Annotated in this window: 42 protein-coding genes and 1 other RNA gene (2 of these 43 running past the window's edge); 4 read left to right on the plus strand and 39 right to left on the minus strand. The window is 46.6% G+C overall.

The genetic code is table 11. From position 1 onward, the window contains the following. The 13 genes from DXC57_RS02065 to thrS all read right to left on the minus strand — a co-directional run. Positions 1-125, minus strand: partial view of a hypothetical protein gene (locus DXC57_RS02065; protein ID WP_022359635.1) — the 5' portion only. It extends 289 nt beyond the left edge of the window; the window shows 125 of its 414 coding nt (coding positions 1-125); the start codon lies at positions 123-125; its stop codon lies off the left edge, out of view. A 124-nt stretch (positions 126-249) separates the two neighbouring features. Then, on the minus strand, positions 250-2,697 hold the full coding sequence (locus DXC57_RS02070; RefSeq protein ID WP_118472749.1) for an ATP-dependent Clp protease ATP-binding subunit: 2,448 nt from the start codon (positions 2,695-2,697) through the stop codon (positions 250-252). Between the two features lie 28 nt (positions 2,698-2,725). Beyond that, positions 2,726-3,760 (minus strand): ATP--guanido phosphotransferase, encoded by a 1,035-nt coding sequence (locus tag DXC57_RS02075; RefSeq protein ID WP_118650960.1) that lies wholly within the window; start codon positions 3,758-3,760, stop codon positions 2,726-2,728. Then, positions 3,744-4,310, minus strand: coding sequence for a UvrB/UvrC motif-containing protein (locus DXC57_RS02080; RefSeq protein WP_107000012.1), 567 nt, complete (start codon positions 4,308-4,310; stop codon positions 3,744-3,746). Before DXC57_RS02080 ends, DXC57_RS02075 begins: the two co-directional genes overlap by 17 nt. Before the next feature lie 73 nt (positions 4,311-4,383). Then, positions 4,384-4,758, minus strand: coding sequence for a GntR family transcriptional regulator (locus DXC57_RS02085; RefSeq protein WP_022359631.1), 375 nt, complete (start codon positions 4,756-4,758; stop codon positions 4,384-4,386). Positions 4,759-5,117: 359 nt separating this feature from the next. Beyond that, entirely contained in the window at positions 5,118-7,502 is a 2,385-nt protein-coding gene (locus DXC57_RS02090) for a cadherin-like beta sandwich domain-containing protein (protein WP_118650962.1), read from the minus strand. 124 nt (positions 7,503-7,626) lie between these two features. After that, the gene (locus DXC57_RS02095; RefSeq protein WP_118650964.1) at positions 7,627-10,149 is read right to left on the minus strand and encodes an SH3 domain-containing protein; all 2,523 of its coding nucleotides are present in this window, start codon (positions 10,147-10,149) and stop codon (positions 7,627-7,629) included. Positions 10,150-10,650: 501 nt separating this feature from the next. Next, entirely contained in the window at positions 10,651-12,144 is a 1,494-nt protein-coding gene (locus DXC57_RS02105; protein WP_022358437.1) for an oxaloacetate decarboxylase subunit alpha, read from the minus strand. 527 nt (positions 12,145-12,671) lie between these two features. Next, the gene (gene rplT, locus DXC57_RS02110; protein ID WP_022358436.1) at positions 12,672-13,028 is read right to left on the minus strand and encodes a 50S ribosomal protein L20; all 357 of its coding nucleotides are present in this window, start codon (positions 13,026-13,028) and stop codon (positions 12,672-12,674) included. 31 nt (positions 13,029-13,059) lie between these two features. Further along, positions 13,060-13,257: a 50S ribosomal protein L35 gene (rpmI, locus tag DXC57_RS02115; protein WP_022358435.1), complete on the minus strand. Its 198-nt coding sequence runs from the start codon at positions 13,255-13,257 to the stop codon at positions 13,060-13,062. Between the two features lie 37 nt (positions 13,258-13,294). Continuing rightward, on the minus strand, positions 13,295-13,789 hold the full coding sequence (gene infC / locus DXC57_RS02120) for a translation initiation factor IF-3 (protein WP_107000016.1): 495 nt from the start codon (positions 13,787-13,789) through the stop codon (positions 13,295-13,297). A gap of 505 nt (positions 13,790-14,294) precedes the next feature. After that, positions 14,295-14,609, minus strand: coding sequence for a DUF1540 domain-containing protein (locus tag DXC57_RS02125; RefSeq protein WP_107000017.1), 315 nt, complete (start codon positions 14,607-14,609; stop codon positions 14,295-14,297). Positions 14,610-14,964: 355 nt separating this feature from the next. Then, positions 14,965-16,902 carry a threonine--tRNA ligase gene (gene thrS, locus DXC57_RS02130; protein ID WP_118468734.1) on the minus strand — a complete coding sequence of 646 codons (1,938 nt, stop codon included), beginning with the start codon at positions 16,900-16,902 and terminating at the stop codon, positions 14,965-14,967. 469 nt (positions 16,903-17,371) lie between these two features. Between thrS and ssrA the strand changes: the two genes are divergently transcribed. Then, positions 17,372-17,712: a transfer-messenger RNA gene (gene ssrA, locus DXC57_RS02135) on the plus strand. Positions 17,713-17,786: 74 nt separating this feature from the next. On the opposite strand, the gene DXC57_RS02140 is transcribed toward ssrA, so the two are convergent. The 4 genes from DXC57_RS02140 to DXC57_RS02155 are packed head-to-tail and all read right to left on the minus strand — an operon-like array spanning position 17,787 to position 24,504. Next, complete coding sequence (locus DXC57_RS02140; RefSeq protein WP_118472821.1) at positions 17,787-20,417, minus strand: hypothetical protein; 2,631 nt, start codon at positions 20,415-20,417, stop codon at positions 17,787-17,789. Continuing rightward, positions 20,401-22,842 carry an MMPL family transporter gene (locus DXC57_RS02145; protein ID WP_118650966.1) on the minus strand — a complete coding sequence of 814 codons (2,442 nt, stop codon included), beginning with the start codon at positions 22,840-22,842 and terminating at the stop codon, positions 20,401-20,403. The genes DXC57_RS02140 and DXC57_RS02145 overlap by 17 nt, the downstream gene beginning before the upstream one ends. A 35-nt stretch (positions 22,843-22,877) precedes the next feature. Continuing rightward, entirely contained in the window at positions 22,878-23,846 is a 969-nt protein-coding gene (locus DXC57_RS02150; protein ID WP_243017831.1) for a cell surface protein, read from the minus strand. 25 nt (positions 23,847-23,871) lie between these two features. Then, on the minus strand, positions 23,872-24,504 hold the full coding sequence (locus DXC57_RS02155; RefSeq protein ID WP_117795649.1) for a cytidylate kinase-like family protein: 633 nt from the start codon (positions 24,502-24,504) through the stop codon (positions 23,872-23,874). A 410-nt stretch (positions 24,505-24,914) separates the two neighbouring features. Between DXC57_RS02155 and DXC57_RS02160 the strand changes: the two genes are divergently transcribed. Next, entirely contained in the window at positions 24,915-25,499 is a 585-nt protein-coding gene (locus DXC57_RS02160) for a TetR/AcrR family transcriptional regulator (protein ID WP_107000022.1), read from the plus strand. A gap of 115 nt (positions 25,500-25,614) precedes the next feature. Here DXC57_RS02160 and DXC57_RS15400 read toward each other — a convergent pair whose 3' ends face one another. Next, on the minus strand, positions 25,615-25,803 hold the full coding sequence (locus DXC57_RS15400) for a hypothetical protein (protein WP_182434349.1): 189 nt from the start codon (positions 25,801-25,803) through the stop codon (positions 25,615-25,617). A 114-nt stretch (positions 25,804-25,917) separates the two neighbouring features. On the opposite strand from DXC57_RS15400, the gene mgtE reads away from it, so the two are divergent. Continuing rightward, positions 25,918-27,369 carry a magnesium transporter gene (gene mgtE, locus DXC57_RS02165; RefSeq protein WP_243017832.1) on the plus strand — a complete coding sequence of 484 codons (1,452 nt, stop codon included), beginning with the start codon at positions 25,918-25,920 and terminating at the stop codon, positions 27,367-27,369. On the opposite strand, the gene DXC57_RS02170 is transcribed toward mgtE, so the two are convergent. From DXC57_RS02170 to DXC57_RS02220, 11 genes are all read right to left on the minus strand, one after another. Further along, a complete protein-coding gene (locus tag DXC57_RS02170) occupies positions 27,361-28,086 on the minus strand; it encodes a hypothetical protein (RefSeq protein WP_022358424.1) in 726 nt (241 codons plus the stop codon). The two genes, mgtE and DXC57_RS02170, sit on opposite strands and share 9 nt — an antisense overlap. Beyond that, a complete protein-coding gene (locus DXC57_RS02175) occupies positions 28,049-30,301 on the minus strand; it encodes a DNA topoisomerase (protein WP_118650968.1) in 2,253 nt (750 codons plus the stop codon). The genes DXC57_RS02170 and DXC57_RS02175 overlap by 38 nt, the downstream gene beginning before the upstream one ends. 68 nt (positions 30,302-30,369) lie before the next feature. Then, positions 30,370-31,260, minus strand: a complete 891-nt coding sequence (locus DXC57_RS02180) for a DMT family transporter (RefSeq protein WP_118650970.1) — start codon at positions 31,258-31,260, stop codon at positions 30,370-30,372. Positions 31,261-31,306: 46 nt separating this feature from the next. Next, the gene (locus tag DXC57_RS02185; protein ID WP_118650972.1) at positions 31,307-32,356 is read right to left on the minus strand and encodes an aldose epimerase family protein; all 1,050 of its coding nucleotides are present in this window, start codon (positions 32,354-32,356) and stop codon (positions 31,307-31,309) included. Positions 32,357-33,055: 699 nt separating this feature from the next. Beyond that, positions 33,056-34,141 (minus strand): aspartate-semialdehyde dehydrogenase, encoded by a 1,086-nt coding sequence (asd, locus tag DXC57_RS02190; protein WP_118468829.1) that lies wholly within the window; start codon positions 34,139-34,141, stop codon positions 33,056-33,058. A gap of 254 nt (positions 34,142-34,395) precedes the next feature. Further along, a complete protein-coding gene (locus DXC57_RS02195; protein ID WP_118472826.1) occupies positions 34,396-35,967 on the minus strand; it encodes a nitrite/sulfite reductase in 1,572 nt (523 codons plus the stop codon). Positions 35,968-36,088: 121 nt separating this feature from the next. Next, positions 36,089-36,811 carry a purine-nucleoside phosphorylase gene (deoD, locus tag DXC57_RS02200; protein WP_118472827.1) on the minus strand — a complete coding sequence of 241 codons (723 nt, stop codon included), beginning with the start codon at positions 36,809-36,811 and terminating at the stop codon, positions 36,089-36,091. A 34-nt stretch (positions 36,812-36,845) separates the two neighbouring features. After that, entirely contained in the window at positions 36,846-39,089 is a 2,244-nt protein-coding gene (locus DXC57_RS02205; protein WP_118472828.1) for a DNA topoisomerase (ATP-hydrolyzing), read from the minus strand. 85 nt (positions 39,090-39,174) lie between these two features. After that, positions 39,175-41,094: a DNA gyrase subunit B gene (locus tag DXC57_RS02210; protein ID WP_118468750.1), complete on the minus strand. Its 1,920-nt coding sequence runs from the start codon at positions 41,092-41,094 to the stop codon at positions 39,175-39,177. Positions 41,095-41,577: 483 nt separating this feature from the next. Continuing rightward, a complete protein-coding gene (locus tag DXC57_RS02215) occupies positions 41,578-42,363 on the minus strand; it encodes a ZIP family metal transporter (protein WP_118472880.1) in 786 nt (261 codons plus the stop codon). A 372-nt stretch (positions 42,364-42,735) separates the two neighbouring features. Next, a complete protein-coding gene (locus DXC57_RS02220; protein ID WP_022360338.1) occupies positions 42,736-42,972 on the minus strand; it encodes a hypothetical protein in 237 nt (78 codons plus the stop codon). Positions 42,973-43,127: 155 nt separating this feature from the next. Between DXC57_RS02220 and DXC57_RS02225 the strand changes: the two genes are divergently transcribed. Beyond that, positions 43,128-44,507 (plus strand): MATE family efflux transporter, encoded by a 1,380-nt coding sequence (locus DXC57_RS02225; RefSeq protein WP_118472829.1) that lies wholly within the window; start codon positions 43,128-43,130, stop codon positions 44,505-44,507. A gap of 106 nt (positions 44,508-44,613) precedes the next feature. On the opposite strand, the gene DXC57_RS02230 is transcribed toward DXC57_RS02225, so the two are convergent. From DXC57_RS02230 to DXC57_RS02275, 10 genes are all read right to left on the minus strand, one after another. After that, on the minus strand, positions 44,614-46,203 hold the full coding sequence (locus DXC57_RS02230; protein ID WP_118472830.1) for an AAA family ATPase: 1,590 nt from the start codon (positions 46,201-46,203) through the stop codon (positions 44,614-44,616). 117 nt (positions 46,204-46,320) lie between these two features. Then, complete coding sequence (locus tag DXC57_RS02235; protein ID WP_118472831.1) at positions 46,321-47,145, minus strand: hypothetical protein; 825 nt, start codon at positions 47,143-47,145, stop codon at positions 46,321-46,323. 185 nt (positions 47,146-47,330) lie between these two features. Next, positions 47,331-48,560, minus strand: a complete 1,230-nt coding sequence (locus DXC57_RS02240) for a hypothetical protein (protein ID WP_243017833.1) — start codon at positions 48,558-48,560, stop codon at positions 47,331-47,333. A gap of 40 nt (positions 48,561-48,600) precedes the next feature. Beyond that, positions 48,601-49,515 (minus strand): sugar phosphate nucleotidyltransferase, encoded by a 915-nt coding sequence (locus tag DXC57_RS02245; protein WP_118472881.1) that lies wholly within the window; start codon positions 49,513-49,515, stop codon positions 48,601-48,603. Positions 49,516-49,551: 36 nt separating this feature from the next. Beyond that, entirely contained in the window at positions 49,552-50,535 is a 984-nt protein-coding gene (locus tag DXC57_RS02250; RefSeq protein WP_118472833.1) for a glycosyltransferase family 2 protein, read from the minus strand. Then, positions 50,525-52,885: a YfhO family protein gene (locus DXC57_RS02255; RefSeq protein ID WP_118472834.1), complete on the minus strand. Its 2,361-nt coding sequence runs from the start codon at positions 52,883-52,885 to the stop codon at positions 50,525-50,527. Before DXC57_RS02255 ends, DXC57_RS02250 begins: the two co-directional genes overlap by 11 nt. A 30-nt stretch (positions 52,886-52,915) precedes the next feature. Then, on the minus strand, positions 52,916-54,172 hold the full coding sequence (locus DXC57_RS02260; RefSeq protein ID WP_118472835.1) for a nucleotide sugar dehydrogenase: 1,257 nt from the start codon (positions 54,170-54,172) through the stop codon (positions 52,916-52,918). 32 nt (positions 54,173-54,204) lie between these two features. Beyond that, positions 54,205-55,155 (minus strand): glycosyltransferase family 2 protein, encoded by a 951-nt coding sequence (locus DXC57_RS02265; protein ID WP_118472836.1) that lies wholly within the window; start codon positions 55,153-55,155, stop codon positions 54,205-54,207. A gap of 16 nt (positions 55,156-55,171) precedes the next feature. Further along, entirely contained in the window at positions 55,172-56,356 is a 1,185-nt protein-coding gene (locus DXC57_RS02270) for a hypothetical protein (RefSeq protein WP_147354068.1), read from the minus strand. A 139-nt stretch (positions 56,357-56,495) separates the two neighbouring features. Beyond that, a protein-coding gene (locus DXC57_RS02275; RefSeq protein WP_118472838.1) for a glycosyltransferase crosses the window boundary here: on the minus strand, positions 56,496-57,671 show its 3' portion. 921 nt of this gene lie beyond the right edge of the window; 1,176 of the gene's 2,097 nt are visible here — the last part of the coding sequence; the start codon falls outside the window, past its right edge; its stop codon occupies positions 56,496-56,498.

The raw sequence follows: 57,671 nt of genomic DNA on the forward strand, positions 1-57,671 counted from the left end.
TTTACCTTATAAAGATCGCCCTGAAATTCAAAATCCTGCAGCTTGGACTTTGCTGCTAACATATAATTGCCAAAACTGATGGTTCCGTCATCCTCGATGCGGATTAACTCGCTAACTACTGGCATAATGCTTTATCCTCCTAGTATCCTTTTAATCAATATCGCAACTGCTCCGCACTTACACAGTTACTCAGTAGTATCATTTTAACACACTTCGACCGGGTTTACCAGTCTTTTCGCTTCCAGCCCTTTAGACCGTCTCAAATTTCAGCTGATCGCCATCTTTTTCAATCCGAACCTCTGTTTTTTTCCGGATCGTGCCTTCCAGGATCTTCTCAGAAAGCTGATCCTCGATCTGCGTCTGGATCGTCCGGCGCAACGGTCTTGCACCATATTTGGAATCATATCCCTTGTCTGCTAGGAAATCGATCGCATCATCTGTGATCGTGAGCGTCATTCCAAGCTGATCCTCCGTCCTTTTCTTGATGCCGCGCAGCAGAATGCCCGCGATCGTCTTGATATTCTCCTTCGTCAGAGGATGGAATACTAAAATCTCATCGATTCGGTTTAAAAACTCCGGTTTAAACATCCGGCGCACTTCCTCCATTACGCGCTCTTTCATAAACGCATAATCCGCTTTCTCACCGCTCTCCGACGAGAATCCAAGCCGCTTCGGGGAAATAATATTTTCAGCGCCCGCATTGGAGGTCATAATCAGAATCGTGTTCTTGAAATCCACCTTCCGTCCCTGTGCGTCCGTAATGTGCCCGTCATCGAGGATCTGCAGCAGAATGTTAAATACATCCGGATGCGCTTTTTCAATCTCATCAAAGAGAATAACCGAATATGGATTGCGACGCACCTTCTCACTGAGCTGTCCGCCCTCCTCGTAGCCAACATATCCTGGCGGCGAACCGATCATCTTGGAAACGCTGTGTTTCTCCATGTACTCCGACATATCAACACGGATCATCGCATTTTCCGTGCCAAACATCGCCTCCGAGAGTGCCTTGGAAAGCTCTGTTTTTCCGACACCCGTCGGCCCCAGGAACAGAAACGAACCGATCGGCCGCTTCGGATCCTTGAGTCCCACACGACCACGGCGGATCGCACGCGCCACGGCGGATACAGCTTCCTCCTGTCCGACCACACGCTCATGCAGAATGGACTCCAGTTTCAACAGCCGCTCTGACTCTTCTTCTGCCAGCTTGCGAACCGGGATCTTCGTCCAGTCAGAAACAATGTCCGCAATCTCATTTTCACCGACCACTAACTTGCGTGAATTTTTCTCTTTTTCCCATTTTTCACGAATCTTTTCAATCTTTTCCTGCTTTTTCTGCTGCTTCTTCTTGATCTCACCGGCTTTCTCATAGGCTTCAGCCTTGATCGCCTCTTCCTTCTGACCTTCGAGTTTTTTGATCTCCGCTTCGAGCTTTTTGATCTCCTCCGGCTCCGTATATACAGTCAGACGCAGCTTCGAGGATGCTTCATCGATCAGATCGATCGCCTTGTCCGGCAGGAAACGGTCATTAATATAGCGGGCAGACAGGCGCACCGCTGCCACCAGCGCCTCATCCTGGATCGTTACCTTGTGGTGCTCCTCATAGCGGCTGCGAAGCCCCTTCAAAATCTCGATGGATTCCGCCTCCGTCGGCTCATCTACCATAACCGGCTGAAACCGGCGTTCCAAAGCCGCATCTTTTTCGATGTATTTGCGGTATTCTTCCAGCGTCGTCGCACCAATGAGCTGAATCTCCCCCCTCGCCAGCGACGGTTTCAGGATATTGGAGGCATCGATCGCGCCCTCCGCGCCGCCTGCGCCGATGATCGTGTGAATCTCGTCAATAAACAAGAGCACATTTCCACTCTCCCGCACCTCGGCAAGTACCTTCTTAATCCGCTCTTCGAACTCACCGCGGTACTTGGATCCTGCGACCATGCCGGACAAATCGAGACTGACAACCCGCTTTTTCGCGATCGTCTCCGGTACATTGCCGGAAACAATGAACTGTGCCAGACCTTCCACAACCGCCGTCTTTCCGACGCCTGGTTCCCCGATCAGGCACGGATTATTCTTCGTCCGGCGGCTTAAAATCTGAATAACACGTTTCATTTCCCGTTCCCTGCCGATGACTGGATCGAGCTTTCCGTCCCGCGCCATCTGGGTCAGATCCCGGCTGAAATTGTCCAGATTCGGTGTATTGCCTTTCTCCGGGCGCACCCGTCCTGCTGCCGCATCTTCCGCTGCCTCGGACGGCGCGTCATCGCCCATAGCCCCCATCAGATCCACATATAATTTCTGAATATTAACATTCATTGTATTGAGTAAACGGCACGCAGTTGATTTTCCATCCTTGATGATGGCAATCAGGATGTGCTCCGTTCCAATCAGAGGCGCTTTGAAAAAAACCGCCTCATCATAACTCGCCTGCAGCACGGCGCGCGCCCCCGGCGTATACTCAATCTGTCCCTCTACCTGAGTCGCCACTGCCGGGCTTATCAGACGCTCCATCAGTTCCATGACACGCTCTTCTGTCACATCATGTTCTGCCAGAACCGCTGCCGCCACGCCAGTTTCCTCTTTTATCAGTCCTAAAAGCAGATGCTCCGTCCCCACATAGCCGTGTTCCAGCTCCTGCGCTGTCTCGACTGCCAGACGGATCGCTTCTCTGGCTTTCTGAGTAAAACGATCGATCATTTTACTGTTCCTCCTGTTTCTTTTTACTTTACACCAGCTTCGGCAGTTCCTCCCGCAGATACCGCGCCCGCTCTGCCTCCAATTCCTCACGTCCCAGCGGCTTGCTCGAACGTTTCTGTAAGTTTGCCGGCTGGATGCCGATCATCAGGCGGTAAATGCTCACAAATTCTGCCGGTTTTAACAGCCCGTCCGCGATGCCCGCCCAGACATGAGATAGAAATGTCATCGCTTCCTTGAGCGTCATCCGGCGCGCATATTTCAGAACGCCGTAGGACTTGTACGCCTCGTCCTCCCGCTCCAGGCGGTGTCTCGACAGAGAAACCTCGCGGAACTGATTTTCCTGCGCCGAGAGCTGCCCCGCCACGTTGGCTACCAGCTCCAGAATCTCTTGTTCGGTGATGCCGAGTGTCTTCTGATTGACTACCTCGTACAGATCGCCGTAGTTTTCATTGCCTCTGCCATAAACGCCGCGCACGGTCGTGCCGAAACGCCCCATATCGCCCAGAAGTTCCTGAAATTTCTTATTCATCGTCAGGGACGGCAGATGCACGACCACGGACGCCTTCATTGCTGTTCCGACATTCGTCGGATAGGACGTCAGATATCCATATTTCTCATTAAATGCATACGGAATCCTCTCGTTGATATAATCATCCAGCGCATCCGCTCTTGCATAACATTCTTGCAGATCGAGTCCCGATGCCAGCACCTGTAAACGGATATGATCGTCCGCATTTAATACCATGCTGACCCGCTCATCCTCCGAACAGAGGATCCCGCCCGGCGTCGTCTTCTCCGCCAGCGTGCGGTTTAAAAGCCGCCGTTCCCGCAATGCGGTGCGGTCAAGCTTCTCCATCAATTCCAGATCTTCATATTCATAAAACTGACCGTCCCGGTCACCCAGATCGCGAAAATTCTGTTTTAAACGGGCAATCATCGTTCGCGCCTCATCCGGCTCCAGACGGCTCGGAAATTTATATTCCTCCCAGTTCCGAGACAGACGCACCCGGCTGGAAACGATATTGGACGCATCATTCGCCACTTCCTCAAACCATTTCGTCATGTCTCATCTCTCCTTCCAGACTGTGTATCTTATCCCGGCAGGCAGCAGCCGTCTCATAGTCTTCTTCCTGCAACGCCGCTTCCAGCCTGCGTTTCAGCTGCTTAATCTGCTCTTCCGGGCTGAATTCCAGTTCTCCCTTCTTCGTCACCTCTGCAGCCGCCTGACTGCGCGGCTGGATCTTCGGATGTTTGCCGGTATGGCTCGAATTTTCCTGCAATTTCTTAATTTTCTCTCCAAGCAACGGATCAAACACATGATAACAGTCCGCGCATCCGAAACGGCTGTTCTTGATAAATTCTTCATACGTCGTGCCGCAGGTCGGGCATACCACATCCTCTTTCGGTGCCTGGCTGGCAGACGCATCCGTCAGTCCCAAAAGGCTCGAAAGCAGTTTTCCAAGCGGAAATTCTCCCTCAATCAGTGCCGAGTACGGTCCCAGATCCATCTCTTTCGCGCACTGGGCGCAGAGATTATGCTCTGTCTTGACGCCGTTAAACACTTCTGTATATTTAATATTCGCTTCGCGAATCCCACATTTCTCACACAGCATAATTTATCCTCCCAACATACACATCCCGCAACGGTTCCAATACACAAAAATCTTCGCCCGCAGCCGGAACCTGCTATTCCGCTGTAAATGCGTCATAAATGGAATCCACCAGATTGTGAACCTCCTCGCGGCTCACATTTTTACAGACACCTCTTGCCAGAATCACACTGAGATCCCGGCGCATCTCCGAGATCGTCCGCATCTTATCCGTATCAAGTGCAATCACTGCCCCGCGGCGGCGGTCCACACGCAGAAAACCTTCCTGTTTCAGTACAGAATATGCCTTGTTGACCGTGTGCATGTTAATTCCGATGTTATCCGCTAACTGGCGCACGGATGGCAGTGTATCGCCCTCCCGGATCTGGTCGGTCGCAATCCCGATGATGATCTGGTTTATGAGCTGAATATAAAGCGCTTCCTCACTGTTAAAATCAATCTCTACAATCATACTCCACCATCTTTCATTCTGACGGCAGACCCCGTTTCTAAATACAGTCAGCCGCCTGTTTTATCATTTGTTATATAGATTGTATAACAAACAGATGTTTTCGTCAACTGTAAAACTGTGTTAATTGTGTGAACTTGTTACTGTTCACGGATAGGCACTTTTGGAACTGAAAGTGCCGTAAGAAAACGTGGTGGCAGCAGGAATTTGCCGTATTTAAATGCGAAGCCACGGCAAATTCCGTTACTGGGCACGTATGCGTGAACAGTAACGTGAACTTGTTACAAAAAAATCGATATAAAAGAAAAGACAGATACCCACCAGAAATCTCCTGGACAGCTATCCATCTTTTCCTCTTTTATTTACTGCGGATCGTCGACATACTCAAATCCATCCTCATCACGCCGATCCCGCTCTAACCGGGCTTTTGCCTCGCGGGCGCGTCTGGATCGCTCTGATTCCGACTCATATCTCGTTGGGCGATCACCGTATTCCTCCCGTTCCAGCGTGTAGTAAAGCTCCGAGCGGGATGCCGGGCGCACTTGAATCGCCGGGCGCGCATTCCGGCGTTCTCCCGATACTGCAGACTCTTTCGCCGCACGATGCGCCGATGCCGGCGTGTAATCGCGCTGCAGGCGGCTTTCTTTTGCTGAAACAGCACGTTCCCGTTCTGTGCGTCGGCTTTCTGCCACTGCCTGGCGTTCCCGCTCTGCGCGGCTTCCGTCTGCCGAAGTTCTGCGCGGACGCTCAGAACGGCTTTCCTCTGCCGCATCTCTGCGGGTGCGCTGCAGACGTTCTTCTTCTGATGCTTCTCTGCGGACACAAGCCGGACTGCTTTCTTCTGGCATTTCTCTACGGACGCGTTCGGAACGATTTTCGCTTCCTGCTTCCCGGCGGCGTCTTTCCTCCGGCATCCGTTTTGCGCGGTCTGCCGATGCTGCTGCCTCCATACTCCGCTCCCGGCGAACCGGCTGGGACGCGTGCTCCTCATCCCTTGTCCGGCGGGCCGACGGCGTCTCGCGCTCCTCTTCCCGCTCCCGGCGGACCGGTCTTGTCTCCAGCGTCTCTTGGGTTCGGCGCGCACTCCGACGCCCTTCCTCCATCCGCTCTGCGGACGGGCGGCGTCTGTCATCCGCTGCCATGCGCTCCTTCTCACTCCGCGCTGCCGGTCTTGCCGACGTCATTTCCCCATCTTCTCTCTTGTCGCGCCCAGTGCCTCGTTTCACCCGTGCGTCTGCCGCCGGTCGTGCATTCGGCGATGACGGACGACGCTTGGACCTCTGTCTGCCTCCGGCTGCCTGCGCTTCCTCTCTCCACTCTTTCCGCTTGAGCAGAAGATTGATCACGATAAAGAACAAGATTACACACGCTACGCCCAGAACCGCAAGCATGACAAAGCGAATATTATAATCCCTGCAAAGTGCGTTGTACTTATCTACAATCTCCTCCACTTGTGCATCATCGTATTTAGTTGCCAGAGACGGGTCTTCAAAATACCGTTGGAAGGTCTTTTCTGCAATATCATACCGATACAGCGACTTCTCGCCACTCTCATTCATACCATATACGACACAATACTTCTGCTGTTCATCGCTCTTCCACACCCAGCCCTGCACTTTATACGTGCCGTTTAACTGAATGGTCGTCTCCATAAATCCATCCGGAATCTGAACCGACTCATCCGGTGGAAGCACCAGAATCGACTTTGCTGTCACATCGATCGTCACATACGGCGATAACACACCGGATTCCGGTATATAAATATAAAACGCACCATTTCCATCGGCACCCTGCAAATACAGAAGCGTCAGGTCATTGCCATTTCCACACTGGACCTCTGAACCGCCATAAGTACAGGTAGACTGCGTATATCCTTCCGGAAGCAGGGAGGCATCAAATTCCGTCGCCACCGTATAGGAAACGCCGTCTATTTCCACATCCAGCCCGTTTGTCACAACCGGCGTTGTCCCAACTGCCTCTGTTTCAGCCCCTGTCTCCGCCTCTGACGGCACATCGACCGTATCTAGCTTATTGACTGTGATCGTGTAGCTCTTAGTTGTCTGTCCATCCTCCGCCGTCACCTTGCAGACAACGGTATTAGCACCTACCTTTAAGCCGGAATCACCGCTGACAAGGACTTTCGCCTTGCTGTCCTTCGCACTCGCGCTGACCGCCAGCTTATCGACGCTGGCTCCTACCTGCGCCGTATAGGAAGTCACATTTGGCGAAAATGCAGGGGAAAGTGTTCCTGGAGAAATCTTTAAGGACGAAAGCGCCGCTTCCGCCGAGGAGGTTGCCGGTGCTTTTACTTTGACGCTCGCCGTCCCCGTTTTAGAAACTGTGACTGCCTGTGCATCTGAGTCATAGACTTCATAACTTCCCACAGAGATCGAAGTATTTCCCGCCTGCACTGCCTTGAATTTCAGCGTATAGGAAAATGCCTTCGTCGAATTGGAATCCATCGTTCCAACCAGGCGGACGGAACCTGCACCGCCGCTTGCGTTATTTCCGCTCACAAACTCAATGACCGACGGATCATAGGAAAGTACCACGTCGGATGCCCCTAGATTTCCATCCTGAGAGGAGATCTTCACATTGACGCTGAACTCCTGACCCACCGTCGCACTCGGATCGGAAAATGAAATTTTTGCGCTGGATGCATAGGCGCTGATCCCGCCAACCGGCGCCGCCACCGTCAGCATACCTGCCGCAAGTATACCTAATATGATATTTTTAAACCTTTTCATTCAACTGCCCTGTCCTATATTCTTTATTGGTAACGGTCCCATATCTGCACCGTTCCCTTTCTTTACAAATTTTCACGTACCCGCTGCCATCTCTCAAGACCAGCCGCAGGTACGTGAAATATCCCTACAGTCCCAGAATCTTCTTCTGCATCAGAAGAACATCCAAAATATCTACTTTTCCATTTCCATTTAGGTCGGCGCGCGCGATTTCTTCCGCTCTTAACTTTCCAAGTCCCAGTATCGACCGCTGTGCCAGCAGGATATCCATGATGTTCAGCTTACCGTCGCCGTTGACATCCCCGCGCACCGACGATGCCGCATGCGTTCCCGATGTGGACTGGGATGGTGCCGCCGCGCTGGTCGGCGACTGGCTCCCCTGCGGACTGCCGGCGCTCCCGACAGACTCCCCATTTGGCGCAATCAGGGTTCCGGAACTGCCGCTCCCAAATCCATTCACATTCGATCCCGGTGCGGACTGCCCGGAAGGAGAGCTTCCCGAAGAGGTCGGACCGACAATCTGCACATCCGAACCGCCGGAGGAAGAATTTCCTGAACTGCTTCCTGAAGACATACCCGGTCCCGTCGCCGGACCGCTAGAGCTGCTTCCAGAGGAAACGCCGCTTCCAATCGAGCTTGAGTAGGTCGGACCGCCCGACTGGCGCACTACGTGAAGGACATAATTTCGCAGATTTCCATTTGCCGCTTTGACCGTCACGGTGATCTCATTGACACCGCTCTGCAGATCGACCGTTCCCGTTCCGGCAATCGTTGCCTTGGAATCAATCGCGCTCGCTGCTACCGTCACGCTTGCCACCGATGGATCCACGATCAGATCGTAGGACTCTGTATCTCGGTTAAAGGTCGGTGTCAGTGCAAATCCATCGACCCCCAGCGCCGACAGCTTGTTGTTCGGGCTGCCGTCCAGCGTCGGTTTGACGCAGGCGCCCGCCGGCATGTTTTTATACACCGGAATCGAGAACTCAAGTGTTGTATTTGCCAATGCCGTGATCTTCGAAAGCGTCAGTCCTTCGGCAGCTGCCGCCTGCACGTTCGTCATGTACTGGTGTTTATAAAGGTTGCTGCCCTGCACATTAAATTTCTTTAAGTACAGCGTATCCTGCCCTTTTTTTACATAATTCTCACCATAATAAACCGAACCGCCGCGGATCGATTTCTCGATGCTGTTCCACGGGCGCAGATAGCTTCCCGACTGGGATGCCCACCAGAGTCCGCGTTCTACCGCACTCATCGAGCCGGACTGATATGCCTCTATATTAAAGAAGTTATAATATCCCTGATAGCCGGACACCGTTCCGGAAATACTGCGTCCGGTTCCCTGGCTGCCCTGTTCCTGCAGAATCATCGACGCCAGAATATATGGATTGACTCCCGATTCGGATGCCGCATTCATGATGATATCTACATAGGAAGTACCGATTGCAGACTGCTGCGCCACTCCCGTGGAAGTTCCCGAACTACTGTAAGTGCCACTTCCCGGTGCACTTGTTCTTCCGCTACTGGTTGAACCAGAAGTTGTTCCGGTTGTGCTGCTTCCCGGTGCGCTTGTACTGCCACTGGTGGTTCCAGCCGTGCTGCTGGTTGTCCCCGATGACTTATTCGATGTGCCGCTGCTGACCGGCGCCGTCTCCCCGTCTGCATTGTTGGAAGAAAATCCATCTCCAACCATGCCCGGTCCATTGGTCGCTGCCACCCGCTCCGTCTTATGATCGCTGATCGAAGCAATCGGAGACGACAGACCGGCGCTGCTTCCGCTCGAACCTGACGAACTTCCCGGTCCCGTCGCTGAACCGGAAGAAGAGCTTCCAGAACTGCTTCCCGTACCGGCCGATACCGACGATCCGCCCGACACCGTGCCGGAAAGGAAGGTTCCGCTCACCATGTTCTGCAGCCCCGTCTTCGTGTGAAGCGAACTGTCATACGACTGTTTCATGAACTGGTAAATATATTTATCATTTAAGAAATTCCGCGGATCCATATAATAGGCGATAATATCCGAAGACGCCTGTACCCAGGAGCTTCCGTCAAAGCCCGGCCAGGTTCCAGTTCCCCAGTCATACGCGCCTGTCTCGGTCGATTTCCAGGACGAAATGCTGCTGCTCGCAACCAGGTTCCGTCCGATCACGCTTTCATTTTTCAACGCTGTGTTCCAATCCAGATTCGTCTGGAACGCCGTGAACGTCCAATTCGGATATTGTGCATGCAATTCCCGGAGCCCCTGTTTATAGCTCTCCGGAAATCCCTGCTTTGTCAGATAGCTTTCAAAATCCGAATCCGATTTGATCGCCGTCGGAAACTTTATGTATTTGCTCGAAACATAACCCGTCTGCTCACCGCCGCTTCCGTTATATCGTATCTGATACCATACGACGCCATCCGTTCCCGTCTGCTCACCAAGTACTGTAACCGGTGCACCCTTGGACAGCTTCGCTAGTGCCTGATACGAAGTGCCCGGACCACTCCGGACATTCAGGTTTGTCGCATTGACCGACGCGGTTCTCTCTTCCGCATAGCTGACGATCCCCAGCAAAGACTCTGCTGCAGTACCTGCCAGCCCTGGGTTGACCGCCATCACAGCGCCCAGCAGAAACGCCGCCGCCCGTTTCCCCAATAACTTCCATTTTTTCATCCGTCTATCTCCTCATTCTGCTGCGTTTTCTGCAATTCATCCCCCGCAACGGAATTCTTATTCTGTCTGCCGCCGTATTTCCAGACAGCCGCTCGACTGTTTTCCATCTTTTTCACGTTTTTACAATCGTATCTATTATAATGAAAAAAGACCATATGTGTCAACCTTACCGAAAAAACTTCGCAAAATTTGGGGTCTTTGCGTGAAATTGTAAGATTTTCTTAATTTTTAGAAGCAGTATAGGTTGGCTTCGAAATGTTTTCCGGATACATGATTTTTGAATGCATGACCGCATGAAAAAGAATGTGCCTTGGCACATTCTCGCGCCGAGCGCGGTCGCTTGCGACATGTTTCTGCTTCGCGCGAGTGCGCATCCTCGCGGAGCGTTTTTTTGTTTCATAGGACATAATTTCCTATGAAATAAAAAAGGGAGTGCCAACCCGGTACACTCTACCGATTCTGGCACTCCTTTTGGCTCAAAATCCTTAAATTCTTTTTAGCTTAGATCTGGTAAGACTCGCTTTTTCTTCCAGCCCAGGTATTGATGCCGTTTCCATCCATCTCCTCAGTGGACACCGGTGCTTTCTTTACTTCCGGCGCAGCCGCTTTCAGGATTTCGCGTTTCTCAACCGGCGGTTTCTTTGCCGGACGGGACTCGAAGAACTCTTTTGCCACCTGTGGGAACAGTGCATAAGTCAGGACATCCTCATCCTGCTGCTTCCACTGCTTCATCTCCGCCTCAATCTTCTCAAGCTGCGGCTCGATCAGATCTGCCGGACGACAGGTAATCGGTTTTGCATCGCCGATTGCTTTCTTCTGAACTTCTTTGTCGAACGGCTTTACAGTCTGTCCGAACTCGCCCATCAGAAGTTTCTTGGATTCCTTTGTGAACATCTTGTAGCGCTCGCCCATCAGGACATTTAATACAGCCTGCGTACCAACGATCTGGGAAGACGGAGTAACTAACGGCGGCTCACCGAAGTCTTTGCGGACTCTCGGGATCTCTTTCAGAACATCGTAGTATTTATCCTCTGCGCGCGCTTCTTTCAGCTGGGAAACCAGGTTGGAAAGCATACCGCCCGGGACCTGATAACGCAGGGTATTGATGTCAACGCCCAGAACCTTGGTATTCATCAGACCACTCTTTAACGCTTCCTCACGCATCGGGCGGAAGTAATCTGCGATCTCCGCCAGTTTTTCCTGATCCAGTCCGGTATCATACGGAGTACCTTTGAAGGTCTCAACCATAACCTCGGTCGCCGGCTGGCTCGTTCCCATCGAGAACGGAGACATCGCGGTATCGATCATGTCAGCGCCCGCTTCCACTGCCTTTAGGTACGTCATGGATGCAACGCCGGAGGTGTAATGCGTATGGATATCAATCGGAAGATCAACTGCTTCTTTCAGTGCTTTCACAAGGATCTCTGCATTGTACGGGGTCAGAAGACCTGCCATATCCTTGATACACAGGGAATCAGCGCCCATATCCTCGATTCTCTTTGCAATGTCTTTCCAATAATCCAGTGTATATGCATCACCCAGTGTATAGCTCAGCGCTATCTGTGCGTGTGCTTTTTCTTTGTTGGCTGCCTTTACCGCTGTCTCCAGGTTGCGGATATCATTTAAACAGTCAAAAATACGGATAATATCAATACCATTGGCAACTGATTTCTGTACGAAATATTCTACCACATCATCTGCATAGTGGTTATAACCCAGAATATTCTGTCCACGGAACAGCATCTGAAGTTTTGTCTTCTTAAAACCATCTCTCAGCTTTCTAAGGCGCTCCCACGGATCTTCCTTCAGGAAACGAAGGCTGGCATCGAATGTCGCACCGCCCCAGCATTCTACTGCATGATATCCAACCTCATCCATCTTTCCGATGATCGGAAGCATCTGCTCCGTTGTCATTCTGGTTGCAATCAGAGACTGGTGCGCGTCACGAAGGACAGTTTCCACGATCTTAACCGGCTTTTTCTTTTCATTTGCCATTCTAAAGATACCTCCCAATACACTTTTATTATGAGTCAACTATCTGCGACCTGGCTGATTAAATAATTCACAGCCATATTTTTATCCATTATACCACAAGTTTCTCGATTTCTGGATAGTTTTTTTAATATAATTTCATAAGTAAATTCTATATCGTGGAAATGTGGGTTGTGATTTTTGCTGATGTCAGGGAGCTTTCCTCTGCGCCGCGTGGGGGCGGCTGGAGGAAAAAAATTTCTTGGTCACTTCTTTCTAGTCCGCAGTGCGGCAGCTCGAAAAAACTTCGTTTTTCCTCGCTGTCGGGCATTCGCCCTATGAAAAAAAGAAGCCGCACACAGCTGCTTTTGTGTAAACACAACGCTTCTGTGTGTCACCTCTTTCTAGTCCGCAGTGCAGCAGCTTGAAAAAACTTCGTTTTTCCTCGCTGTCGGGCATTCGCCCTATGAAAAAAAGAAGCCGCACACAGCTGCTTTTGTGTAAACACAACGCTTCTGTGTGTGGCTTCTTTTTTTCGCACTGCTCTTTGCTTACGCAAGTTTGGACTTAGCCAGCTCTGCCAGTTTTGCGAAACCTTCTGCATCGTTGATAGCCATGTCAGAAAGGATCTTGCGGTTCATCTCAACACCAGCCTGCTTTAAGCCGTACATGAACTTGCTGTAGGACAGACCATTGATACGTGCTGCTGCGTTGATACGAGCGATCCACAGCTGTCTGAACTGTCTCTTTCTCTCTTTACGACCAGCGTAGGAGCTTGTAAGAGCTCTCATTACGGACTGCTTAGCTACACGGTACTGTTTGGAACGTGCGCCTCTGTAACCCTTTGCCAGCTTTAATACTCTATTGTGTTTCTTTTTAGCGTTTAATCCGCCTTTTACTCTTGCCATCGGTTATTTCCTCCTTCTTAATCCTCGAATCTTATAAGTACGGTAAAATCTTCTTCATTACCTTGCTGTTTGTAGCATCAGTAACGATGTCTTTTCTAAGATTTCTTTTTCTCTTTGTAGATTTCTTAGTTAAGATGTGGGATTTGTAAGCTTTATTTCTTACTAACTTTCCGGTTCCGGTTGTTTTAAAACGTTTAGCAGCTGCTCTGCTTGTTTTCATTTTAGGCATGGTGTAGTCCTCCTTAATAATAGTTATGTCCTTATATCTAGCGTTTCGCAGAAAGGAACAGTACAATACTTCTTCCTTCTACTTTTGCCGGTTTATCAACGGCTGCGATATCGGCAAGCTTCTCTGCAAAATCGTCAAGGATATACTTTGTCTTTGACATATGTGCCATCTCACGACCTCTGAAACGAAGTGTAACCTTTACTTTATTGCCTTTTTCCAGGAATTTTCTCGCATTGTTCATCTTGGTATTCAGGTCATTTTCATCGATATTCGGGGAAAGACGAACTTCCTTGATCTCGATTACCTTCTGTTTCTTCTTAGCTTCTTTTTCTTTTCTTGCAAGCTCGTATCTGTATTTACCGTAATCGATAATCTTGCAGACCGGCGGCTTTGCAGTCGGAGCAATCTTTACTAAATCCAGTTCCGCTTCTTTCGCTAACTTGTAAGCATCCTTTGCGGACATGATTCCAAGCTGCTCTCCATTTTCGCCAATCAAACGAACCTCTCTGTCTCTAATCTGTTCGTTAATCATTAACTCGCTAATAGTCGTGCACCCCCATGATATGTGATGATTTTGGTTGATTCAGTGTCAAAAAAAAAATAAGTGAACAGTACAGACCATCCACTTACTCATAATAGGAAATCCAATATAGGAAATTTCTCAAATTTATGAACCCACAGTCACTTGCTCGTGCTGAGGTGAGGTAGATAACCTGCTTTCCTGTCTTCGTGAAGTTGTTTCCTCACAACTTTTGTTAGTATACTATGGTTTCTTTGGAATGTCAACCGGTTTTTTCGAGATTTTTGAGAAGATTTTTGAGAAGATTTACAAATGATTTTTAAATATGGTTCACGCGTTGCGCGAATGACGGCAACGTACGCAAATACATTTACGGACATACTAAAAACTACCGCCGGATATCATTACCTCTGCCCGGTTTTGCTTCCTTCCTGACAGAATTTTCCATATCCGGCGGCATTTTTTATTTCGAATATTTATGCAGTCTTTCTTCTATTAAAAAAGAAAACCGCATCAGTCACCGTTTCTGGAAACTCGAACATTCCGTCTGCATAGAAACTGTCGCATTGCCTCCGGTAATTCCGATGTGTTCCGCGCTGCACCGGCGGTCTGTATTATAAACACAGTTCGTTGCCTCGCACTCTACTTCGAGACGGCTCTCCGGTGTTTTAAAAAGGTTGCGGAATGTGCCGCCTTTCTTCTCGTCGAAGCTGCCACAGCAGGTATCGCATTTATCCTGCGCCGTCTTTCCTTCTACCAGAATGGTATTTTTACAGCAGCAGTTTTCCGCATTGTGCATACATCCGGTTACACTACAATCCAGTTTTGTCATGATTTTTCCTCCTGTTTTCTGACATGCATCACCGAAAGTCTCCTCCGGCATCCAGCCGTCAAACTTTTCAGCGATACACTTTTCAATGTGTCATGGTTTTCGTTGCTGTTCACACATGTATGACCAGTAACGGGATTTTGTCGATACTTCGCATTCCAAATCGGCAAAATCTGCAACCAGAACTGTATCGTACGGAACTTTCAGTTCAGAAAATTCCTGCCTGTGAACAGTTACTGGTTTTTAGATTCAGGAGTAGTATCTGCTTCTTTTTTGGATTTATTCGTGCAAACTAAAACAAACGCATCCATGATTTTATCTCACAGATGCGTCTGCCTGATTTTTTAATTTTTCAAAATTATTTAGCTTCGTCTGCTTTCACAGTCTCACGCAGGTTTTTCTCTTCGATCTCCTTCTGGATAGACTCGATGAAGCTCTCTACACTGCTTGCGCCCTCGTCACCCGCAAAACGGCTGCGGACGGAAACGGTCTTCTCTTCTTCCTCTTTCTGTCCAACAACCAGCATGTACGGGATCTTCTGGGTCTGTGCCTCGCGGATCTTGTAGCCGATCTTCTCGGAACGTGTATCCATCTCTGCACGGATGCCAGCCTCGGTCAGCTTGTCCAGAACTTCCTTGCTGTAATCTGCGTATTTGTCAGAGATCGGAAGAATCTTTACCTGTACCGGTGCCAGCCAGGTTGGGAATGCACCTGCGAAGTGCTCGATCAGGATACCGATGAAACGCTCGATGGAACCAAATACAACACGGTGAATCATGATCGGACGATGTTTCTCGCCGTCTGCTCCGGTGTACTCTAATTCAAATCGCTGTGGAAGCTGGAAGTCAAGCTGGATGGTACCACACTGCCAGGTTCTTCCGATAGAATCTTCCAGATGGAAGTCGATCTTCGGTCCATAGAATGCGCCATCGCCCTCGTTTACCACATACGGCAGTCCCAGCTCTTCCAGAGCGGAACGCAAGCCTTCGGTTGCCATCTCCCAATCTTCATCACTTCCCATGCTGTCTTCCGGACGGGTGGACAGCTCTACGTGATATTTGAACCCAAACAGGGAATATACCTGGTTGATCAGGTGTACAACGCCCTTGATCTCGTCCTTGATCTGCTCCGGTGTCATGAAGATATGTGCATCATCCTGTGTGAAACAGCGTACACGCATCAGACCATGAAGCTGACCAGATTTCTCATGACGATGAACGATACCAAGCTCACCCATACGCAGCGGCAGATCACGGTAGGAACGTGGCTCAGAAGCGTATACTAAAACGCCGCCCGGACAGTTCATTGGTTTAATTGCGTAATCCTCTTCATCGATCACAGTTGTATACATGTTGTTTTTGTAATGATCCCAGTGTCCGGAAGTCTCCCAGAGCTTGCGATTCAGGATGATCGGAGTGGAAATCTCTACATAACCAGCTTTTTTATGGATTTCTCTCCAGTAATCAAGCAGGGTATTTTTCAGTACCATGCCCTTCGGCAGGAAGAACGGGAAACCCGGACCTGCATCGTGCATCATGAACAGGCCAAGTTCTTTGCCCAGTTTACGATGGTCACGTTTCTTTGCCTCTTCCATCATTGTGATGTATGCTTCCAGATCCTCTTTGGTTGCAAATGCGGTCGCATAGATACGGGTCAGCATTTTGTTCTTCTCGCTGCCTCTCCAGTATGCGCCTGCCAGATTCATCAGCTTAAATGCCTTACCAACACCCTTGGTGTTCATCATGTGAGGTCCTGCACATAAGTCAGTAAAATCACCCTGACGGTAGAAGCTAATCTCTGCATCCTCCGGCAGATCCTCGATTAATTCTACCTTGTACGGCTCCTCTTTCTCCTTCATGAACTCGATCGCTTCATTTCTCGGCAGAGTAAAGCGCTCCAGTGGAAGTGCTTCTTTGATGATTTTCTTCATCTCTGCCTCGATCTTCGGCAGATCCTCTGCAGTCAGAGGGGTAGCCGGATCGACATCATAGTAGAAACCGTCTGCGATGGACGGTCCAATCGCAAGTTTTGTCTCCGGGTAAAGGCGTTTTACAGCCTGTGCCATTACATGGCTGGCGGTATGGCGCAGAGCTGCCAGACCTTTCTCATCCTTTGCAGTCAGGATATTTAACTGACAGTCATGGTCGATCACGGTACGGAGATCTTCTTCCTCACCGTCAACCTCACCCAGACATGCCACTCTCGCCAGGCCTTCGCTGATGTCTTTTGCAATGTCGATGATGGACATCGGGCTCGCATATTCTTTGACAGAGCCATCTTTTAATGTGATCTTCATCTTTTTTCTCCTTTTCGTTCTGAAATAATAAAAGCTTCCTGACCAGAAGAACCAAAAAAGTCCCTTAGCCAGATGTTTCTGACTAAGGGACGATAAATCGCGGTTCCACCCTTATTGAATCGATCGTTCGGATCGATTCCACTTCATTCTGATGATAACGGAATCACCGTTCCCGATTAAGGGACATTCAAAGCTGGTATTCAGATTTGTTTTCCTGTCCGACGCTTCCACCCACAGCCACCTGCCTCTGTTATTTCAGGCTTTTCCTGCGACGCCGTTCTCTGTCCAGTTCCACAATCCTACTGGTCTTCTCAACACTTTCTTTATATAGATAAACCCGTTTCTGGTTCATCATTACAGTCTCGATTATATCAGCTGTTTCTATTTTGTCAAGATATTTTTCTCTTGAGTTTTCACTACATTGACAGACCGCCTCTTTCATGGTATGATAATAAGGATCTAAATATAAGGGCCAGTACCGGTTTCGACAGGGATCATGAAGCTGGTGAAGCTATCCGCATGCGATGCGTTAAATGGCAAACTTAAAATTAAACGCTAACAACAAATTAGCATACGCTGCCTAATTTGGCAGTTGTCAGCCTTAGAGCACTCACACTTTAAGAATCTGGCATCGAATATGTGAGAAACGATGACAGGCGGGTTCCGGACTGTCAGGCGTATCAGGAACTACTGAAGTTCTGAGGATGTTCGTTTCCGCAGGATAGAGGGAATGTCAAAGAACGGACTATGATAGTAGAAGAACAGGGAATTGGTTTTTGGACACGGGTTCAACTCCCGTCTGGTCCACTAAAAAGAACTGCCGCCCAGCAAATCATTTGCTGATGCGGCAGTTCTTTTTCTTATCTATTTTTATTCTGCATCTTTTACCGATTCTGGAATATCTCAATAATCGCCTTCACGATCGCCACCAGCACATTCCACATCCGTTTTAACGGACCTTCTTCACTGCTGCCGTCTGCCTCCTGATCGGAGATATCGGTTGATTCATCATCATCGCTGATCTCATCGGTCCGCAGGACGATCTGCACGCTGTTCGGGGACGGATTTTTCGAGGAGGTAAAGGAAATTTTCTCCGCCTCCGGATCTATGTTCAGGAAGTTGTTCTCATCCTCAAACTTATCGATCTGCTCATCGAGCGTACTCTTCATGTCTTCCCCCGCTTCCCGAACCGCCGCAAGCTGATCGATCATGGTCAGGTTCTTATCAAGAATCTTCTCCATGCCCTGCAGCGTTGCCTTGGTTCCGGCATCCAGCGAATCACCTGCCGAAATCAGCGTGTCATTCAAAAGACTGAGCATATCATGTGTGGTATAAAGTGCCCTGGTCAGCCGGTTCATCAGTTCTTCAGAATCAGACAGGGAATCCAGCATCGTCGGCACATATTTATCCGTTGTGTCAATCAGGACCCGCATATCATCCAGCAAATTAATCAGTTCATCGGTCGAACTTCTGAGCGCCGATAAAGTCGAACCCGTCTTGCCAGTAATATCTCCCGCCGTCTTGAACGCACCATTCACTTTATTCACAATCGTTTTCGCAGTTTTCTGCGCCTGCTCCACTTTCTGGAAAATGCCCTTCGTCTCTTCCACCAGACTTGCAGCATCCGCAGAATAAGTAGTCGCTGACAGAGACTCCAGCGCCTCCTCTACATCATCTTCTGCATTGCCAATCTCATCTTCCCAGCTCGCATCATTGACACCGCCGCTTCCCGGCTCGCCGGACGGTCCGGCTGTCAGGGCTCCCGCAGAAACCTCGGTTCCAAATGCATTCACCGCTGCATCCTGACCCGAGGAGTTGTCTTCCGAAGCGGAACCCGAATTCTTAGCAGAATCCGTCTCTGCCTTGTCTGCCGTCGAAGCAGGATTCTTCTCTTCCGTCTTTGTCGCTGATTCAGCCGCTTTTTCCGCCTGGTTACCAGCTGCACCAGACGCTGAGCCTGCACCCGCTGCTTCCTGTTCAGCCGAATCTTTACTTTCTGTTCCTGCTAAGCCAGAGGCCGAAGTGCCTGCTGCCATTTCCGCGTCATCCGTGGTATTTGCAGAACCCGTAATTTTTGCATGATCGGCGGCACCTGCAGAATCCGTGATATCTGCGCTGCCAGCCGCCCCCGCTGTCTGACCATTTCCGTTTCCAGATGCCGCCTCCGACGATACAGATGTCTCTTCCTTCTCCGCACTCTTCATCTTGCGGATCCGTTTCAGCTTCATGCCGTCTAACGTGGCTAAACTCTGATTCAGGCTTCCAATCCCCTGTTCTGTCACCGCCAGGGAGGTATTTCCCTGTCCCAGAAGTTTATCGAGTTCTTCCAAAATTTTCTGGACTTCCGCCGTCCGCTGGACAATATCTTTCTCGATCGCATCCTGCGTCTGCTGGCTGACAAGACCCTTATTTAATTCATCCGAAGCCGACCGGAGCGATTTGCTCAGACTTCCCAGGCGGTCATACAGGCGATCCAGTTCATCCTGCATATCTTCCATCGTATTGGAAAGCGCCTGTGTGTTGCTGTTAATATCCGTCACCGCATCGCGCGCCGTCTGTAAATACGGAATCATGACCGCCGTCTGATCCGTGACCGCCTGCAGATCGGCAAGCGCCTGTGTCGAGAGAGCCTCGATCTGTTTCCGGTTAGCACTGACGGTTCCACGCGCCTGATCGAGATTTGCCAGACCGCCCTTCACGCCGGAAACATCCGACTTCATGGATTCCATCGTCTTTAACAGCGCATTCATGCTGTCATACATCTTGTTTCCATCCTCGCGCCAGGTATCTTTCGCCTCTTTCAGATCCTTGATGCGGTTCAGCTCATCCAGGGTCCCCGGAACCATCATCATAATGACTCCGATATTCTCATAATTATCCGTGCCGACCCGGACTGTAAAATCGCCGTCCTCGCCCGGAAGCGCCGCAAACATTGCCGCCTGATAGCTTCCAACCGACTGCACCTGCGCACCCGGCGCATCGACACTATAGCATTTCTCCATATCCACCGGCACAAGCACGGTCAACACCATATTATTTTTATAATACGCCTTCGCCTTCTCATTCGGGGTCGCCTTTACATTGACCTCAACCAGACCAGACGCCCCCGCCAGTTTGGATGCATCCGCTTCCACTCCATTAAGTTTATAGGAAACGTCAAACGTCCACGGCAGATCGACGCTATTTTTCGGCATCGTACACTGATAATAAAAACGCGAATTCTTCTCCGGCAGTTTCCATGTGACGGTTCCATCGCCAATTTCCGGCGCCGTGTCGTCCGTCATGTTGACCACCTTGTCATAGGTACCATAATCGGTATATTCGGTCAGTCCATTCGTGGTACAGCCTTTGACCACATTGATCTGCGTTGCCGTTCCATAATAGTCCAGATTGACATACATCGTTTCATCTACCTGAACTCTTGGTGCAGCCGCCCGGACAGGAACTGCCGCACTCGTTACCAGCGTAACCGCTGCCAGCGTCGCCGCCGCTCCTCTTCTAATGATCTTCTTCATGGCTTCCAGCCTCCCTTTTTTCTGTCATCTTCCGTTTCCGGTCTTTTCTTCGTTCTCTCACTTTTCCGAGTAGCCGGAGCTTTCTTCTGTGTTTCTCCCGCGCCTCCGCATCGGAATCTGTTTTCTCTTGAGAACCGCCCGTCTCTGTCATTTCTGTATCTTCCAGCGCTTTCGTTTCAGCTTCGAATTGTTTTCTTTTCGACGTAACTGAATCCACCAGAGGCTTTTTCCCTTTCCACACGGCACCAGCCACGCGTCTTGCCGCCCGTTTCATACGGGCATGGCGGCGTTCGCGCCGTTTTTTGAAAAACAGATGAATCCTCTCAAATTCGTTCTGCATCAGGATATGATCAAACAATACCAGAAATGCCGGCATCAGGGAGCAGACAAAAAGCATACTAATCAGAGCCCCCCGTCCAATCAAATGTCCCAGATCGCCAATCGCCGCGACACTCGATACCTTGTATACAATATATCCGGCACAGGTCAGGATCGAACCGGATGTCAGAATCGCCGGAATACCAAGATTCAGCGCCCCGATCGCCGCTTCCTTCTTATCCATCGTCTTGCGGCATTCCAGATAATTGTTCGTCGTCAGAATCGCATAATCGACGGTCGCGCCCAGCTGGATACAGCTTACGATAATGTAACCAATGAAAATCATCGTGTCTCCGACGATGTACGGTACCGCCATATTGACGAAAATCGCGACCTCAATCGGAATCATGATAAGGAGCGGAATAATCAGTGATTTAAAACTCCACATGACAACCACAAATACGCCGATCAGCGACATCACATTAACACGGCTGTAATCCTTCGTGATCGTCGTCTGAATGTCCTGTGTGGACGGTGTTGTTCCGACCAGATACGAATTTTCCGGATAATATTTCTTCATGATCGCCTGGATCTCATCCGAGCACTGGTACGCCAGCTTGCTCTCGCCCTTACTCTTAACGTAAATAAGGATTCTCGCATAATCTTTTTTATGTAACTGGCTTGTGATGCTGTACGGAAGGAAATCTTCCGGTACGCCCTCCGGGAGCTGCCCGGACAAGGACGTTACACTCTTCATGTACGGCAGGTCTTCCAGCTCATCCGTGAACTGTTTTTCCTTGATAAAAGAAGTATCCGGCACGATTGCCATCATCATATTGCTTCGTCCGAATTTCGCTGTGATCAGCTCATCATCCTCATATACCGTCGTTCCCTCGCTGGCGCCGACCGCGTCATTTCCGTAGAGGAAATCGTTCATGCTCTGCGCCGTGTATGCCGGGATCACCAGCACCGCAATCAGAATCAGCACGATGCGGCGGCTGTTGTAGATACCGTGGCTGAGCTTATCAAACGACGGCAGGAACGAACGATGGGATGTTTTCTCAATCATCGGCGTCATACGCAGAATCATCGCCGGCATAAAAAACACCACTGTCAGAAGACTCAGGACAATACCTTTTGCCAGCACGAGTCCCATATCAAATCCGATATTAAACTTCATAAAACACAGAACGATAAATCCGACTATCGTCGTCAGGCTGCTGGCGAAAATGGAGTTTAATGCCTCATTGATCGCGTTGCTTAACGCGGTCATCTGATCCAGTCCCTTTGCCTTTTCCCTCGCAAACGCGTGGCTTAAGAAAATCGAATAATCCATCGAGCAGGCGAGCTGCAGGACCGCCGACACACTGTTCGTCAAAAAGGATATCCGCCCGATAAACAGGTTCGTTCCTTTGTTCAGGACGATCGCCACGCCCATGACCGTCAGATACAGCACTGGTTCAAACCAGGAGTTCGTCGTCACGGTCAGAATCAGGAAAATAACCACGACCGCCAGCGTCATAATCAGCTTCATCTCGCTCGAAACATTTTCCTGCAGCGATTTATTCTGAACCGCCATGCCGACGTAATGTCCCTTGTCTCCGAGAATGTCCTTGATCTCATCGATCGTCTGGGACGTCCTCTTATCCGTGTCGCCGTTTACAAAAACAATATCCATAACCGCCGTATTATCCTTGTAATACTCATCAACACTATTAAAGTTGATAAATGCGTCCGCCGCGTATACGCTGGTCGATGTATCGAGCCACATAACCTGATCGACTCCGTCCAACGCCTCTATTTTATCCTTGTAGGCTTTCGCCTCATAAAGCGAAACATCATCAATCATGATGCGCCCCGTGCCGGGGTAGCCGAATTTCTCTTCCATCAGGTCCAGTCCCTGTTTGGACTGGACGGTCGACGGCAGGTATTCCGTCAGATCATAGTTGATCTCGACAAACGGCGCCATGAGCGCTGATATCAACACCAGAACCAGAAAGACAATCTCGATCGCCCTGCTCCGCTCAATGATGAATTTCGGCAGGGAGAAGGCTTCTTTTTCCGTCTGTTTTTCTTCTTTGCGTTTATGTAAAAATTTCAGTTTCATGCCTGCTTGCTCCTGTCATACAATGATTGCGATCCTTACCGCATCAAAATAATCATATAATAATGCTTATCGCCGACCTGCTGATGTGCAACACCCATTTCCTTATAATAAATCACCCGGTCCACGCGCTTTTTCTCGTCGCTGTCGTGATTACGCAGAAGCTTTTCTTCTGCCTGCGTCACATCGTCACAGTTGATGAGGTAAATCTCCGTATGACGTCTCGCAGTGCTTTCCCCGATGGATTTGAGGTAATCATCAAGTGTGCCTTCATCCGGGATCCGGCTGCTTCCATAGCCCTTACTGCGTGCCATCGCCAGACGGTGTTCGGCGATCTGCTGTAATTTTCCATTTAAAATAAAGCTGGCATCTTTATCGTAATCTTTTTTGTCATCGTCGTAGTAATCTTCTTCCTCATCCCCGTCAAACGCGTCCGCCTTCAACTCATTTAAGCTGTCCGCCATCGCCTGGGTATCGCCATCCAGAAATGCCAGCGTGTACGCGCCGCCGCCCGTGTTTTTCTTCTTTTTGGCGTTCGCCAGGCTGCCGTCCGCGTTGATCGTATACTGCGTCTCATCCTTTGTGAAGGTCGTTCCCTCCATCGCGCCGCTGTCTTTCAGGAAATAGTATTTTCCGTCGATATTCTGCCAGCCGGTCGCCATCGCGCCGTCCCCTTGCAGATAATACCAGGTTCCATTTTCCTGCTCCCAGCCCGTTTTCATCAAACCGTCTGCTCCGAGCAGGTACCATTTTCCACCCATCTGCTGCCAGCCCGTCAGGTAAGAACCGTCCATTCCCACCAGATAATACCCATTCTCCACCGGCTGCCAGACACCCGCATCATCCGCTAGCACTGTCTGAGCGGCAGACGCTGAGAAAAGGAGACTTACTCCTGCGATTCCTGCCAGCCGTACTATCTTATGTCCCAGAACCGCTTTCAGCGCCCTTTTTAACCCCGGCGCCGTCCGCTTTTCTTCCTTCTTCATCCACAAATTTCTGTCCTTCATACGCTGTCCTCACTCTTCTTTATGCTTATTGATCGGATCCATCTGTTTCCAGTTCCACCCCCCGTGCCGTTAAAAGTGCCCGGAGCATCGCCGCCAGCTCCTTTTCCGAGATCCGGCTGCTGTCAATCAGCATATCATAACTTGCTTTATCCGCCCATGTCTTTTTTGCATAAAAATTATAATAATTTTTCCGTATTTTATCCGCTTGTTTGATCAGGTATTCAGCTTCTTTTTCATCTGTCTCGTAACGCCGCATAATCTCCTTCACGCGCGCCTCCATCGGAGCATATATAAATAGAGAAATAAGCCCTTCTGTCTCCTCCAGGATCTTGTCAGCGCAGCGTCCCACGATGATGCATGGACCTTTCTTCGCATACTCCCGGATCAACTGGGACTGCACGACAAACAAGGTATCATTCATCGGCTTTCCATAACCGGTAAACGGATTGCACTTGGCCGGAACCTTAAAAAGAAAACGGTTCGCCTTCATCTCGTCCGCCTCTTCCAGTTCCTCCATCTTAAATCCGCCGCACACCGCTGCTTCCTCTATCAGATGGCGGTCATAACAGGGAATTCCCAGTTCCTTTGCCAGAGACTGCCCCAGATTATGGCCGCCGCTTCCAAACTCTCTTCCGATTGTAATGACAAAATTTTTCATACCAGATTCCACCTTCGTATCTATTTCCTTTTGCTTTCGCATATGCTGCAGGTTCTCATAGCCGTTCCTTTCCCGATTGTCAGCCACTCCTGCCGTCTGTGAAACGTTCCATACAAAAGACTTCTTCGCAGTGAACAGTTACATCTAAAATAGAGCATATACAACTCATGTCTGTTTAATTGACATTTGTTCATTTTTGAACTATAATGCATTATACTAAGTTGTTCGAATGAATACAATAATCATTTTTACGTCAGTTGTATTTTAATCAACATTTCATCACATTATGTTTGTTTTTTGTATCTGGTGTGCCCATTTTTACTTATTTTTAACACTCCCTTCATCCACAGCCTCCGATACACAGTCATACGGCGTTTCCCTGTCTGGAAACGTTCAGAAAGGAAGTCACTATGAAAGAAGAAATACTCGACCGGCGTGTACGAAAGACGAGACGCCAGTTAAAAGAATGCTTAACCCGCCTCCTCAAAGAAAAAAAAATTCAGGATATCACGGTACGCGAACTCGCCGAGATGGCTGACATCAACCGCGGCACCTTTTATCTTCATTATAAAGATGTCTTTGACCTGATGGATCAGATCAAAAATGAGCTGATCGAGGAGGTTGAGTCTGTCCTGACGCACCATCCCGTTCCCGAACTGGTAGCGCGCCCTTCCCTCGCACTCTCAGAACTATTTCCTCTTGTACAGGAAAATGCAGAGATTGTTTCTATCTTAATAGGAGAAAACGGTGATCTGAATTTTGTCAACCGCCTGAAACGCATTGTCAGCGATAAATGTTTAAAAGGCTGGCTGGATCTCAAATGTTCCAGCGATCCGGATACGCTCGCGGCATTTTCCGCCTTTATCGTTTCCGGCTGTGTCGGTACCGTTCAGTACTGGATCGAAAGCGGCATGAAGGAATCCACAGAACAGATGGCAATCTTGACAGAGGACTTTATCTTAAAAGGCATCCGGGTGCTGGAAAATCCGGCTTGACTTTCACAAAATTCCGTGCTTTAATAAAACTGCAATTTTTAAAAATTCAGAAAGGAGAACCACATGGACAGTTGTGACAGCAACGGGCGAAGTCGTCGCGATGGGCAAAATCAAACTATGAATTCCAACCATGCGTACCAGACTGTTGGTCTGCCGCAGGGTCTTTTTGAGTGTGAATCGGGCTGTCTGGCAGCACATTTCCGCCTGCTTTAACAGGCTGGTGATTCAGTGCTGAACGTTTCCCGGCACGATTGGTTTTCATATATATTTGTCCATCGCCCTGGCGCGGGTTTGAAACTGCCATCTGCGGCATTTCATCCTGTTCCCGACTGGCGGTGGATTTTTTTATCCCCGCACTGCTCGCCCTGTACGTCCCAAACGGCATTAAATAGAACGACAGAAAGCGAGGGAACCAAATATGAATCAGACTCCAGAAATGGACGAAAAGAAAACAAGCTCCCCGGAAACGGCTCCGATCGCCGCAACCGCAGAGCATAATGCTAATTTTGAAGAAAATATCCGCGCGATCATCCGCAGCGGAAAACCGGCAAGCGTGATCCGGGATGACCTCGACAATTACCATGCAAACGATATTGCCGAGGTTCTGGAAACACTGGACACTGCGACCCGGAAACGCCTCTACAATATTCTCTCTCTGGAAATGACGGCAGAGATTTTCACCTATCTCGATGAACCGGCGCCTTATCTGCATGAGCTGGGACTTGACCGGGCGGCAGCCGTTCTGGCAGAGATGGATGCCGATGAGGCGGTCGATATCCTCGAAAATTTAGATCCAGAGGAAAAAGAAGCCCTGATCGCGCGCATGGATCAGGAATCTAAGGATGATATCCACCTGATCTTTTCCTACGATGAGGAACAGATCGGTAGCCGGATGACGACCAACTACATCGTCATTCCCAATAACTGTACGATCAAGCAGGCAATGCGCCATCTGATCTCCCAGGCGGAGGACAACGACAACATCGACACCATCTACGTCGAAGACGAAAATGGACGCTATTTCGGTGCGATCGAGCTGAAAGATTTAATCACTGCCCGTGAGTACATGAAGCTGGAGGACATTATCAGTACCTCTTATCCGTATGTGTACGCGGATGAGAGATCTTCGGATTGTATGGAAGAGCTGATCGATTACAGCGAGGATTCTATCCCAGTACTCGATCGGAACCATAAGATCATCGGTGCCATCACTTACGAGGACATCGCCGAGGCGATCGACGACGAGATGGGTGATGACTACGCAAAGCTGGCAGGTCTTACTTCGGAAGAGGATCTGCACGAACCACTGTTGCAGAGTTTGAAAAAACGCCTCCCGTGGCTGGTGCTGCTGCTCTTCCTCGGCATGGGCGTTTCCTCGGTAGTCGGTATTTTCGAACCGATCGTTGACCGTATCGCCCTTCTTATCTGCTTCCAGTCGATGATCCTCGACATGGCAGGCAATGTCGGCACCCAGTCGCTGGCTGTCACCATCCGTGTCCTGATGGATGAGGACATCTCCGCGATGCAGAAGCTGGGATTTGTATTCAAGGAAATGCGAATCGGATTTTTAAATGGACTGCTGCTCGGTTCGGCTTCATTCGTCGTGATCGGCATTTTTGTCCATATTATGAAGCAGAAGAGTCTCTTCTTCTCTTTTGCACTTTCCGGCTGTGTCGGCATCTCTCTTCTGACCGCGATGGTAATCTCCAGCCTGGTCGGCGTACTGGTGCCGATGCTGTTTCACAAGCTGAAGGTTGACCCGGCAGTTGCGTCTGGTCCGCTTATCACGACGGTGAATGATCTGGTAGCGGTTGTGACTTATTATGGACTGGCGGAGATTTTGCTGGTGGATGTGTTTCATTTAGTGTAGAGAACCGGTGAAAATAGGTATTTGTGATTCGGACGCAAAACAGGACTCTTCCTTTTTAGCAACTTCTCCCTGCTTCTTATAGATAGAGTTTGCATCTACCCCGCCGCGCACGCTGGAAAGCGGATAGATGTTGGTACCGCGTCCGATGATGCTGCCCGGATTTAGGATAGAGCCGCAGCCTACTTCTACGTTGTCACCGAGCATGGCGCCGATTTTTTTGCGTCCGGTTTTGATCTTGCCGTCTTCGGCGTGGATTTCCACCAGAAGTTTATCGGATTTTACGTTGGAGGTGATGGAACCGGCACCCATGTGGGATTTATAGCCTAAGATGGAGTCTCCGACGTAATTATAATGCGGTACCTGTACTTTATCGAACAGTATGACGTTTTTAAGCTCGGTAGAGTTTCCGACTACTGCACCTTCTCCGATCAGGGCGCTGCCGCGGATGAATGCACAGTGGCGCACCTCGGCGTCTTTGCCGACGATGACCGGCCCGTGCAGATAGGCGCTGTCAAATACCTTCGCTGTCTTGTGAACCCAGATGTTTTCACCACGTTTCTCATATTCTTCCGGATCCAAACTATTTCCCAATTCGATGATAAAATCACTGAGATCTGCCAGCGCCTCCCACGGGTAGGTAAACTGTTTCAGATAATCTGAAGCCAGCGTATGGGTTAAATCATATAATTCTGTGATTTTCATTTCTTCTTTTTTCATGATCATTGCCTTTCTTGAAATTCAATTTCTTCTCTTTCCCTGCATTCTGGTAGAACACAGCAACCGCATCAAATGCCGGCCGCAGCCCATATGTATTTCCCATATGAACCGCATTGTAGGTGCGTCCGATAACGAAGCGCTCTAATTTCTGCATATATTCATCCGGTGTGATGCTTCCCTCTGCCACATAGGTCAGACCTTTTTCCCAGCTTGCCGTCAGCTCCGGGTTGAGAAGCTGCTTCATGGATGTGTGTACGACCTCATAAATCAGCTCTCCCAGATAGGTCGGCGTGATGACCTGCGTTTTTTCGTTGAGCGCCATGTATTTGATGTTGAACAACTTTTTCAAGATCTCCGCGCGGGTTGCACTCGTTCCGATGCCGCTGCCCTTGATCTGGGCGCGCAGCTCTTCGTCTTCGATAAGCTGACCGGCATTTTCCATCGCCAGAATCATCGAACCGGAGGAATAACGCTTCGGCGGAGATGTCTCGCCCTCTTTGATCTGCAAATCATCCAGTGACACTTTCATCCCCTTTTTGAGCTGTTCCAGCATCTGGATAAACTCTGGGTGGGACGCGTCAATTACCTTGGGCTGGCTGCTGTCTGTTCCATCTGCTTCTCTTGCCGGATTTTCCGCATCATTTCCATCTATACCTGATTCAAGGCGGTTCGTTCTGCCGACACTTTCTCCGGCAGTGTCCTTTTTCTTTTTCGGAATTTCCGCCACTTTGAGATATCCCGCTTCTTTCAATACCTTGAAACCGGCAAAGAAATGTTCACCTTTTACCTCAATCTCAACCGCATATTTCTGGTAAACCGCCGCCGGATAAAAGATGCTTAAGAAACGGCGCACAATCACCTGGTAAATCTTGCGGTTCAACTCCGGGAGACTTCGCAGCGCGCCGAGTCCCTGTCCGGTCGGTATGATTGCGTAGTGATCGGTAATCTGCTTATCATTGACATAACGCGTTTTTGCTATGTTCTTCCACAGCCCTGCCTGCATCGCCTCCGATGCAAATGCCGCCAGCGGCTCATAATGCGTCAGACCGCCGATATTTTTGCTGATCTCCTTCGCCACCGCCGTTGAAAGCACACGCGCGTCCGTTCGCGGATAGGTAACCAGCTTTCGCTCGTACAGCTCCTGCACCACTTTCAGGGTCTGATCCGGGCTGATTTTAAACATTTTAGAACAATCATTCTGGAGCTCCGCCAGGTTATAGAGAAGAGGTGGATTTTTGGTTTCCTTTTTCTTTTCCACTTTTAAAATGGTTCCCTGCGAAGTATTATATACGCCCATTAAACCCGCGTCCGCTTTTTCTGCGTCGCTGACCTCTGACTGCATGACTCCCGAATTTTCGCTTCCATTCTCGCGTTCCCACAGCCATGCAATCAGCGCCTCCGCGTCCTTTCGCTCCTTAAAACCATTTTCCTTATACAGACACGGCGTTCCATAGTAACGGCTTCCTTCCACCGCCCGCCATTCACCGTCAATCGAGATACCTGCCGGTCCAAATGTACCGATCACGCGATAAAATGGCGTTTTGACAAATTCCCGTATTTCCCGCTCCCGGCGGACTACCATGCCGAGGACACAGGTCATGACGCGTCCGACTGAGATCACGGTCCGGTCAGAACTTCGCATATAGTTAGAAACAGATGGTCCATATTTCAACGTCAGTGCGCGGGAAAAGTTAATCCCCATCAGATAATCTTCTTTTGCCCGCAGATATGCCGAATCCGCCAGATGATCGTATTCGGACAGATCCTTCGCTTCGCGGATGCCGCGTAGAATCTCTTCCTCCGTCTGTGAATCGATCCAGACGCGCTTCTGTTTCTTGCCCTGCACGCCAGCCATCTGCGCGACGAGGCGGTAGATATATTCTCCCTCCCGTCCCGAGTCGGTACAGACGTAGATTGTATCTACATCCGCCCGGTTTAAGAGACCGCTCACGATTCCAAACTGTTTCTTCACGCTGTCGATAACCTGATATTTCCATTCTTTCGGGAGAAATGGAAGTGTCTCCAGACTCCAGCGCTTATATTTCATATCATATACTTCCGGATAGCTCATCGTGACCAGATGTCCAACACACCAGGTCACAACCGCATTTTCCGACTCAATATAGCCATCCACCGATCGTCCATTTACCTTGAGTGCATTTGCGAACTCACGCGCCACGCTCGGTTTCTCGGCTATAAATAACGATTTTGCCACGTTGTTCTGCTCCTATCTTACTAATTTCGTCACTGTTCACGCATACGTGTCCAGTAACCTAATTTTCTCTAATTACTTTTCCGCTTCGGCGTCCACTCCGCCAGAATCGCCGCCGCAAACATCAGCGCACAGCCAATTAGCATCCGCAACGTCAGCTCCTCATGCAGCAGCCAGACAGAGAACAGGAGTCCAAACACCGATTCAAACGACAGTAGAATCGAGGATGTGCTGGCGCTCAGATATTTCTGCCCCACTGTCTGAAGCAGAAAACAGAGCATACTGGATGCGAGCCCCAGATACAGCATCGAAACTGCTACTCCCGGCAGTGTAAATACTTCCGGATGGAACGCTCCTTCCGTGAGAAGCCCCAGCACCCACGAACACGCCGCCGCTGTTCCCATCTGCATGACCGTCAGGCGGATCGGAGTGCAGTATGCCGTGAAGCGATCCAGAAAAATCATATGAACCGCAAAGCAGATGCCGCACACCAGCGTCAGGAAATCACCAAAATTGACCGACAGATCGCCTTTCAGCGATAAAAGAGCCAATCCCACAACAGCAAATCCCGCTGCGACCAGGTTATTTGCCTTCGGGCGCACATGATTAACCGCCCATGCCAGAAACGGCACGATCACCACATACAACGTCGTAATAAACGCATTTTTACTCGCGGTCGTGTATTTCAGCCCATACGTCTGAAAATAATAACTGATAAATAGAAACAATCCCGCCAGTGCGCCGCATTTAAACTCCTGCATCGACATTCCCCGGATCTGTCTCCAGAAAAGAGCCGCCATCCCAAGCGCCGCGATCGTAAACCGGTACGCCAAAAGGTATGTAGGTGTGATCGCGTCCATCGAATTTTTCATCACAACGAATGCGCTGCCCCAGATAATTGTTACAAATAAAAGGCTGGCAGATGCCAGCACTTTTACTCCCTTGTTGTTTGTCTCACTCATGTCAATCTCTATCCTATGTCAAAATGATCACAAATCAAATACAAATTTAAAACGTCATAAATTTGTAACTGGTCGTTGTATCGTATTTCTCGCCCTTTTTCACGATCGGGGATGCAAATCCCGGCATGTTGACTGCGTTCGGGTAATACTGCGTCTCAAAGCAGTATCCCTGGCGTCTCGCATACTTCACGCCGCCCTTACCCGGAACCTGTCCGTCCAGGAAATTGCCCGTGTAGAACTGAACTCCCGGCAGATCGGTGTATACCTCCATCTTGCGCCCGCTCTCCTCGTCGATCGCAGCCGCCGCCAGACTGAATACACCTGACTCATGGTTGAGAATCCAGTTATGATCGTAGCCGCCGCCCAGTTTTAACTGATCGTAATCCGCTTCAATATCACGTCCGATCGGCTTGAAATCCGAGAAATCCATCGGAGTCCCCATTACCTTGCGGATCTCACCGGTCGGGATCAGCACCTTGTCTACCGCCGTGATCGCATCACTGTCAATGTAAACCATCTGTGAAAGCGCCGGACCACTCTCATGGCCTGCCAGATTGAAATACGCGTGGTTTGTCATATTAAAAATGGTATCCTGATCGCAGGTCCCCTCGTAATGAATCTTTACTTCATTTTCATCTGTCAGCGTGTAGGTCACACGGATCGAGGCATTTCCCGGATATCCCTGATCGCCGTCCGGGCTTTCCAGGGTAAACGAAACCTGATTAACGCCCGTCTCATATTCTGCCGCCCAGATACGGTTCCGGTAAAAATCCATGCCGCTGTGCAAGTTGTTCGGACCATCATTCGCCGTCAATTCGTATTTTTTATCATTTAACGTAAACGCCGCGCCGCCAATCCGGTTTGCATTTCGTCCAACAGCCTCGCCCAGATGCCCATCGCTTACCAGGCAATCTGCTACTGTTTCATGTCCCAGCAGGACATCCGCCATCTCTCCGTTCCGATCCGGCACCAGCATCGTGGACCAGATTGCACCCAGATCTAAAAAGGATGCAGAAACTCCATTCTGATTCGTCAATGTATAACGGCTGACCTCTCTGCCATCTTCCATTGTTCCAAAGATTGTCTTCTCAACCATGCCAAATCCCCCTTAATTTTTAGAATCCGAAAAATATTTTTCGCATTTTTTATGCTTACTTATGTCAGAATAAATCTATTTAACTTTTCAAGTCGAACGTCCGTGAGACTTGGCGCGTGATTCTGGTCAGCGAAGCTGACATATTCCTATCAGAATCACTGTGCATCCTCGCGGAGCGTTTATCTCAGTCGGAGACAAGGCTTCCACTGAGACAAATTTGCTATTACTTATCACCTGAAGAGGTGGGAGTCTTCTCGACTGAGATAAATAGCTGATTTATTAAGTATACAATACTTTTCCCCTCATGCACACCCATTTTTTCCAAATCCCATTATAAAAATTTAAAGATTCGTTACTGTTCACACATGTGTGCCCAGTAACAGGCTTTTGCCGATGCTTCACATTCAAAATCGGCAAAAGCTGCAGCCAGAACTGTATCTTACGGAATTTTCAGTTCAGAAAATTCCCACCTGTGAACAATTACCAAGATTCCATTTCAGATAAAAAAGAATGTTCCTTGACGCATCACGCGGAGCATTTTTTGTGTCTTAGGACGAAGTTTCCTATGGCACAAACAAAAACTGCCGTTCCGGACAGAGTCAGCCATCGTTTTTTTAACAGCCTCTCCGCCACTGGGCGGCAGTTCTTACTTTTATCAGTTTTAATTTTCTATTTCACGGATTCTCTGAACAGATTTCTTTATTTCGCCTGGATATATCCCTGTGCGGTCAGAAGCTCTGCACACAGTACCGCACCGCCGGCTGCGCCGCGCAGTGTGTTGTGGGAGAGACCTACAAACTTCCAATCGTAAACTTTGTCTTCTCTCAGACGGCCAACAGATACGCCCATGCCCTTCTCATAGTTGACATCCAGCTGTACCTGCGGACGATTATCCTCTTCCAGATACTGAATGAACTGCTTCGGTGCGCTCGGAAGCTCCAGTTCCTGCGGAAGTCCTTTGAAATTAACCAGCTTCTCGATCAGCTGCTCTTTGGTTGGTTTCTTTCTGAACTTTACAAATACGGCTGCTGTATGTCCGTCCAGAACCGGTACACGGATGCACTGGCAGGTAATCACTGGCTCGGATGCCTTCACAATCTCGCCGTCCTTGATCTCTCCCCAGAGACGAAGCGGCTCCTGCTCGCTCTTCTCCTCCTCACCGCCGATGTACGGGATGATGTTGCCTTCCATCTCCGGCCAGTCTTTGAACGTCTTGCCAGCTCCGGAGATTGCCTGATACGTCGTAGCTACTACCTCATATGGCTCAAATTCCTTCCATGCAGTCAGAACCGGTGCATAGCTCTGGATGGAACAGTTCGGTTTTACTGCTACGAAGCCTCTCTTGGTTCCCAGACGTTTTTTCTGGAACTCAATCACCTTAAAGTGCTCCGGATTGATCTCCGGCACTACCATCGGAACATCCGGTGTCCAGCGGTGTGCGCTGTTGTTAGAAACAACCGGTGTTTCTGTCTTTGCATACGCATCTTCAATCGCACGGATCTCTTCTTTTGTCATATCTACGGCGCTGAACACGAAATCAACTTCGGATGCTACCTTCTCGATCTCGTTTACGTTCATAACGGCCATCTTCTTCACACACTCCGGCATCGGGGTCTGCATTTTCCAGCGTCCGCCGACTGCCTCCTCATATGTTTTTCCTGCAGAACGCGGGCTTGCTGCCAGCGCAGTAATCTCATACCACGGATGATTTGCCAGAAGCGTGATGAAACGCTGACCTACCATACCAGTTGCTCCCAGAATGCCTACACGTAATTTCTTTTCCATGTTCATCGTTTTTCTCCTCTTCTGACAGCGGCTTTTTCAGCTTCTCATGGCAGGATGGAGTTTGGATAGGAAGCTCCTGCTCTGCAACACGTTTTCACTCTGCCGCTGTAATTCTTGTCTATCCTATAACAAAACAAACAAAAAATCAACATTTTTCCGCAAGAAAAATACATTTGTATGTCACTCGCGGACATTTGACAAATTTATAACGTCTGTCACGGATTTAACGATGTTCTAACTCAAAATAGGTTCTTCTAAGCCAAGTATTCCGCTGCAGCCTTCTCAATCCCATCCGGGTACTGCGTCCGGTAGCTCTCAAAATCAAGCCCCCTTGCCGCAATCTCTTTTCCTAGTTTCACTAAGAACGACGGAATCTCACTCTCAAACATCGTGCCAAGCTCGCGTCCCATCGTCTCTTTTCCCTGTACCTCATTTCCGCCCAGATAAAATACAAATGCCGGCTGTGCCTTGCCATCTGCCATCCGCACACCGCCGCGGAATCCCATCAGTCCGGTCTGGTGGGTACCGCAGGAGGACGGACATCCGGAAATATGAATCTGCGGAAGTGCGCCGTCCGGGATCTGTGCCTCCCCGACCGCCTTTACACACGCCTGTAACAGAGCCTGCGAATCGCGTGCACCAACCTGACAGATCGACGCACCGATACAGCTTACCGATGTCTCAAACTTTGTCTGAGCCGTCTCCTTCGTCGCCTCCAGAATCTTCTCTGCTTCTGCTCCGGTCAAATTAATGATGTACGCAGTTTCATCCGGTGCCAGGCGAAGCTCTGTGCCGTCAATCGTCTGCATCAGTTCTCCCAGGGCTGCCAGCGTCTCCGGGCGCGGCTGTCCGCCAATCGGATGCCAGATAACCGTATAAAGTCCCTGCTGTTTCTGCTCCAGCACACGTTCTCCCGACGCGCTGCTTCCATCGCCTGTTTTGCTCTGCTTTTCTTTTATTCCTGCCGCTGCCATCACTTCCTCGCGGGAAAGATCCAGCTGCTCCCCGGATGTCAGTACCTCCTGAAGTTTCTCCTGATACGCCTTCCGGTAATTTTCCGCTCCGCCGAGTGCTTCCTGCATATACCGGGTACGCGCTTTTCCGCGGTTTTCGTAATTGCCATATGCCCGGAATGTCAGCCACATCGCCTTAATGTAATAAAGAATCTTCTCCGGCGCAACGCCCTCGGCAACTTTAACGCCAAACTGCGGATTGTTTCCCAGGCCGCCTGCACTGTATACATCAAACGTTCCGTCCGGACAAGCCGCAAATCCCAGATCGCGGTAGGTCGCGTGCGTCACATTCGCCGGTGAATTAGAGAAACAGACCTTGAGCTTGCGCGGCATCTTTTCCGCATTGATAAAGGTCATCAGATATTCTCCCGCCGCCTTCGCCCACGGCATAACGTCGAAATATTCGCCCTCTTCCACGCCGGAAAGCGGAGAACACATCACATTTCGCGGAAAATCCCCGCCGCCGCCCATCGTCACGATCCCGGCATCGAGTGCCTGCTCCATCAATTCACAGACTGATTTCTCATCCAGATTGTGAAACTGCACGCTCTCACAAGTCGTAAAATGTACCATATTTACCTGATATGCACGGATTGCCTTTGCGATAAATGCAAGCTTCTCCTTCGACACACATCCTGCCGTCATACGCAGACGCAGCATGCTCGCCGCGCCGCCTTTCTGTGCATAACTGCCGTAACGTCCTGAAAAGCCCTTATATGAGCCCTTATCCATCTTTCCTGCATAAAAATCCCTCGTTTTTTCACAAAACTCCGGAAGATCTGTTTTCCACTCCTGTGGAGCAATTCCTATCATTGTTCTCTCCTGTTTTCTCTTCCTGCTGCCACCACGTTTTCTTACGGCACTTTCGGTTCCAAAAGTGCCTACCCATAAACAGTAACCTTCAAATTCTACTTTTATTTTACCAGCTTAGCACTTACACCAGATCCAGCGCCACTTCCATCATATTGGTAAACGTCTTCTCGCGTTCTTCTGCCGTCGTCGCCTCTCCGGTCACTGCCGAATCCGATACGGTCAGGATACAGATCGCATTTGCGCCCGCATAGGCAGCGTTGCTGTAAAGTGCCGCCGACTCCATCTCCACTGCCAGCACGCCCATCTGCGCCCAGGTAGTTCCGGTCGGCTCAAGCGGTGGATTGTAGAACATATCGGAACACAAAATATTACCGACATGATATTTTAAATTTCTCTTTTTCGCAGACTCAACCGCCTTTTCCAGCAGCTCATAGCTGCACACGCAGGAATAATCCCCCGGCAGGCAAAACTGTTTTACATAGTTGGATGTCGTACAGGAGCCCATCGCAAAAATAAGCTCGCGCACCTTTACCTCCGGACGCAGCGCACCGGCTGTTCCGATCCGGATCAGATTCTTGCATCCATAAAAATGAATCAGCTCATACGAATAAATTCCCATCGACGGACAGCCCATGCCGGTTCCCATGACAGACACGCGTTTGCCCTGATAATAGCCGGTATAACCGTACATATTTCTCGTTGTATTGAACTGTTTTGCATCCGTCAGAAAATGTTCTGCGATATACTTTGCCCGCAGCGGATCGCCCGGAAGTAGAATTGTCTCCGCAATCTCGCCCTGCTTTGCCCCGATATGAGGGGTCGGTGTGTTCTGAAGTTCAGTCATATGAAATACCTCCTTTTTTTCTTTCTGTTTTGTTCTAGCTTCTCGCCCGGCTTCCCTTGCCGTCGCGGTGGCCTATTTTCAAACGGCTCAAATGAACCGGTTTTTCTTTATACATAACGATCGGATCGTCCTCGGTGCCGTCCAGCAGATGGATTGCCTCCAGCGACTCGGTACGTCCCAGCTTGATGCCGCGCACACCTTTCGCATTCTTCTTCATCTCCGATATCTCCTCGATCGGGAATCGCAGGAAGATACCGCTGGTTGTCTGGATGACCGCCTCTCTCATGCCGTCCGCCGACTGTACCGAGAGAAGCATATCATTCTCCTGAAGCTTGGTCGCCGCCACTGTCCGGTTATTTGTCTCAAATTCCCCGCCCGGCACGATCTTGATCATCGCATCTTTCGTTGCAAATAATAGCTTCTGTCCCTTTAACTGCGCCGCATTCACCACACAGACCGGACGTTCTTTGGTACCATCAAATTTACTCAGGTTATCAATCGGCACACCCTTATCGCGCAGCTTTCCAAACGGAATCTCCGTCACCTTCACCTGATGGAATGCACCCAGATCCGTAAACAATCCAATCTTATCCGTCGTATGGCACGACAGTACATACATATTCTCCGTGTCCACTGTCTCCCGGTTCCGCTCGTAGATCGACGGTTCCAGAATCTTGCAATAACCAAACTTGTCCAGCACGAACACGCCCGGTCTGGCGCTCTCCGCCGCCTCGTCATACACCGCCTCGCGTCCATCCTCGATCTTCGTCCGGCGTTCCACTGCAAACTCTTCCTTGATTGACCGAAGATCTTCTTTAATCACCTCGTCCATCGCCTCACGGCTGCCGAGAATCTTCTGGTATTCTTTGATCTTTCGAAGTGTCTCTTTGTACTCCTTCTGCAATGCCAAGATCTCCAGGCCGATCAGTTTATAGAGACGCATTTCCAGAATCGCAGATGCCTGTTTCTCCGTAAAATGAAGCTTCTTGGCGTCTTCCTCAAATCCCGGTGTGCGGAACTGTATTTTGGAAATATCGCCCTCCATCAGGCAGGCTTTCGCATCTTTCAGATTCTTCGAACCGCGCAGGATCGCGATAATCAGATCGATGCAGTCGCAGGCTGTGATCAGACCTTCCTTGATCTCCTTCTTCTCCTGCTCCTTTTCCAGAAGCACCTGATACTTGCGGGTATTATTTTCATACTGGAAATCCAGGTAATTCTTTAAGATTCCCTTTAAATTCAGCGTCTCCGGGCGTCCATTCGTGATCGCCAGCATATTGACGCCGAATGTATCCTCCAGTTTTGTCTTTTTATACAAAATATTCTGGATTTTCTCAATATCCGCATCTTTCTTGAGTTCCAGAACAATCCGGATTCCTTCTTTATTCGATTGGTTGGAAATATCCACCACATCGGCAAGTTTCTTGGACTCAACCAGATCTGCGATATCCGACAGACATTTATTGATGCCCGCGCCGATCATCGTGTACGGAATCTCCGTGATCACCAGCTTGTCCCGGTCAGAACGGCGTTTTCCAAGCTCCACCTCCATCCGGGCACGCAGCTTGATGCGCCCCATTCCCGTCTCATAGATCGCCGGAAGCTCACTCTTATTCGCAATGATGCCGCCTGTCGGGAAATCCGGTCCCTTTAAGACGCTCAGAAGCGCTTCCGTCTCCATCTCCGGCTGATCGATATACGCCATCACCGTATCGATGACCTCGCCCAGATTGTGCGGCGGAATGCTGGTGCTCATGCCGACCGCAATTCCCTCGGCACCGTTAATCAGAAGATTCGGCACACGGACCGGCAGAACCTCCGGCTCTTTCTCCGTCTCATCGTAGTTCGGCACAAAGCGGACGGTCTTATCCAAATCCTTTAAATATACTTCCTCCGCAAACTTCTGGAGACGCGCCTCCGTGTAACGCATCGCCGCCGCCCCGTCGCCCTCGATGGAACCAAAGTTTCCATGTCCGTCTACCAGCGGCATTCCTTTCTTAAAATTCTGGGAAAGCACGACCAGCGTCTCATAGATCGAACTGTCGCCGTGCGGATGGTATTTACCCATCGTATCACCGACGATACGCGCCGATTTCCGGTGCGGCTTGTCGTGCCCCAGATGCAGCTCCCCCATATCGTAAAGGACGCGGCGCTGTACCGGTTTCAAACCATCCCTCGCATCCGGGATGGCGCGGGCCGTGATGACACTCATCGAGTAGTTCATATAGCTGCGCTGCATTTCCTCTGAATATTCTGTCGTAATGATCGTTTCAGCCATTCTATTTTCTATCTCCTAAATTCCTGTCATATACTTTCATAATCGTAACTGTTCAGTGCCTTCACAGTTACTCATAATCTTTCTATTAAGCATCTATCTCCGCCTCATCCGCGTGATCGTAGATAAACTGCCGTCTCGGCGGCACGTCGCTTCCCATCAGCATCTCCGTGATCTCCGACGCCATCCGGGCATCCTCGATCTCCACACGCTTGAGCACACGGTTCTCCGGGTTTAACGTCGTCTCCCAGAGCTGTTCCGCATCCATCTCGCCCAGACCTTTGTAGCGCTGCAGGGTAAATTCCCCTGTGTGGGTTCTGCGGTAGCGCTCCAATGCTTTCTCATCGTATAGATACTCTTCTTTTCCCTTTTTCGGAATCACCTTAAATAACGGCGGCATCGCAATATATACGTGCCCGTTCTGAATCAATTCCGGCATAAAACGGTATAAGAAAGTCAGAAGCAGAGTATCAATATGGCTTCCGTCCACATCGGCATCCGTCATCAGGACGATCTTGTGGTAACGCAGCTTCGCAATATCGAAATCATTGCCATATCCTTCCGAAAAGCCGCAGCCGAACGCATTGATCATCGTCTTGATCTCGGCATTCGCCAACACCTTGTCCATCGAAGCTTTCTCCACATTTAAAATCTTGCCCCGGATCGGCAGGATCGCCTGATAGCGGCGGTTTCGTCCCATCTTAGCTGAACCGCCCGCGGAATCTCCCTCGACAATGAAAATCTCACATTTCTCTGCCTCGCGGCTCTCACAGTTTGCCAGCTTTCCGTTGCTGTCAAAGGAAAAACGGGATTTCGTCAGCATATTGGTCTTGGCGCGTTCCTCTGCCTTCCGGATCTTTGCAGATTTCTCCGCACAGGCGATGATCGCCTTCAATACCTCTAAATTCCGGTCAAAATAAAGCTGCAGCTCGTCCCCTGTCACGCTGAACACCGCTTTTGTCGCATCGGCACTCGCCAGCTTTGTCTTCGTCTGCCCCTCAAAGATCGGATCCGGATGCTTGACCGCCACAACCGCCGTCATGCCGTTTCTCGTATCCGGTCCTGTAAATTTTGTATCTTTTTCCTTCAGGATTCCCAGCTCTTTCGCATAGCTGTTGATCATCTGGGTAAAACGCGTCTTAAAGCCTGCCAGATGCGTGCCGCCCTCCTGCGTGAAAATATTGTTGCAGAAGCCGAGTACATTTTCCTCAAATGCATCGACAAACTGGAACGCCACTTCAACCTCGATCTGGTCGCTGACGCCCTTAAAATAAATCGGATCATGAATCGGCGTCTTCGTGCTGTTCAACTCGCGCACATACGCCACGATGCCGTCCGGCTCCGAATAAGTCACTTTTTCAGCCTCGCCTGCCCGCTTATTCTCATAAAGAATCGTCAGCTTCGGGTTCAGATATGCCGTCTCATGCAGGCGGCTCTTGAGCCAGTCCGCCTTGAACCGCGTTTTTTCAAAAATCTCCGGATCCGGCAGAAAATTGATCTCTGTTCCAGTCTCTCTTGTCTTTCCAACCACCGGCAGAAGACCATCGATCAGCTCAACCGTCGGGATGCCGCGCTCATACGCATCGTGATGGATCTGTCCATTTTTATATACATTGACCTCCAGATGCGCTGAGAGGGCATTGACAACCGATGAACCGACACCGTGCAAACCGCCGCTCGTCTTGTACGCATTGTTGTCAAACTTGCCGCCCGCGTGCAAGGTCGAGAGCACAATTCGCTCCGCTGCCATACCCTTTTTATGCATCTCCACCGGAATACCGCGTCCATTGTCCCGGACGGTGCAGGAGCCGTCCGCCTCGAGCGTCACGCGGATCTGGGAACAGGCGCCCGCCAGGTGCTCATCGACCGAGTTATCCACGATCTCATAGATCAGGTGATTGAGTCCCTTCGTTCCCACACTTCCTATATACATACCAGGACGCTTACGGACAGCCTCCAGCCCCTCCAGAACCGTTATGCTGTCCGCATCATACTGTGTTTTACCCATAGATTCATTCCTCCTGTGCCCGACCTGGGAATCATATTTGCTGCCATTTACACGTGTGATGCAAACGGCAGCTTTTATTTCACTGGTCAAGCTGATTTCTTCCACTTATAATACGTATTTATTTTATGACTTTGAAATCATGCAAATAGAACATTCTAACTCTCTGGCATCACACCCGCCAGCCATTGTTTTATAGACTTTTCATTAGCGAAAAAGTAGTAAACCGTTCTCATTTACTATAAAATATTAGTAACTGTTCAGTACCTTCACAGTCACGCGCAAAAATCCATTAAAAATTGCCTGCGGCAATGGGATTTTTTCCTGCTAGCCCATGTTTTCGTACGGTCAGCGCAGTAAATGCGCGGACCTACTGAACAGCTACAAATATTATTACATAAATTCAAAAATTTTGCAACGCATTTTTCAGAACAAATGTTCGCTTTTTGGACAACCGGATTCCATGCCAGCACTGCCAGCTTTCTTTTATCCCAGCGCCACATCCAGAATCATCATCAGCACAAATCCAACCGCAAATCCGATCGTTCCCATATCGGAATGACTGCCCTGCGCCGACTCCGGAATCAGCTCCTCCACAACCACGTAAATCATCGCCCCTGCTGCAAGCGCCAGGAGAACCGGCAGAACCGGTTCCAGATAGCGGTACGCGGCGATCGTCGCAAGCGCCCCGATCGGCTCGACGATACCGGAGAGTGTTCCCATCGCAAACGCCTTTTTCCGGCTCATCCCCGACTCACTCCGAAGCGGCAGGGAAATGATCGCTCCCTCCGGGAAGTTCTGAATCGCAATTCCAAGTGAAAGTGCCAGCGCCGCTGCAAGCGTGATGCCGCTCTTTTCTGCTAAGAATCCGGCAAATACCACTCCGACTGCCATGCCCTCCGGGATATTGTGAAGTGTGACCGCCAGAACCAGCATCGTTGTCTTCTTGAGCCCGCACATATGTCCCTCCGGCTCATCACTTCCCAGATGCAGATGCGGAATCAGGCGATCCAGCAAAAGCAGCATCAGAATACCCACCATAAACCCAATGGATGCCGGCAGACATGCCAGACGCCCCATCGCTTCGCACATATTCATCGATGGAATTAAAAGCGACCAGACCGACGCCGCCACCATCACCCCCGATGCGAACCCCAAAAGCGTTTTCTGGATGATCGGCTTTAACTCATTTTTCAAAAAAAAGACGCAAGCTGCTCCCGCCGTCGTACCGACAAACGGAATCAAAACCCCAAGTAGCGTATTATGATCCATATTCATTCCCTTCGCTTTCTTTTTTAATATCTGAGCGGTTCTTTCCCCGGAACCTTGTTTTTTTTCTTCTATTTCTCTTTGAGGTACCGGTTTGATCAAAGAAGTCATCTCAAGTTCCTCTGATTGAATATTCCTATTGTAGCATATGCACCTTTCTTTTGCACGGTTCCTTTTTATCATTAAGCCGATTTCATCCGCCAATCCCGGCTCAAATCCGATTCAAACAACCCTCTGTTTCGGCACCGGCATTCTTTCATATATTTCGTTTACAAATGTTTTTTCACAAAATAAAAAAAGAACCAGAAACCAGGCTGTCCCTAATTTCCAGTTCTCTTTTCATTCTTTGAATACAATGATTTATCGCTTTTTAATTTATTTCTGCTCAGAATTCTGTTTGATAAACTCATGAACATCGTTTACGCTTAAATTGCTCTCTTCGATCGCATCCAGTAATTCGCTTAATTCAGCTTTACGAATCTCAGCCGCTAATTCCTTTTTCTCTGCTTTCAGAGCTTTAACGGTTTCTTCTAATTTAGCCAGCTTCTCTTCTACCGCTGCCAGCTTCTCTTTGTTTACTTCTAATGCAGAACGTTTTGGTCCTCTCGGCATAATACATACCCCTTTCGTTTTCTTTGAGAATAGCACAGATCTCTTATTTGTGCAATATCGAACTTCCTTTTTTGAATGTCTTTCTCTCTGGACAAATTTCTTTTACTTTATTATAATATCAGGTTGTATCCAAACGCAAGAAAAAAGGAGTTTGTATGAGTAATCCCAATACACAGAACGATTTCTCCAAAGGAAGTATCGTTAAAAATATCATGAATCTCGCAATCCCGATGACGCTGGCGCAGCTTATCAACGTCCTGTACAACATCGTCGACCGCATCTATATCGGGCGCATTCCCGATCACGCCACTCTATCTTTGACCGGCATCGGGCTTTCGCTGCCAATCATCACGCTTGTCATCGCATTTGCCAATCTGTTTGGCATGGGCGGTGCACCGCTCTGCTCGATCGAACGCGGGCGCGGGGATATCAAAGAAGCCGAGGCAATCATGGGAAATTCTTTCTCCATGATGTTCATTTCAGGTGTGCTTCTGACCCTTCTCTGCCTGATATTCCGCAAACCAATGCTGTATCTGTTCGGCGCCAGCGACGCTACTTATCCATATGCGAATGCTTACATTACGATCTATCTGCTCGGCAGCCTGTTCGTGATGGTCGGACTTGGCATGAACTCGTTCATCAATTCACAGGGCTTCGGGCGCATCGGCATGATGACCGTCCTTTTAGGCGCTGCCGCCAATATCCTGCTCGACCCGATTTTTATCTTTGTGCTTCACATGGGAATCCGCGGCGCGGCGCTCGCCACCATCCTGTCGCAGCTTCTCTCCGCTATCTGGATTCTGCGGTTTTTAACCAGTGACAAAACAATTCTGAAACTGAGACGTTCTTCCATGCGTCTTTCCGCGCAGAGAGTCCGGAAAATCGTCGGTCTCGGACTTTCCGGTTTCACAATGTCGATCACAAACTGCACCGTCCAGATCATGTGCAATGCGACCTTACAGGTATACGGCGGCGATCTCTACGTCGGCGTTATGACCGTTATCAACTCCATCCGTGAAATTGCAACGCTTCCGGTAACCGGCGTCACCCACAGCGCCCAGCCGGTGCTCGGTTTCAATTATGGGGCAAAAGAATACGGACGCGTTAAAAAGGCGATCGTCTTTACCTCTTTTATTGCAATTTTATATACGACCGGTATCTGGCTGATCGTCGATGGTTTCCCGGCATTCTTTATCCGCATTTTTAACCAGGATGCCGAACTCATCGCAGCAGGTATTCCGGCGATCCGCTTATACTTTTTCGGATTCTTTATGATGTCGCTCCAATTCTCCGGACAGTCGATTTTCGTCGGTCTGGGCAAATCCAAAAAAGCGATCTTTTTCTCTATTTTCCGAAAAGTAATCATCGTCGTTCCGCTGACAATCCTGCTGCCAGGTATGTTCGGAATGGGCACCAACGGCGTATTCGCCGCCGAACCGATTTCCAACTTTGTCGGCGGAATTGCCTGCTTTGGAACGATGCTTTTGACGATTTGGAGAGAATTGACGAGATTGCAGAAAGGGAAGGATTCTTAAAGATAGAGAGGTTATTTATTTAAATGAAAATGGCTAAAAGTTTGTGGGACGGACTTTTAGCCATTGCTGTATATAACGATAGTTTTTACTATGTCAAAAATATACATTAATTTTTTCCATATGCTTCAATTCGACACGTATGTTCCTTACTTACCTTATCGTAATTAATTCCAACCAATAAAATATTTCCCATATAATTTAAAATCGATTCTGGATAGTTCTTTTCTTTGATTTGCTGCAGCGCAGTCTGTGCATTCTGATTCCATTTAAGTTCAATTACCAGCGCCGGATAATCATTCTTGTACTCTGGTTTTGGTATAAATACAAAATCCGCAAATCCACGTCCTGTCGGTAGTTCCCGAACTGGTTTAAAATAATATTGCATCGAACTCAGATAAGCAATCGCGAGAACACTGCTCAAAGAATTTTCATTATGATATTGAATAACAGATACATATTCATCATGAATCTTCCCGATCTGTGATGCTACTACTTCCTCATCCAAATCCAATGTTGCATCCAACAACCTCTCCGACTCTTGCTGAAACAGAAACATCTCATTCCAGCGTTTACTTTCTACCGCCTTAGTCAACTCCTGCCGAATTTCTTCATTCGGAACAAACGCCATCTTTTTCGTCTGATCATAGCCTAAATACCCCAAATGAATCATATATGTCAGCACATCGTCTTTACTCTGAATATTCGAAATATCATTTCCAAATGTTGATGTATCTACCTTCACTTCAACTCCAGACAGCATTTCGATAATTGCCGTTTTCAATCCGTCATAATCCATATTAATGAGCGGCACAATCGCCTCATAAGACGCGGTTTCCGACCAATAGCTCTTAAATTCACCATCTAGCATGACACTCACAACTGCTTTGGGATTATAAACCTGACAATTTTTTAGAACATATCCATCATACCACGCCTTTACCTTATCAAATTCCACCTGATAGCGTTCTGAAAGTTCTTTCACCTCCGCCTCCGTAAATCCAATATACGGAGACAAGCGACCCGCGCTCAACATCGTAAATTCGTCAAAATTGTTCAGTGCCGACTGGGTTTTCTCTTTTTTAATAGGAAGAATGCCCGTCAAATAAGCAAGTTGAATATACTTGGTCGGTTCCGTTCCCTTAAACAATCCCCTCAGGAAACTTATATATTCATCCTGAATTTTCGAATTCGCCGCCATATCACGAATCAGAACATCCCACTCATCAATAATTACAACAAACTTATTCTTCGTTGCATTACAAATAAATGACAGTGCTTCTGGAAGCGAACACGTGTCACTCGGTATTGCTTCTGAATAATATTTTCTTAATTCCTCAATCGTTTTCTCTGTAATATACGATACAACCCTGTCGGCACCCCCAGCAGCTCCTATACACCACTGGATATCCCAGTGAATCACATCATATCGGTTTAGATGTTCCTTGAAATCCGGGCTCTGACTAATTTCAAGTCCAGAAAACATATTCCCTGAATCGCAGCCCTTACTGTAATACGCTGTCAGCATATCCGCCGTAATCGACTTTCCGAACCTTCTGGGACGGCTATTGCAAATATATCCCTGCAATGTATTCATCACCTTATTGGTATACGTCAACAAACCTGTTTTATCAATATAGATTTCCGAATTCAACGCAACTTGAAACGCTGAATTATCCGAATTCACAAAAATCCCCATATTGACACACTCCTTTCGAAGCTGTTGCTTTGCCTGTTCATAATATTAATCATATTTATATGATTAATATTAACATTTGATAGTTTGAATGACAAGATCATCATTCAAAACGTTCCTCTACTTCTCAGCCATCCGAATCAGCAACTCCAATATTTTAATTGCCATCTCTTCTTCCCGCATCCAGCCATTATAAACATCCTTCATGTCCTTCAAAATTATGCTTTCATCCGCCACCTCATAAAAGCGTTCATTTACTTTTTTTATGACAGCTTCATCCGGCACATCCTCTTCCATAAAATACATACTCTCTCCATAAATTCCCTTCCTTTTACCACTCATAACATCCCCTAATACCACACTTCCAAAATTTTCTATTCTGCAAGGTGGCAGTTTGAATTCCTCTAAAACAGAATCAAGAATTCTCTTCACTTCATCCGATGCCCCTTTTCGTTTCGTCAAATAACCAGCCAGCGCCCCAAACAGGCGATCCATTTGTCTCTTCAACTCCGCCGGGATCTGAAGATAACGGCTGTCCAATTCTATCTTCCGCCATTCAGCATACTGTGGATGCGGTTTCATCGTCTGATGCCCCGTCCTGAATTCAATAAGAGAAGGATATGGATTTTCTTTCAATATGTTTCTATGGATGTTTACAAGTTCATCATAAAGCGGTCGATAAATCTCCTGCGCTCTTTTCCTATTCAATTCTTCTTTTCGCTGCTGTGTATTGACCCATATAGACCCAAGCAATGAAAAAACAGCACCGACAACTGCTCCAAGCAATGTTCCGATTATACCTAATAGGGTTTGAGAATCTGCTCGCGTGAACAGATTCACTTGTCTTAACAATGTCACAAACATAAACAGGACAAGAATGACTCCACATATATAGATGCAGATTTTGAATTTATTGAAATAATATTTTAGCTTTAAAAATATCATAAATTCTCACTTCTCTTTACAAAGATTTTTCTTGTATTGTAGCATTTCAAAAAAGAATTTGCAAAGATTTACCCAATCTATTTTTCAACTTCTTTTCTTCTTGCATCCTCCCCTTACATATGCTATTCTATGAAAATAGCAATTCCAGCAAAGCGGTCACTTTATAAAAAAGAACGGCTGAGTTTTTACTCCTCAGTCGCTCTTTCATCCACACACATTTCCCGTCCGCTCATCCCCGCCATCACAATCAAAAACCAGAAAAATGGCTGTCTGCAATTCATCAGCGTAAAACTTTCCGCCAACAATGCCAGCACTGCCGCACGCTGTGCCCGATCGCATCGAATCACATTTCGTACAATCCAATATACAAGCACCGCTGTTGGAATGATACCATACGAAAACCAGACATCAAAAAAACTCGAATGAATTTCATTCACATGAAACACATCAAACACGCCCGGGCTCAGCAGCTGTTCAAACCCATCATGTGGAATAAACCGCTCAAAAAAGCCCTCTCCTGCCCCATATAATAAATACTGCGGTTCCAATACCAAGCGTTCTGCACTTCGATCGTAAAGCAAATCATAAAGATTGCCATTTGCCAATTTCCAGAGTTTCTGCTGAATCCGCGAAAAAAGCGTGTAGCTCGTCTGAGAAACTTCAAAATCAGCCCCCGGCAGGATCCTATATACCCCAACAGCCAACAGCACCACAAAAACCGCGCCGCCTATCCACCACAGCTTTTTCCGCTTTGAATGGCAGCATCTGTCCCAGAAAAGCTGTCCGATAAGCACACAAAAGAATACAAGCAGACCGACAAACATCCCCGTTGATTTTGCCTTTCCTATCAAAAACACTCCCAACAGAAACATTCCCCAGAAGCCGATACGTGTTTTCGCCGTATAAATCGCTTTCCGCCGATCCCCCATAAAAAGTACCAGCATCATGGTAAAGATAAAAAATGCAAACTGGTTCGGATCATTGAAGGTTCCCATAAACCGGGCACCACCCCAGGATTCATGGAAATAACGCCCACGCCCAGAGAACAGAACAAGCAGCTGAAATACCATATTGATGCGGCAAATCCAGCACAAACCACGCATAAAGCCATCTGAATACAATGTCCGGAACATCCATATCAGACACGCGGAATAAATCCAATACATCGTATGCAGCGGGAACTCCCGATTGGAAGTCCGGATAAAATAGATTCCATTAATGATAGCGACAAAAATCAGAAAAATAACCCATGGGATATCTTCCCTGTAAAATAATTTTGTCCGGTTCTTCCATGCTCCATAAAATGTCATCGCACAGGCAGCCGCGAAAAACAGATCTGCAATCCCAAGATTGCCGCTTGGAAAAATATAAAATTGTTTCAAAAAGACCGCTATGTAAAACAACCAACTTGCCACAATCTACTTCTTCCCTTTCGTAACAATTCTGCTTCTTTAATTATATCCATAAATTTTCCGGATAGCATCCAGCCGTTATCATCTGACTAAAACTTTCCTGCGCTGGCTCAATGTCTTCCTTATAAGTAATTCCAATCCATTTATCCGATGTAGAAAGTACCTTAACTGAAGCCGCTTCTTTTTCCAGCAATTCCGCTACGATATTCGGAAGGAGGTATTCCTTTTTCTCTGGATATTCACCTAGTTGATCTAGAAATCTAGGAAAACCTTCCCTAATATATTGTAAAAAATCCGGATATCCCGCCCACATATTCATCGAAACCATCGTGTCTGGTGTAATCCAGCCTTCTACTTCTGCATTATCGCACCGAATCTTGCCGTCTATCTTCTGAATCCCGGTTGTCTCAATTACTTTTTCAAGATGACCTGTATCATCCGCCACACAGACGCCTCTGGTCACAGCGCCATTCTCACTCAAAGTATTTTTCAGAGAAAATCCCGCCATCGCCAGAGCTATCTTTCCGTCCTCATGTTTTCCCGAAACCAGAAAATCATGCAGCTTGACAAATGCTTCCTTTCCATAATAGTCGTCTGCATTGATAATCACAAACGGCTCTTTCACGATATCCTTACAAGCCAGGATCGCCTGTCCTGTACCCCAAGGTTTCACACGCCCCGCTGGAACCTCATATCCTTCTGGCAGATCCTCCAACTCCTGATAAACATACTCGACCGGCATGACCTTAGACAATCGGTTTCCGATCACTTCTTTGAATTCTTTCTCAATTGCCTTGCGAATCACAAAGACAACCTTTGTAAATCCCGCTTCTTTCGCATCATAAATTGAAAAATCCATGATAATCTCCCCGTTGGGAGCCATTTTCGCAAGCTGCTTGATACCGGTTCCGAAACGGGAACCGATGCCGGCAGCCATGATGATGAGGGTTGTGTTCATTTTTTCCTCCATAGAATTTCTCTATATCTTAGTAAGTTATTTATTCTCTTCCTCACAGATAGTTGTCTTAGTATACGTTCTATCACTAATAATATAGCGAGGTCTGGCTTTCACTTCTAAGTATATCTTTCCAATATATTCACCCAAAATACCAAGACAAAGCAGTTGGACACCTCCTATAAAACATATTAAACTTGTCATACTTGCCCATCCATTTACGGTTTCTCCGATAAAATACTCCACAAACGACCAAAGCACTCCGATAAAACTTAATACAGCAATAACAAAACCAACTCCCGTTATCATTCGAATCGGCTTAATGCTAAGACTCGTAATGCCATCAAAAGCCAGCGAAAGCATTTTACTTAGAGGATAATGGCTCTCACCTGCAATTCTCTCATGCCTTTCATAATATACGATCGTACTTTTAAATCCAACCAGGGGAACCATTCCTCTTAAAAAAATATTTACCTCTTTATAATTTGCAAACTCCTGAAGAACCCGGGAAGATATCAGACGATAGTCCGCATGATTATAAATGACCTCCACTCCCATCCAATTTAATAGCTTATAAAAAGACTCCGCTGTAAACCTTTTGAAAAAAGTGTCTGTATCCCGCCTGCTTCTCACACCATATACGATTTCATTTCCTTTTAAATATTCTTCTACCATAGAATCCATGGCATTGATATCATCCTGACCATCACAATCAATCGATATTGTAATATCACATTGATCCTTTGATTCCATCAAACCTGCTAAAACAGCATTTTGATGTCCTCTATTACGGCTTTGTGATATACCAAGAAAGCAATCATCTTTCTTTGCCAATTCACATAAAATATTCCATGTTTGATCTTTACTTCCGTCATTCACAAACATAATTTTACTCTTAACTGATATAATGTTTCTATTGATTAATTTCATTATTTCCTGTTTGAACAACGGCGCCGTAATAGGAAGCACTTTTTCTTCATTATAGCAAGGGATTATTATATATAAAACAGGTTTATTTTTCATTATTTTCACTACTTTCTTTTTGCTTCACATTTTTTTGCAAGCGATCGTATAAAGCAAATAAAACACAGCCTACTGCACTTAAAGATATTCCAACTTTAAAGGGTGTATATTCGTATCGAAACTCTATTATATTTTCTCCTTTTTCAACTGGTATTGCTATTAACCCATTGCAATTATACATTTCTGCATCATATCCATTGACCTTTACTTTCCAAAAGCGATCATACGGTATGCTATAAAATGCAAATTCTTTCTTATCGGCTTCCAGTCTAATATTTAAAGTATTTTTTTTAGTTTCAAAATTAGAATTAGGATTTTTATTTTGTATCGTTCTTTTTAGCAGCTCCTCCCCCGCCAATTCAATATATTCCGGCGCATGTTTTAATTGTTTCTCTACTTTTTCTACATCCTGATCTTCAATTACTAAAGTATGAAGCATGACCAAAGCCCGTAGTTCCGCAGAAACTTTGTTAAATTCTGACTTTGTTATATATGAATCATATAAAGTTCCCATCGGAAGCGCCGCTTGATTTGCATATATATAAAAATCTTGATTATTCGCATTCTTTATATGCTTTATCAATTTCAGATTGCTTAATTTTTTCATCGTAACGATATATCTGGCACCCAATAATTCCTGCATTCCGACCGGACCAGCCGGAGACATATTTCCTCTGTTGATTCCAAGCGCACGATAAAAATCAAAAACAGAAGAATGGCACGTACTTATAAAAGAATTCGTTGATGGGAGTTCATTTGTCATACTAAGATTATAGTATGTATATCCAATTCCCTCATCAAAATAATATCTGTAGGGCAATACATTCCTTTTCAAAAGTGATGGAATCTCCGTCAAATAAGTAGAAACATTTTTAGAATACTGATTTGATTCAATACGGAAATTTATCCCAGTATTATCCAGCGCCCCATTCTGATAATCAAAAACACTTACTCCCAACAAACATACACTAAAAAAGATAGTAGCACCTTTATATATTTTTGTGCACTCGCTACGCTTGTTTTTGATTATGGCTGCAAGCACCACCACTCCCAAAACAGCACTCATTATATTAAGCACAAATCGGTGAATCCGAAAAATTTCTATACCGTCATAATGTATCCGTTTTAAGCAGCATAGCGCTATTGTAAACGTCAAAATGACACCCATAGAAATTATCAATCCATATTTTAAAGAATCTCTATATTTATCCGCTTTTTCACAAACTACGGCCGTTGCCAAAGACAAAAGTAAGGAAAACATAAACAGCCATCTTCCATATCTATCTGGTGAAAATGCTATAAATACGCTATTCAAAATTGGAATCACTGCCATTACAAAACAACATTTAATCAAAGAACTCAGCCAATTTTTCTCATGAAAAATATATGTCAATACAAAAGCCAATCCGAACAATGGTAAGTAAATTCCCCAGCTTCCCCAGTCATTAGACACAATTGCAGAATATGAATCCATTGATTCCGCTGGAAAAAAGAAAGCCCCTACTTCAATCAGCCATTCTTTTACCGTCATTAAAAACCAGTCCGATATTGGTAAAACAGCAGTTGCCCGCTTATTTCCCATCATGGACAAAAATGTCGGAACTACAATCACACCCGAAATCAGGCATCCCAAAATTCCTTCCCAGAAACAAGTTAAAATATTTTTTATCTGTCCTTTTTCACGCAAATTTGGAAGTAAAAAACGGAAAATATAATATAAAACTGTAAAGCAGGTAGTGCCCCAGAAAAATATCGGATTACATAACAAATTCACGGCACATGCCAGTGCAAAACATCCCTTCTTTTTATCCAATATCATTTTGTCCAAGGCAGCCAGCATAAATGGGAACAACGCTATCACATCCTGGAAATGATAAAAAACAATATTAATACATTGTGCTCCCGAAAATGCATATAACATCGCGCCTATCAATATAGCATCTTTTTTATGTAAGTATCTTTTCATCCACAATGCAGATGAATATCCTGCGACCGCAATCTTTAATATAAATAGCCATCCTATTACCCGTGGATACAATTCTGCCGGGAACAAAAGGGAAATCCAGTAAAATACACTTCCAATATTATAAAAGCCAAATGATTCTAGTAGATTTCCTCCCAAATCAATTCCCCAGCTCCAAGTTTCTCCCGACTTGATTGCCCTGTTCATCAGCATTCCAAACGGAATTTCCTCTGCCGAAAAATCATTTGACAGTGCAAAATATCCATGATTTAAAATCATTGCCGGGATCATAATGATTCCGGCAATCAAAGCACACATTATAAATGCCTCCAGCTCAGGATATCTGTTAAAATCAATCTTTTTTCTTTCTTTATATGCTGTGCACATCCATGCTCTCCTTGTGCAATAAATACTTTTCTAGTCCCTTTGGAAAATATCTCTTGTATAAACCTTTTCTTTCACATCATCCAGCGAACTGTCATAGCGATTTGCTACAATCGCCTGGCTTAATTGTTTGAATTTACTCAGATCATTTACAACGAGTGACCCAAAAAATGTCTCTCCATCCTTTAAAGTCGGCTCATATACGATCACCTTTGCCCCTTTTGCTTTAATCCTTTTCATAACTCCCTGAATCGAGCTCTGTCTGAAATTGTCGCTATTACTTTTCATTGTCAACCGGTAAACTCCGATAGTCACATTCTTTTCTTTCTCTTCTTCGAATTCGTTATCATCCTCATATCCATAATATCCGGCTAATTTCAATACCTGGTCGGCAATAAAATCCTTCCGGGTCCGGTTGCTCTCTACGATCGCTTCAATCAAATTTTCTGGAACGTCCGCATAATTTGCCAGCAACTGCTTTGTATCCTTCGGCAGACAATAGCCTCCATACCCAAAACTAGGGTTGTTATATTGGTTGCCAATTCTGGGATCCAGACACACTCCATCTATAATCTGCTGTGTATTCAATCCTTTACTTTCCGCATATGTATCCAGTTCATTAAAATACGCCACGCGCAGTGCTAAATAGGTATTTGCAAAAAGTTTCACAGCCTCCGCTTCGGTAAAGCCCATAATCAAGGTATCGATATTTTCTTTAATTGCACCTTCCTGCAGAAGTTCTGCGAATTGCTGTGCTGCTTTCTTTAACCGATCATCCTTCAAATCTGTTCCAACAATAATACGGCTTGGATATAAATTATCATATAAGGCTTTACTTTCTCGAAGAAACTCCGGACTAAAAATTATATTTTTACAATTAAACTTTTCACGAACAGAGGTTGTATATCCAACCGGAATGGTACTCTTGATAACCATAATTGCATCCGGATTATATTTCATAACCAGCTCAATGACAGCTTCAACTGCTGACGTGTCAAAATAATGTGTTTTTGAATCATAATTTGTTGGCGCAGCAATAACCACATAATCCGCGTTACTATATGCCTCTTTTGCATCAAGCGTTGCTGTAAGATTCAATTTTTCTTCTGCCAGATATTTTTCTATGTATTCATCCTGGATTGGTGATTTTCCCCTATTAATCAACTCTACTTTTTCTGGAACAATATCAACTGCCATTACCTTATGATGCTGCGCCAAAAGAGTTGCAATCGATAAACCTACATATCCTGTGCCAGCTACTGCGATTTTTAAATCTTCAAATTTTTTCATTTTCTATTGCCTCTTCTTTTTTACAATTAATTTCATTTGAAGTCTATATTCTTTATGCTTTTCTCCAAATTTTCAATTACTTGCAATCGAAATTCAAACTCTTGTCGTTCTTTCTCTGTCAACGTTTCCAATATTAATCCTGCAAAATAAGATATAATTGCTGTCACGGCTATAAAACCAGAAACAATTAATGTCGGAAAATTAGGGACAAACCCCGTTTGAAGAAATTTAATAGCAATCGGAAGAAACAGGAGTGCTGAAGCTAAAATTAATATCGTAGAAATTCTTCCAAAGAATCCCAGTGGATGATAGTTTTTATACAGTTTTCCAATCGTTTTTAATACTTTAAATCCATCCGAATATGTATTAAGTTTTGATTCGCTTCCCTCTGGTCTATCCCTATATTCAATAATTACATTTTCAATCCGCATATTTTTATCTACTGCATGGATCGTCATTTCTGTTTCAATTTCAAAACCTTTTGACAGAACCGGAAAACTTTTAACAAACAAATAACTAAATGCCCTGTATCCTGTCATAATATCTCTGATATCCGTTTTAAAAAGTCGATTAATAGAACCTCTAACAATACAATTTCCAAAATTATGAAATGGACGCTTATTTTCATCAAAATATGTAGATGATAAACGGTCTCCTACCACCATATCCGTTCTTTTTTTGAGCACCAAATTTGCCATTTGTTTTCCGTATTCCGCTGGATAGGTATCATCTCCATCAACCATGATGTAACATTGAGCATCAATCTCTCTAAACATCCGTCGTATGACATTTCCCTTTCCTTGTGAATACTCATGCCTAACCACAGCTCCTGCTTTGGTTGCTAAATCAGCTGTATTGTCACTAGAATTATTATCATACACATATATAACAGCTTCCGGAAGCTCCCTTTTCCAATCGGAAACTACTTTTTCTATCGTTTGAGACTCATTAAAACATGGGATTAATACTGCTATTTTATCCATATCGCTCTCCTTATCTTCACGTATGTGTTTCTTGTAATATTTCACTTTTATTATTTTTTATAAAAAACACATTAAAACAAACGAACACAAATGCAAACACTGTTCCTACTTGCGAACGATATGTAAACCAAAAATGAACCCAAGAATACCCCGGACATGCTAAAAACCATACATACGGAGCACATCCTACTAATAAACAAAATACATATTTCGGTTTTTCCTTGAAAATTCTATATAACAAAAACAACAAAATACAAATGAGCATCATAATCAATATTTTTCCAAACAATGAATTCCAAGCAATTAAGTTTATTGGAAATATTTGCTTTATCTCTTTTGAAATAAGCTCTAATACATCTCTGCCGCTTTTCATATCATACTCAGATGATTGTATTCCATATTTCTTTGTTTCCAAATAAGCATCTAAAATAATATTTTTTCTTAGGATAATTGATGATAAAATCCATTTACTCATCCACAAGCCAAGATATCCTATACACCAAGAAGCACTACACTTTAACAAAAAGACAAACTTGTCTTTTATCTGTTCATTTTCATGTTTAACATCTCTCTTTATCAATAACATATTCATAACTAATGTATATGATGCCATTGGCGTCACTAATAAATCCAAAAAGCTAGTCACTCCACCTACAACGAACATTGTAGCCGATTCATCATAGTCTTTTTTGCAAACAACTATTATACCTATTAATGCTACAAAAAAGCTTCCAAGGAAATTACTTGATGAACATAAAACAATCATATTCACCGACAATAAAGCCATCAAAAGAGAAAATCCAATTTTTTTACCAAATGTTTTCTCACTAATTCGGCAAGTACAAAAAATCAAAATTATAAATACGGCCTGGTAAATCAATCTAATTTGAGGTAATGTAAAAAACATCAACAATGGACGAATAAACACCTCACTCCCCATCCAATGCCTAGCATAGTCTCTATATGAAACTTTCTCATTTCCATCACTCAAAATTAATTGATTTAATGCTTCCAGAGGATTCATTCCTTTGAAAGACGCTCTATAATCTCCCATCGCTAAATTTAATACATTCTTTTGATTCGAAGCATATGCTACATTTAAATAAATAGCCTCTGAATAATTATCTAAACGTTGTGCTGCACTATCTTTTCCAGAATAAAACATTCTTGGATATACTCCCTCTTCATTTATCTGTTCCATAGAATTCCTTATATTCTTCTGAATTGGTTCATTTGGAAGTATATATATTATTGTTTTCAAAAAAGTAAATACTGCACATAACAAAATAAATAGTACTATGTATTTTTTCAAAAAAGCCGATATTTTTGAGTTTTTCATTTTAATATCCCTTTATTATTCTTTTTATTTTACCTGGTAGAAACATAATGCTTTTCCCAATTTTAAATGTAATTGTATTTTTTACATTCTCTATTGCTTTTTGAATTTCTTGATCAATATTTTGTTTTATACAGTCAGCACTCCACTTCTGCGCGCACCAATCCACAATATATAATTTAAATAGATTCTTTTCTTTTAATTCAAGTCCTTCTACTGCAAATTGTTCCTCTCGAGATAACTTTAAAAATCCGTTTCTTGCTTCTCCTAATACGTTTTTTTGCAATTCGAGTACACTTTCCAAACACAATTCATTTATAAATTTATCATTCAAAAAAAGAACCATATATATATAGCAAGAAAACAATCCATATGAATGTTCAAATGTGGTCCGTGTCGTCATAATAGAATTACTTCTATAACGCCTATTAAAAAATTGATTTGGCATATGTACTACTCTTTTTGCCATTATCATACATTGATATGTATATAAATTATCCTCATGAAGAATTCCGTTTACAAAATGTATGTTATTTTCTTCTAAAAATGACTTTTTTACCATTTGAAGCGGAACACTTGTCCGATAATCCCCATTTTTTTGCATTAAAGATAATAATTCTACTCCTGTATACACACCATTATATTTTGCGCTTCTTATATAATAGTCTATTGCCGCACTAACCGTTCCTTCTAAATCATCATCAACAAAGCTCCGGCCATCAAAGCATATCATATCAAGCGAATCTTTTTCAGCTCTAAAAAACAACTTATAAAGTGCATTTTTATCTAAAATATCATCGCTGTCCATAAAATAAATATATTTTCCATTTGCCAATTCAGCGCCCCTATTACGAGTGACCGAGAGTCCCGAATTTTTCTGTGTATATACTGATATTCTATGGTCTTTACTTGCCGCTTCTAACAACAGTTCCAACGAATTATCCTTTGAACCATCATTAATACATATAATTTCAATTTCATCTAACGTTTGATTCATAATACTATTCAAACATTCTTTCAAATAATTTTCCGTATTATACACTGGTATAACAACTGAAACTTTTGGAATATTTTTTTCTTCATTTTTTAATAAAAGTGTCAACTTATTTTCTTCATAATTTCTATTTCTTTTTTCAATGCATTCTAAAATATACTTAGTTCCTTTGCATTGATACAGATG

This window comes from Clostridium sp. TF06-15AC (genome assembly GCF_003481165.1).
In the GTDB taxonomy this organism is placed as follows: domain Bacteria; phylum Bacillota; class Clostridia; order Lachnospirales; family Lachnospiraceae; genus Otoolea; species Otoolea fessa.

Bases quoted from the DNA above. Each gene is read 5' to 3' on its own strand.
- DXC57_RS02155 (WP_117795649.1), bottom strand. From the start codon at position 24,504: ATGAAAAATTTTGTCATTACAATCGGAAGAGAGTTTGGAAGCGGCGGC.
- DXC57_RS02235 (WP_118472831.1), bottom strand. From the start codon at position 47,145: ATGATATTTTTAAAGCTAAAATATTATTTCAATAAATTCAAAATCTGC.
- thrS (WP_118468734.1), bottom strand. From the start codon at position 16,902: ATGAAGATCACATTAAAAGATGGCTCTGTCAAAGAATATGCGAGCCCG.
- DXC57_RS02205 (WP_118472828.1), bottom strand. From the start codon at position 39,089: ATGGCTGAAACGATCATTACGACAGAATATTCAGAGGAAATGCAGCGC.
- rplT (WP_022358436.1), bottom strand. From the start codon at position 13,028: ATGGCAAGAGTAAAAGGCGGATTAAACGCTAAAAAGAAACACAATAGA.
- DXC57_RS02170 (WP_022358424.1), bottom strand. From the start codon at position 28,086: ATGAAAAAAGAAGAAATGAAAATCACAGAATTATATGATTTAACCCAT.
- DXC57_RS02250 (WP_118472833.1), bottom strand. From the start codon at position 50,535: ATGAAAAATAAACCTGTTTTATATATAATAATCCCTTGCTATAATGAA.
- DXC57_RS02090 (WP_118650962.1), bottom strand. From the start codon at position 7,502: ATGAAAAGGTTTAAAAATATCATATTAGGTATACTTGCGGCAGGTATG.
- DXC57_RS02260 (WP_118472835.1), bottom strand. From the start codon at position 54,172: ATGAAAAAATTTGAAGATTTAAAAATCGCAGTAGCTGGCACAGGATAT.
- infC (WP_107000016.1), bottom strand. From the start codon at position 13,789: ATGATTAACGAACAGATTAGAGACAGAGAGGTTCGTTTGATTGGCGAA.
- DXC57_RS02180 (WP_118650970.1), bottom strand. From the start codon at position 31,260: ATGAGTGAGACAAACAACAAGGGAGTAAAAGTGCTGGCATCTGCCAGC.
- DXC57_RS02095 (WP_118650964.1), bottom strand. From the start codon at position 10,149: ATGAAAAAATGGAAGTTATTGGGGAAACGGGCGGCGGCGTTTCTGCTG.
- DXC57_RS15400 (WP_182434349.1), bottom strand. From the start codon at position 25,803: ATGGCAGTTTCAAACCCGCGCCAGGGCGATGGACAAATATATATGAAA.
- DXC57_RS02255 (WP_118472834.1), bottom strand. From the start codon at position 52,885: ATGTGCACAGCATATAAAGAAAGAAAAAAGATTGATTTTAACAGATAT.
- DXC57_RS02140 (WP_118472821.1), bottom strand. From the start codon at position 20,417: ATGAAGAAGATCATTAGAAGAGGAGCGGCGGCGACGCTGGCAGCGGTT.
- DXC57_RS02075 (WP_118650960.1), bottom strand. From the start codon at position 3,760: ATGACGAAATGGTTTGAGGAAGTGGCGAATGATGCGTCCAATATCGTT.
- DXC57_RS02080 (WP_107000012.1), bottom strand. From the start codon at position 4,310: ATGCTGTGTGAGAAATGTGGGATTCGCGAAGCGAATATTAAATATACA.
- asd (WP_118468829.1), bottom strand. From the start codon at position 34,141: ATGGAAAAGAAATTACGTGTAGGCATTCTGGGAGCAACTGGTATGGTA.
- deoD (WP_118472827.1), bottom strand. From the start codon at position 36,811: ATGACTGAACTTCAGAACACACCGACCCCTCATATCGGGGCAAAGCAG.
- DXC57_RS02225 (WP_118472829.1), top strand. From the start codon at position 43,128: ATGAGTAATCCCAATACACAGAACGATTTCTCCAAAGGAAGTATCGTT.
- DXC57_RS02195 (WP_118472826.1), bottom strand. From the start codon at position 35,967: ATGATAGGAATTGCTCCACAGGAGTGGAAAACAGATCTTCCGGAGTTT.
- DXC57_RS02210 (WP_118468750.1), bottom strand. From the start codon at position 41,094: ATGGGTAAAACACAGTATGATGCGGACAGCATAACGGTTCTGGAGGGG.
- DXC57_RS02245 (WP_118472881.1), bottom strand. From the start codon at position 49,515: ATGAACACAACCCTCATCATCATGGCTGCCGGCATCGGTTCCCGTTTC.
- DXC57_RS02125 (WP_107000017.1), bottom strand. From the start codon at position 14,609: ATGACAAAACTGGATTGTAGTGTAACCGGATGTATGCACAATGCGGAA.
- mgtE (WP_243017832.1), top strand. From the start codon at position 25,918: ATGAATCAGACTCCAGAAATGGACGAAAAGAAAACAAGCTCCCCGGAA.
- DXC57_RS02160 (WP_107000022.1), top strand. From the start codon at position 24,915: ATGAAAGAAGAAATACTCGACCGGCGTGTACGAAAGACGAGACGCCAG.
- DXC57_RS02220 (WP_022360338.1), bottom strand. From the start codon at position 42,972: ATGCCGAGAGGACCAAAACGTTCTGCATTAGAAGTAAACAAAGAGAAG.
- DXC57_RS02150 (WP_243017831.1), bottom strand. From the start codon at position 23,846: ATGAAGGACAGAAATTTGTGGATGAAGAAGGAAGAAAAGCGGACGGCG.
- DXC57_RS02185 (WP_118650972.1), bottom strand. From the start codon at position 32,356: ATGGTTGAGAAGACAATCTTTGGAACAATGGAAGATGGCAGAGAGGTC.
- DXC57_RS02265 (WP_118472836.1), bottom strand. From the start codon at position 55,155: ATGGATAAAATAGCAGTATTAATCCCATGTTTTAATGAGTCTCAAACG.
- DXC57_RS02270 (WP_147354068.1), bottom strand. From the start codon at position 56,356: ATGGAACAGATAAATGAAGAGGGAGTATATCCAAGAATGTTTTATTCT.
- DXC57_RS02085 (WP_022359631.1), bottom strand. From the start codon at position 4,758: ATGATTGTAGAGATTGATTTTAACAGTGAGGAAGCGCTTTATATTCAG.
- DXC57_RS02070 (WP_118472749.1), bottom strand. From the start codon at position 2,697: ATGATCGATCGTTTTACTCAGAAAGCCAGAGAAGCGATCCGTCTGGCA.
- DXC57_RS02230 (WP_118472830.1), bottom strand. From the start codon at position 46,203: ATGGGGATTTTTGTGAATTCGGATAATTCAGCGTTTCAAGTTGCGTTG.
- DXC57_RS02215 (WP_118472880.1), bottom strand. From the start codon at position 42,363: ATGGATCATAATACGCTACTTGGGGTTTTGATTCCGTTTGTCGGTACG.
- DXC57_RS02145 (WP_118650966.1), bottom strand. From the start codon at position 22,842: ATGAAACTGAAATTTTTACATAAACGCAAAGAAGAAAAACAGACGGAA.
- DXC57_RS02105 (WP_022358437.1), bottom strand. From the start codon at position 12,144: ATGGCAAATGAAAAGAAAAAGCCGGTTAAGATCGTGGAAACTGTCCTT.
- rpmI (WP_022358435.1), bottom strand. From the start codon at position 13,257: ATGCCTAAAATGAAAACAAGCAGAGCAGCTGCTAAACGTTTTAAAACA.